Source organism: Nonlabens sp., assembly GCF_039941875.1.
Taxonomy (GTDB): Bacteria; Bacteroidota; Bacteroidia; order Flavobacteriales; family Flavobacteriaceae; genus Nonlabens.
The window spans coordinates 57672-115342 of the sequence record NZ_JBDVDQ010000011.1 but is presented as its reverse complement, the minus strand read 5'-3'; the positions used below and the strand labels follow the sequence as shown (position 1 = coordinate 115342).

41 protein-coding genes (2 of these 41 cut by a window edge) are annotated in these 57671 nt (G+C 34.3%); 20 read left to right on the top strand and 21 right to left on the bottom strand.

The features are described 5' to 3' along the window. Together ABJF08_RS06955 and ABJF08_RS06950 are read left to right on the top strand one after the other, a co-directional pair. A protein-coding gene (locus tag ABJF08_RS06955; RefSeq protein WP_348115366.1) for a YifB family Mg chelatase-like AAA ATPase crosses the window boundary here: on the top strand, nucleotides 1-1496 show its 3' portion. The gene continues 43 nt to the left of window position 1, outside the view; only the last 1496 of its 1539 coding nucleotides appear in the window; the start codon falls outside the window, past its left edge; its stop codon occupies nucleotides 1494-1496. Between the two features lie 129 nt (nucleotides 1497-1625). Further along, the gene (locus ABJF08_RS06950) at nucleotides 1626-1979 is read left to right on the top strand and encodes an Hpt domain-containing protein (protein WP_348115365.1); all 354 of its coding nucleotides are present in this window, start codon (nucleotides 1626-1628) and stop codon (nucleotides 1977-1979) included. Here the strand turns inward: ABJF08_RS06950 and ABJF08_RS06945 are convergent. After that, nucleotides 1976-2404: a DUF4268 domain-containing protein gene (locus ABJF08_RS06945; RefSeq protein ID WP_348115364.1), complete on the bottom strand. Its 429-nt coding sequence runs from the start codon at nucleotides 2402-2404 to the stop codon at nucleotides 1976-1978. The genes ABJF08_RS06950 and ABJF08_RS06945 overlap by 4 nt on opposite strands. Nucleotides 2405-2522: 118 nt before the next feature. On the opposite strand from ABJF08_RS06945, the gene mnmE reads away from it, so the two are divergent. Then, on the top strand, nucleotides 2523-3959 hold the full coding sequence (gene mnmE / locus ABJF08_RS06940; RefSeq protein ID WP_348115363.1) for a tRNA uridine-5-carboxymethylaminomethyl(34) synthesis GTPase MnmE: 1437 nt from the start codon (nucleotides 2523-2525) through the stop codon (nucleotides 3957-3959). Between the two features lie 159 nt (nucleotides 3960-4118). Here mnmE and ABJF08_RS06935 read toward each other — a convergent pair whose 3' ends face one another. From ABJF08_RS06935 to ABJF08_RS06905, 7 genes are all read right to left on the bottom strand, one after another. Beyond that, nucleotides 4119-6995 carry a type I restriction endonuclease subunit R gene (locus tag ABJF08_RS06935; protein WP_348115362.1) on the bottom strand — a complete coding sequence of 959 codons (2877 nt, stop codon included), beginning with the start codon at nucleotides 6993-6995 and terminating at the stop codon, nucleotides 4119-4121. Next, the gene (locus ABJF08_RS06930; protein ID WP_348115361.1) at nucleotides 6992-8533 is read right to left on the bottom strand and encodes a Fic family protein; all 1542 of its coding nucleotides are present in this window, start codon (nucleotides 8531-8533) and stop codon (nucleotides 6992-6994) included. The genes ABJF08_RS06935 and ABJF08_RS06930 overlap by 4 nt, the downstream gene beginning before the upstream one ends. A 237-nt stretch (nucleotides 8534-8770) precedes the next feature. After that, nucleotides 8771-9334, bottom strand: coding sequence for a hypothetical protein (locus ABJF08_RS06925; protein WP_348115360.1), 564 nt, complete (start codon nucleotides 9332-9334; stop codon nucleotides 8771-8773). Nucleotides 9335-9365: 31 nt separating this feature from the next. Continuing rightward, on the bottom strand, nucleotides 9366-10532 hold the full coding sequence (locus tag ABJF08_RS06920; protein WP_348115359.1) for a restriction endonuclease subunit S: 1167 nt from the start codon (nucleotides 10530-10532) through the stop codon (nucleotides 9366-9368). Nucleotides 10533-10632: 100 nt separating this feature from the next. After that, nucleotides 10633-12204, bottom strand: coding sequence for a type I restriction-modification system subunit M (locus tag ABJF08_RS06915; protein WP_348115358.1), 1572 nt, complete (start codon nucleotides 12202-12204; stop codon nucleotides 10633-10635). 76 nt (nucleotides 12205-12280) lie between these two features. Further along, the gene (locus ABJF08_RS06910; RefSeq protein WP_348115356.1) at nucleotides 12281-12706 is read right to left on the bottom strand and encodes a hypothetical protein; all 426 of its coding nucleotides are present in this window, start codon (nucleotides 12704-12706) and stop codon (nucleotides 12281-12283) included. A gap of 144 nt (nucleotides 12707-12850) precedes the next feature. Beyond that, on the bottom strand, nucleotides 12851-13216 hold the full coding sequence (locus tag ABJF08_RS06905; protein WP_348115355.1) for a hypothetical protein: 366 nt from the start codon (nucleotides 13214-13216) through the stop codon (nucleotides 12851-12853). 220 nt (nucleotides 13217-13436) lie between these two features. Between ABJF08_RS06905 and ABJF08_RS06900 the strand changes: the two genes are divergently transcribed. Further along, nucleotides 13437-14273 (top strand): endonuclease/exonuclease/phosphatase family protein, encoded by an 837-nt coding sequence (locus ABJF08_RS06900; RefSeq protein ID WP_348115354.1) that lies wholly within the window; start codon nucleotides 13437-13439, stop codon nucleotides 14271-14273. Between the two features lie 154 nt (nucleotides 14274-14427). Here the strand turns inward: ABJF08_RS06900 and ABJF08_RS06895 are convergent, their stop codons facing one another. Continuing rightward, nucleotides 14428-15015, bottom strand: a complete 588-nt coding sequence (locus ABJF08_RS06895; RefSeq protein WP_348115353.1) for a DUF6642 family protein — start codon at nucleotides 15013-15015, stop codon at nucleotides 14428-14430. A 557-nt stretch (nucleotides 15016-15572) separates the two neighbouring features. Here ABJF08_RS06895 and ABJF08_RS06890 point away from each other — a divergent pair. The 6 genes from ABJF08_RS06890 (at nucleotide 15573) to ABJF08_RS06865 (ending at nucleotide 21527) form a co-directional block, all read left to right on the top strand. Next, nucleotides 15573-15944, top strand: coding sequence for a hypothetical protein (locus tag ABJF08_RS06890; protein ID WP_348115352.1), 372 nt, complete (start codon nucleotides 15573-15575; stop codon nucleotides 15942-15944). Between the two features lie 12 nt (nucleotides 15945-15956). Next, the gene (locus ABJF08_RS06885) at nucleotides 15957-17900 is read left to right on the top strand and encodes a thiamine pyrophosphate-binding protein (RefSeq protein WP_348115351.1); all 1944 of its coding nucleotides are present in this window, start codon (nucleotides 15957-15959) and stop codon (nucleotides 17898-17900) included. 130 nt (nucleotides 17901-18030) lie between these two features. Continuing rightward, nucleotides 18031-19035, top strand: coding sequence for a trypsin-like peptidase domain-containing protein (locus tag ABJF08_RS06880; RefSeq protein WP_348115350.1), 1005 nt, complete (start codon nucleotides 18031-18033; stop codon nucleotides 19033-19035). Nucleotides 19036-19042: 7 nt separating this feature from the next. Then, entirely contained in the window at nucleotides 19043-19702 is a 660-nt protein-coding gene (locus tag ABJF08_RS06875) for an ion channel (protein ID WP_348115348.1), read from the top strand. 7 nt (nucleotides 19703-19709) lie between these two features. Then, nucleotides 19710-20957 carry a sodium:proton antiporter gene (locus ABJF08_RS06870; RefSeq protein ID WP_348115346.1) on the top strand — a complete coding sequence of 416 codons (1248 nt, stop codon included), beginning with the start codon at nucleotides 19710-19712 and terminating at the stop codon, nucleotides 20955-20957. Between the two features lie 207 nt (nucleotides 20958-21164). Beyond that, complete coding sequence (locus tag ABJF08_RS06865) at nucleotides 21165-21527, top strand: DUF6567 family protein (RefSeq protein ID WP_348115345.1); 363 nt, start codon at nucleotides 21165-21167, stop codon at nucleotides 21525-21527. Nucleotides 21528-21590: 63 nt separating this feature from the next. Here ABJF08_RS06865 and ABJF08_RS06860 read toward each other — a convergent pair whose 3' ends face one another. Continuing rightward, nucleotides 21591-22334 carry a hypothetical protein gene (locus tag ABJF08_RS06860; RefSeq protein ID WP_348115344.1) on the bottom strand — a complete coding sequence of 248 codons (744 nt, stop codon included), beginning with the start codon at nucleotides 22332-22334 and terminating at the stop codon, nucleotides 21591-21593. 352 nt (nucleotides 22335-22686) lie between these two features. Here ABJF08_RS06860 and ABJF08_RS06855 point away from each other — a divergent pair, with 352 nt between their 5' ends. Genes ABJF08_RS06855 through ABJF08_RS06845 form a run of 3 tightly spaced genes read left to right on the top strand, consistent with a single transcriptional unit; the run spans nucleotide 22687 to nucleotide 25196 of the window. Then, on the top strand, nucleotides 22687-22863 hold the full coding sequence (locus ABJF08_RS06855; RefSeq protein ID WP_348115343.1) for a hypothetical protein: 177 nt from the start codon (nucleotides 22687-22689) through the stop codon (nucleotides 22861-22863). 35 nt (nucleotides 22864-22898) lie between these two features. Next, nucleotides 22899-24527 (top strand): hypothetical protein, encoded by a 1629-nt coding sequence (locus ABJF08_RS06850; protein WP_348115342.1) that lies wholly within the window; start codon nucleotides 22899-22901, stop codon nucleotides 24525-24527. A 3-nt stretch (nucleotides 24528-24530) separates the two neighbouring features. Then, the gene (locus ABJF08_RS06845; RefSeq protein WP_348115341.1) at nucleotides 24531-25196 is read left to right on the top strand and encodes a DUF5932 domain-containing protein; all 666 of its coding nucleotides are present in this window, start codon (nucleotides 24531-24533) and stop codon (nucleotides 25194-25196) included. Between the two features lie 91 nt (nucleotides 25197-25287). On the opposite strand, the gene ABJF08_RS06840 is transcribed toward ABJF08_RS06845, so the two are convergent. The 11 genes from ABJF08_RS06840 to ABJF08_RS06790 all read right to left on the bottom strand — a co-directional run bounded on the left by ABJF08_RS06840 (nucleotide 25288) and on the right by ABJF08_RS06790 (nucleotide 41536). Beyond that, complete coding sequence (locus ABJF08_RS06840; RefSeq protein ID WP_348115340.1) at nucleotides 25288-25458, bottom strand: hypothetical protein; 171 nt, start codon at nucleotides 25456-25458, stop codon at nucleotides 25288-25290. 444 nt (nucleotides 25459-25902) lie between these two features. After that, nucleotides 25903-26529, bottom strand: a complete 627-nt coding sequence (locus ABJF08_RS06835) for a Pycsar system effector family protein (protein ID WP_348115339.1) — start codon at nucleotides 26527-26529, stop codon at nucleotides 25903-25905. Nucleotides 26530-26553: 24 nt separating this feature from the next. Beyond that, entirely contained in the window at nucleotides 26554-27297 is a 744-nt protein-coding gene (locus ABJF08_RS06830) for a hypothetical protein (RefSeq protein ID WP_348115338.1), read from the bottom strand. 11 nt (nucleotides 27298-27308) lie between these two features. Then, nucleotides 27309-28916 (bottom strand): glutamate synthase-related protein, encoded by a 1608-nt coding sequence (locus tag ABJF08_RS06825; RefSeq protein WP_348115337.1) that lies wholly within the window; start codon nucleotides 28914-28916, stop codon nucleotides 27309-27311. Nucleotides 28917-28947: 31 nt separating this feature from the next. Continuing rightward, the gene (locus tag ABJF08_RS06820; RefSeq protein ID WP_348115336.1) at nucleotides 28948-32469 is read right to left on the bottom strand and encodes a metallophosphatase; all 3522 of its coding nucleotides are present in this window, start codon (nucleotides 32467-32469) and stop codon (nucleotides 28948-28950) included. 63 nt (nucleotides 32470-32532) lie between these two features. Further along, a complete protein-coding gene (locus ABJF08_RS06815; RefSeq protein ID WP_348115335.1) occupies nucleotides 32533-33219 on the bottom strand; it encodes a Crp/Fnr family transcriptional regulator in 687 nt (228 codons plus the stop codon). A gap of 231 nt (nucleotides 33220-33450) precedes the next feature. Beyond that, the gene (locus ABJF08_RS06810; protein WP_348115334.1) at nucleotides 33451-34161 is read right to left on the bottom strand and encodes a hypothetical protein; all 711 of its coding nucleotides are present in this window, start codon (nucleotides 34159-34161) and stop codon (nucleotides 33451-33453) included. Nucleotides 34162-34483: 322 nt separating this feature from the next. Continuing rightward, nucleotides 34484-36718, bottom strand: a complete 2235-nt coding sequence (locus ABJF08_RS06805) for a response regulator (RefSeq protein ID WP_348115333.1) — start codon at nucleotides 36716-36718, stop codon at nucleotides 34484-34486. A gap of 643 nt (nucleotides 36719-37361) precedes the next feature. Beyond that, nucleotides 37362-40610, bottom strand: a complete 3249-nt coding sequence (locus tag ABJF08_RS06800; RefSeq protein ID WP_348115331.1) for a S41 family peptidase — start codon at nucleotides 40608-40610, stop codon at nucleotides 37362-37364. 158 nt (nucleotides 40611-40768) lie between these two features. Next, complete coding sequence (locus ABJF08_RS06795) at nucleotides 40769-41158, bottom strand: YchJ family metal-binding protein (protein WP_348115329.1); 390 nt, start codon at nucleotides 41156-41158, stop codon at nucleotides 40769-40771. 18 nt (nucleotides 41159-41176) lie between these two features. After that, entirely contained in the window at nucleotides 41177-41536 is a 360-nt protein-coding gene (locus ABJF08_RS06790; RefSeq protein ID WP_348115328.1) for a hypothetical protein, read from the bottom strand. A gap of 81 nt (nucleotides 41537-41617) precedes the next feature. Here ABJF08_RS06790 and ABJF08_RS06785 point away from each other — a divergent pair, with 81 nt between their 5' ends. The 7 genes from ABJF08_RS06785 to ABJF08_RS06755 form a co-directional block, all read left to right on the top strand. After that, complete coding sequence (locus tag ABJF08_RS06785; RefSeq protein ID WP_170034564.1) at nucleotides 41618-41779, top strand: hypothetical protein; 162 nt, start codon at nucleotides 41618-41620, stop codon at nucleotides 41777-41779. Between the two features lie 107 nt (nucleotides 41780-41886). Then, nucleotides 41887-42714 (top strand): alpha/beta hydrolase, encoded by an 828-nt coding sequence (locus ABJF08_RS06780; protein ID WP_348115327.1) that lies wholly within the window; start codon nucleotides 41887-41889, stop codon nucleotides 42712-42714. 34 nt (nucleotides 42715-42748) lie between these two features. Then, entirely contained in the window at nucleotides 42749-44338 is a 1590-nt protein-coding gene (locus ABJF08_RS06775; RefSeq protein ID WP_348115326.1) for a protein adenylyltransferase SelO, read from the top strand. 217 nt (nucleotides 44339-44555) lie between these two features. Further along, nucleotides 44556-46271 carry a hypothetical protein gene (locus ABJF08_RS06770; protein ID WP_348115325.1) on the top strand — a complete coding sequence of 572 codons (1716 nt, stop codon included), beginning with the start codon at nucleotides 44556-44558 and terminating at the stop codon, nucleotides 46269-46271. A gap of 11 nt (nucleotides 46272-46282) precedes the next feature. After that, nucleotides 46283-52765, top strand: a complete 6483-nt coding sequence (locus ABJF08_RS06765; protein WP_348115324.1) for a hypothetical protein — start codon at nucleotides 46283-46285, stop codon at nucleotides 52763-52765. An 11-nt stretch (nucleotides 52766-52776) separates the two neighbouring features. Beyond that, nucleotides 52777-54858: a hypothetical protein gene (locus tag ABJF08_RS06760; protein ID WP_348115323.1), complete on the top strand. Its 2082-nt coding sequence runs from the start codon at nucleotides 52777-52779 to the stop codon at nucleotides 54856-54858. A gap of 13 nt (nucleotides 54859-54871) precedes the next feature. Further along, nucleotides 54872-57671 carry the 5' portion of a histidine kinase gene (locus ABJF08_RS06755; protein WP_348115322.1) on the top strand. It continues 32 nt past the right edge of the window, so only the first 2800 of its 2832 coding nucleotides appear in the window; the start codon lies at nucleotides 54872-54874; the stop codon falls past the right edge of the window.

The window sequence follows — 57671 nt, the reverse complement described above, 5'->3', positions numbered from 1 at the left end:
CTACTACTATCACCGTAGAGGTAAATGCCGATAAAGGAATAGGATACCACCTAGTAGGATTACCAGATAAAGCAATAAGTGAGAGCTCTTACCGCATCACTGCTGCTCTTAAAAATGTAGGCTATAAAATGCCTGGTAAGAAATTAATCTTAAACCTATCTCCTGCTGACCTTAGAAAAGAAGGTAGCGCATATGATCTACCGCTAGCATTAGGAATACTTAATGCATCTGGACAGATCACTACAGACCTTTTCAAAGATTACATAATCATGGGAGAACTATCCCTAGATGGACAGCTACAGCCTATAAGAGGTGCATTACCTATTGCTATTAAAGCCAGAGAAGAAGGATATAAAGGTTTTATTTTACCTAAACAAAATGCTAGAGAAGCTGCTATAGTAGATAATCTAAATGTCTATGGAGTAGATAATATTCTAGAAGTCATAGAGTTTTTTAATGGTGAAAAAGAACTTGAACCTACCGTAGTAGATACTAGAGATGAGTTTTTCCAAGCCTTAGAACATCCAGAATTTGACTTTGCCGATGTGAAAGGACAGGAATCTATTAAAAGATGTATGGAAATAGCTGCGGCTGGTGGACATAACATTATATTAATAGGACCACCAGGTGCTGGTAAAACGATGTTAGCCAAAAGACTACCGTCCATCCTACCACCTATGACACTGCATGAAGCACTAGAAACTACTAAAATTCATAGTGTCGCAGGTCGCACACAAGAAAAATCAGGATTAATTGCTCAGCGCCCGTTTAGGAGTCCGCATCATACGATATCAGATGTTGCTCTAGTAGGTGGTGGCGCTTATCCACAACCTGGTGAGATATCACTAAGTCATAACGGTGTTTTATTTCTAGACGAGTTGCCAGAGTTTAAACGCACGGTACTAGAAGTAATGAGACAACCATTAGAAGACAGAGAAGTAACTATTTCTAGAGCAAAATTTACAGTGACCTATCCCTCTAGTTTTATGTTAGTCGCTAGCATGAATCCTAGTCCTGGCGGTTACTTTAATGATCCTAATGCACCAGTGCAAAGCAGCCCTGCAGAGATGCAACGTTACCTTAGTAAAATCTCAGGTCCACTACTGGACCGTATAGACATACACATAGAAGTAACACCAGTACCTTTTGAAAAATTAACAGAAGAACGACTGGCCGAAAGATCTACCATAATTAGAAAACGCGTTACCGCAGCTAGAGATATACAGACTTTACGTTTTAAGGACAGTGAAAAAACACATTACAATGCACAAATGACGGTTAAGGATATTAGAAAGCATTGTATTCTAGATGCAGCTAGTAAAGAAATGCTTAAAAATGCCATGGAGCGTTTAAATTTAAGTGCCAGAGCTTATGACCGTATTCTTAAAGTAGCACGCACTATTGCAGACTTAGAAGCTGCTCAAGAAGTAAATGGTACGCATATAGCAGAGGCTATCCAGTACCGAAGTCTGGATCGAGATGGCTGGTTAGGTTAACCTTTTATATTTAATATCGATAAACGGTAGTTTCAATCACTTTTAACATAAGTAATTGACTATATTTTTAAACTATTTAACAACTTTAGTTAATTATTTTTTTTATCTTCAAATCAAAATCAGCCATCTATGTCTACAATTACTCTACTACCCTTAACAGACTTAAGAGAATCTTTTGATAACGATAAGGATATTCTAGTATCTATACTAGATATGTTTATGGATGAAGTGCCAGAAGATTATGAACTTCTCAAACAACAAGTTAAATCTGAAAACTATACAGCTGCAGGTATGCAAGCACACAAAGTAAAATCTAGTTATAGAACACTAGGTATTAATGATATGGCAAGCATATTACAAGAGATAGAAAATCGTGCAAAAAATAATGAAGATGCACATTTGATTAATAGTTTATTAGAGCAATTCAGTCAAAACTATGATCAGGTAAATGAGCAAATACTCTATACTAAAGAAAATCTTTAAGCCTCAATAAAGTCTTTGTATTCTACAAAAAAGGATTCCATTCTATCCATATATTTAAAATAGAACTCATAGACCTCTGGCCAGTCCGTTTTTTTCTGAATCTTTACGCCTTCGTGCATGACAAAGACACGAGATATAATCTTACCAGACTCTAGCATATAAGCATCGTCAAAGATAAGGTCGTTACTTACCTCTTCTAACATGACAGCCTTTAAACTTATAAATTTATCATAGTAGTACGATCTAATAAGATCGTCATCATGTGTAATATCTATAGAAACCAAAACCCTACGGTCTTCAAATGAAAATTTGAGCACCACATCCTTTAATTTTGTGTCGTACAACATCCATTTGCGATCATATCGTTTACCGAACATGGTCCAGAATTGTTGCCTTACGTTTCTTGCTTCTTCTTTTGAGTACATTTTGCAATAATACGGGATTTTACATCTTTGCGTTTTTGAAATGCTCAACTTTTAGAGAATAAATGAATCTGTGCACATTTTAAGCAAGTAACTCCGCGCTTATTTTTACCTTTACCATATGTATAAAAATGATACCATTGTCGCGCTTGCCACTCCTGCAGGAACAGGCGCTATTGCTGTTATAAGACTATCAGGACCAGACGCACATGAAATTGCTAGTGCTATTTTTGTTCCCGCTTTCGCGAAAGCGGAACCTACACCATCTAAGGAAATCTATAATAATCTAGGTGCAAACACCGTCACCCTAGGTCACATATATGATAAAAATCGTGTGATAGACGAAGTTTTATTAACCAAATTTGTCGCGCCCAGATCTTATACTGGAGAGCATGTGGTAGAAATATCTTGCCATGGTTCTATTTATATACAACAAGAAGTTATAGCCGTGTGTCTTAAAAAAGGAGCACGCATAGCACAAGCAGGTGAGTTTACTTTACAAGCTTTTTTAAACGCAAAAATGGATCTATCACAAGCAGAAGCTGTGTCAGATTTAATAGCCAGTGAAAGTGAAACCGCACACCAGATTGCGATACAGCAAATGCGTGGTGGTTTTTCTGGAGAGTTAAAAGATTTAAGATCTCAATTACTCAATTTTGCCAGTTTAATAGAATTAGAGTTAGACTTTAGTGAAGAAGATGTGGCTTTTGCAAACCGTGATGACCTACGCAGCTTATTGAGTACAAGCCAGCATACGCTGCGCAAACTAATCGACTCATTTGCATTAGGAAATGTATTAAAAACAGGAATACCTGTTGCCATAGTAGGAGAACCTAACGTAGGGAAATCTACCCTTTTAAACGCTTTACTTAACGAGGACAAAGCAATAGTAAGCGATATCGCTGGCACCACACGAGACGCTATAGAAGATGAGATCAACATAGAAGGTGTACGTTTTAGACTTATAGACACCGCAGGAATACGTGAGACTACAGACGCTATAGAAGGTATGGGAATAGAGCGTTCTTATGCCAAAGCTGAGCAATCTAAACTAGTACTTTACCTACTAGATGCGACGCAATTGAACACCTCGCCTAGAATCATGCACTGTTTATTGCGCATACAACTCATGAGAGAAAAATTTCCTGATAAACCTCTAGTAGTTATCCTCAATAAATTAGATCAAATTACTGGTCTAGAACATGCCGAAATCACTAAACAAATAAGTACCAAATCTCCAGATACGATTCTTATATCCCTCAGTGCAAAATCACGTATAGGTGTAGAAGAATTAAAAACGGCACTAGTACAAAGTTTTAATAGCGGAGCACTTTCTCAAGACGAGTCTATAGTGAGTAATGCTAGACACTATGATGCCTTACAGCAAGCATACAGTTCTTTAATAGAAGTACAAGAAGGAATAGAAAACGACATTTCTAGTGAGTTTCTAGCCATAGACATACGCGCCACAGCAGAGTCTCTAGGCATCATTACCGGAGAAATCACAAACGACGAGTTGCTTGGGAATATATTTAGTCAGTTTTGTATTGGGAAGTAGCGGCACAATTAATAGTAATGTTTAAATTAAAAAATGATATCTAATTTATTTTAAAAAGATAGCTGCTCATTTCATCCTATTACCTAACATTCTGTAAAAAAATACGTTAGGATAAATGTAAATATGGTTTATAGTCTGGTATTAGTATTGAAAAGCTATTTACCCTGTCATTCCTTGCACAAATACTTGCACAAATTCTCGCATCTTATCAAGTATACGCTCACCTATTTCCCTTGCTTTTAATATACTAGGTCTATTGTCTAAGCATTTAAAAATATCATCACGTAGTGGTTCTCTACCATAATTAGTATAGCTTTCTATCAATGCTTTAAATTGCTTTTGATCTAGATTCTCTTCTTCGCACATTTTAGAGAGCGCCATGATTTTTTCTTCATGCCAGAAGCGTTCAAATTCATCTTGTATCGCATCTACATCGCTTATATATGGTAAGTTTTCTTCTATGAATTTTTCTATGAGTTCGCGTTTGCTACGCAACTCAATATCACCAGAAAGCATATCGATGATCGCTTTCTTCTGTGCCGCTGCATCACTTGCTTTTGATTCTTTTAATTGTGCCAGTAATTGTAAAATATAGGCGACATTGATTTGGTCACGGTGAATCAATTCCAACTCAAAATCAATATCATCGAGAATGGACGTTTTTTGTTTTGCATGATCATTCTTTACCTTTTCATTTAAGTCCAGATATTTCCCTTTATAATCTTCAAAGGTTTGCTCATCCATGCCTAAATCTTCCCAATCAAAATCGGTATAAGATTCTAGTACGTTCTTTGCTCGCATTAAACGTCTAAAAGCCTTGACGAAAGCCAACTCATCATCTTCACTTATTAAATCATCGACGCTTTGGTAAGTAGGGACTATTTCTAATAACTCTATTAAAGCATCGTCAAATTTCTTTGCGATAGATTCATAAGGTGGTAAGATGATTTCTTCTATAGCATCTTTGTTAGAGAATAAGGTAATCGCCTCATCTGTGGCTTTTTTAAGATTTCTAAAAGCTAGTATATTTCCTTGTGATTTTTGTTCTCCTAGTATTCTATTGGTTCTAGAATAGGCTTGAATAAGACCATGGTATTTTAAGTTCTTATCTACATAAAGTGTATTCACTTTTTTGGCATCAAAACCAGTGAGCATCATGTTTACTACAATGACTATATCCAGCCTGTTTTTATCCTGAAAGTTTGTTTTTTCGCGCTCTTTTAAACGCTTAGAGATGTCTTTAAAATAATTCTCAAACTGCTGACTATCTTTAGTTGAGTAGCTAGTGCCGTACATTTTATTATAATCCGCAATGTACTCGTCTAGTTTTTCCCTAGAATGACTGGTTTTATATTGTGGTTCAGGTTCTGCAGCCTGACGCATTGGTTCAGTAGTTGCAGGTAAATTATCTTGTGCGTCTTCATCATCTTCATTAGTACCATAAGAGAAAATGGTGGCTATGCGCAAATCATGTAATCCTTCTTCTTTTTTACGTTTGAAAATGTCGTAGTACTTGATCAAAGTATCAATATTACTTACCGCAAACAAAGCCGAATAGTCTTTACTAAAGGTCTTATGACTGTGATAAGCGATGATGTAATCTGCAATTTTTTCTAGTCGTTTAGGATCTGCAAATACCTCTGCTTTATCGATGTCTTCTACTTCTATATCAATAAAGGTATTGCTCTTGCGCTTGTACTTACCGATGTACTCAATCCCAAATCGCAACACATTCCGATCCTGTATCGCATCTGTAATTACGTATTTATGCAAGCATTCTCCAAAGAGATCTTTGGTCGTACGTTTCCCTAGATCATTTTTAGAGGCATTTTTTGCAAAAATGGGCGTTCCTGTAAATCCAAAAAGCTGGCTCTTATGAAAGTACTCCGTGATTTTTTTGTGTGTATCTCCAAACTGACTTCTATGACATTCATCAAAAATGAAAACCACCTTTTTATCCTGTAAATGCGTTAAGCTCTTTTCATAGTTTGCTTTAGAAATCGCGTTGTTCAACTTCTGTATGGTAGTTAAAACCAATTTTGAATCGTCTGTGAGCTGTTTTACCAGCGATTGTGTGTTATCGGTAACGTCTACACTATCTTTTTTAAAGCTATTGAACTCGAGCATGGTCTGGTAATCCAGATCTTTACGATCTACTACAAAGACTACTTTATGAACATTAGGCAAGTCCATAATGACCTGGCTGGTCTTAAATGAAGTCAGCGTTTTACCAGATCCTGTGGTATGCCATATATAGCCATTATCGTCACTGGTCGCTACCTGATTGACTATTTTTTCTGTAGCATAGAATTGATACGGTCGCAATACCATGAGAATCTTGTGCGTCTCATTATGAACCACGTACTGAGCTATCATCTTACCTAAATGGTTGGTATTTAAAAACGCTTTCGCGAAAGCGGAAATATCAGTAACATTTTTGTTATTAACATCTGCCCAGTAAAAAGTTTGATTTACCGATTGCAGTTTATTATTTGCGAGATATTTGGTATTACCGCCGTTGCTTATCACAAACAGTTGCACATACTGAAACAAGGCACGAGAAGACCAAAACGAATGACGCTGGTAGCGATTGATCTGGTTAAAGGCTTCTTTAATTTCTACACCGCGACGTTTTAACTCGATTTGCACCAGTGGCAAACCGTTAACTAATAACGTGACATCATAGCGATTTTTATACGTTCCTTCTTGAGTGATTTGATGAGTCACCTGAAACAGATTGCTGTTCCAGTTTTCTTTATTGAAAAAACGCACGTATAGACTATCACCATTTTCTCTAGTTAGTTGAAAACGGTCGCGCAGGGTTTTGGCCTTTTCAAATACGTTTCCTTTTTCTAGGTGATTAAGAATGGTTTCAAATTCACGATCAGAAAACACTGTGTTGTTAAAAGCTTCTAGCTGCTTTTTTAAATTATGGATTAATGCATCACTAGTAGTGATGGTTACTTTTTCATAACCTAAACCTACTAGTTGTGCGATCAACTCGTTTTCTAACTGTGCTTCTGACTGTTTACTCATAACTCATCTTTAAAAATGGATTGATAGGTCTGTTGTATAGCTATAACTTCATCTTCTTTTAACGCGCTAAATTCTTTATGTAAAGCACGTTTTGAAAGCACACCATTATTCTGCTCTAAAAAGCGAATTAATGTTGCCACCATTTTGTCTGGCATCTCATATTTATTATCTATGAAGTGTTTAAATTCATCATATTTTAATAAATAATTCACCTCTTGTGGTATCACACGATTTAAGGTATCTGCCACACAATCATATAAAAATTCAGCTTGTTTGGTAGCATCAAAGTAGCGATAAAAATCTATGGTGTCAGTTAGAACTTCAATGTTATGCTTTTCCGTTTCCTTCCAGGAAATAAAATCAAGTAAAGGATGCGAATAACTTTCAAGAGTAATTCTATAATCATCAATATGGTCTAGAATTGAGGCTGATACGGGAAAAATCACTCCTTGTTTTGTGAATTCTTTTTTGGCTAATATGTGATGTATTAAATACCTATGTAATCTACCGTTACCATCTTCAAAAGGATGTATAAAAACAAATCCAAATGCTATAGATGCTGAAGCTAAAACCGCATCATAAGATTCGTCTTGTATTAAGGTATTAGTATTGACCAGGCCATTTAAAAGCGATTCTAAATCTTCTTGTTTTGCCGATATATGTTCCGGTAATGGCTCACCTGTACTTCTATCATGTTCACCGACAAAACCTCCTTCATTTCTCAAGCCTAGTTTTATAAATCTGGCATTTTCAATAACGATTTGTTGTAAACGCTCCAGTTCTTCTACACTTAAGGGTTTGTTACCAGCTTGCCCAATAGCTTTTCCCCAACGCATAGCGCGATTGGTTCCAGGATTTTCTTGTTCTATAGTAAATGATGCCTTTGAATCTTTTAACAATAAAAATGAAGATGCACGCTGTAGTACATCGGCATGAATACTATTTAAATAGGTGTTTTTTTGTTCGGATAGGTTAGCATTTATATAACTTTCTAATTTGTCTGTTCTAAACACCAACGGACAAAATTCGTTAGTTCCAGGAAGGTTATTTGTAATTCTATGACGGGAAGATTTTGTACCTGTAATTGCGTATTGTAGTTTCTCATCTAGTAGTGGCACATAGTTTTTTATAGATAAATCTTCTATAGGCAATCGCTTATCAAATAACCATTCATATAGAAACCACAGTTTTCTACTATACTGACCAGTAGGTTCTAATTGTAGTAACTCTAATAGGTTCTTTTCTCCTATATGTTCATATAGTTTTTTAAACAACAATAAGTTGATGCCTTCATATTTCAGGGCAAAAACTAAATGCTTGTATAAGATATCTTCAAAAGCAGCTCTAGAGGAGAACACTTTCCATTTTTCAGTTGAATAGCTACGCCTTTTTTCACTTATAAGCGCCAGTTGATCTGGTAATGGTATGGATAACTGTAATGCTTCTATAATAGCGCCATAACCTACCAGCGTTGCTTTTTCTGGAGCTTGCCTGCCGTGAAAAACAGTTACTTTAAGTGAATAACCTTTAATATTCATAGTTTATGGTGAAAAACATTTATTCTCAAATATATGGAAAAACAGGTATCGTATAGGAAAAACAGGTTAAAATATTTATTTTTTTGGAAAAATAGGTTTATAATAAAGGAAAAACAGGTTAGTAAATGGAATTTTAGGTATTTAAATGTGGCTAGCAACAAAAATAGGTATCCATAACGCTCGCAATGACTACACAAACAACTGCTGCAACAATTCTTTTTTTTTTAAAAAATTTCTTTAATTCTCATTTCTTTTAAGATTCCATTCTACTAATAACCGAATCAACTCATCAATTCCAACTTGTATTTTTTGATAAACTTGTAAACTTTCTTGTTCCTTACCGCGTATCATATGATATTTAAAAGTCTTACCATTAGACGAAACAGGATATTTAAAGGCTATATAAAAATCTTTAGGTTTGAGCTGATTAACCTCGAAAAATGGAATAGAGTTATCAGAATTGTAGACCTGATTTTTTATTGCCGATAGTAGCTTAGGTGTATACATCTCCTCATTTGTTTTTAGCCATTGATAAAGCTCCTCTAAATTGTGATTTGTACCAAAGCTGATTCCTCTCTCTTGCAAAAGCCCTTTCATGAACAACTCTAAACCATGATAATAATTAAACAATATCGGTATACCAATTCGATTATCATTCCATTTTATTTGTTCATCAAATGCCCTATCCTGTTCTTCTTCATTAAGGCTTTCATCATAGTCAACTGTTATAGAATTTTTATTACCTTGATAAGTCATCTCACCAATTGAATTGCGCACTAGATTAAAAAAATTATGCGCCATAGGTAGGTAATTATATTTAAATGTCTCCATACTACACAAACAACTGCTGCAACAGCCCTTTTTTAAACTCTTGTGTTTTTTCTATTTGTACTTGTACCGCTTCTATTTTATCATCTAGCGCACTTAAATAAGACGCTATTTTTTGTTGTTCTTTTAGGGATGGGATAGGTACTTTAATCATAGAAAAGTTTTCGTAAAACAAATATTGTCTAACTCCACCTTCTTGGAATCTCAGTATATCTTTTTGAAAATTATAAGTTTCTAAATATGATAAAAGAAATTGATCATCTAGTTCGTGATTAGTTTTAAAACATACATAAAGTGAACTCACAATGACTTTTTTTAAATCATTACTATAACCTATTGAACCAACATTAATTCTTGCTGGGTTATAAGCAAAAGTCTCTGACTCAACAATTTTATACAAACTAATATCGTAGCCTCTATCGTTGCTATTTAATCCATCAAATTGCTCAGATTGAGGCAAGAAACCTTCTTGATTATTTATTGAATAAATAGGGTGTTTGATATTTTCTTTATTTTTTTTACCGACTTTATAAGTTAGTTTACCCAACCTTTTCGCTTCCCAATCTGCAAAATCATTTCCATTCTCATCTTGAAACCGCAACTCTTGAGAAAAAAGCTGCTGCATCACGCCTTTTTTATACTGTGTGAGTTGTTCTTTTTTACTGGTGAGCTTGGTTATTTTATCATCTACTGCCGTGAGGAATGTGGCTATTTTTTGTTGTTCTTGTAGGGATGGGAACTTCAACTTGTATCTCAATAGCTTTCCAACAGAAAGACCTGGTTGAGCAGATGATTCTGACAAGCGATTTAATTTAAAATAATCTAATCGTTGAGCTAGCCATTCTGTATCAGACGTTTTATTAGCCTTTCCTGCAATTGCATGCTCCGAAATATAACTTTTACCATTTGAACGATTCACATTACCGCATAACGCTCCTTGTCTGCCTATCAATAAATAAAAACCATCATGGGTGAAATCAGAAGTGTAACCTCGCAAACCGTTTCCTCCATAAACAGGATATTTTCCATGTTCACTTATATCGTCTGAAGTAATATTATTACCACTCTTAAATTCAGAAAAAACGGATTCTAACCTTTTTTCTTCCCATTCACCATCAAAGGCTGGAAAGCGTAGTTGTGGTATGCGTGGTTGTTGTGTGCTGTTGTTCATTTAATGACGGTTTGTAGCTGGATGAGATTGCTTCGTGTCTCACAATGACGGTGTGAAAGACTGCTCGCAATGACGTAGGTATGATTTTCTTGTGTTGCCATTAAAACGGTGTTTCTATTCCTAGTTCGTTACAAAAGCCGGCTATGACTTCATCAGTCTGTTGCATGTCTTGGTCTAGTTGTTTAATACTTTTCGCGACAGCGGTAATATCTACCGGTTCTTCTTCTTCAAAGGTGTCTACATAGCGTGGTATGTTGAGATTATAATCGTTTTCTTTAACCTCATCGAGTGTAGCGATATAGCTGTATTTATCTTTTGTAACTCTAGTTCTATAAGTCTCAATAATCTCATTAATATGCGCATCTTGTAATACATTTTGAGTTTTTACTTTTTCAAAATGTGCGCTGGCATCTATGAATAAAATGTTGCCAGCGTGCTCACGTTGTTTCTTTAAGACTAGAATACAGGTTGGGATACTGGTACCGTAAAATATGTTTGCTGGTAGACCTATCACGGCATCGAGGTAGTTTTTTTCTTCTATGAGAAATTTCCTGATATGACCTTCGGCCGCACCACGGAATAATACACCATGCGGTAAAACAGTTGCCATTGTTCCATTATCATCCAGTTGATGGATCATGTGTTGTACAAAGGCAAAATCTGCCTTAGACTTAGGCGCTAGTTTACCGTAGTCAGAAAAACGATCGTCACTCATAAAAAGTGGGCTCGAACTCCAGTTTGCTGAGAATGGTGGATTTGCAACTATGGCTTCAAAACGTTTATCGAGATGGTTAGGACTAGGGTTAACCAGCGTGTCTTCATTATAAATGTCAAAACGCTTGTAATGCACATCGTGCATGATCATGTTCATTCTACACAAGTTATAAGTCGTTGGGTTGCTTTCCTGACCATAGAACTCGCCTACTTCTTTTACTTCTTTTGCCACACGCAACAGCAAAGAACCAGAACCACAGGTTGGGTCATAAACGCTTTTGAGCTTGGTTTTATTAGTGGTTACTAATTGTGCCAGTATTTTAGAAACCTGCTGTGGTGTATAAAACTCGCCTGCTTTTTTTCCTGCACCACTGGCAAATTGGCCTATCAGGTATTCATAAGCATCGCCTAGTATATCGCTATCGCTGTTCTCTAGGTCAAAGTCGATGCCTTCTAGATGCGTGAGTACTTTAACGATCAATTCGTTTTTTGCATCTTCGGTCTTACCTAGTTTACTACTGGTCAGGTCTAGATCTTCAAACAGGTTGCCAAAATCGTCCTCGCTCTCGCTACCCATCGTGCTTTGCTCTATGCTCGTGAGTACATTTGCCAGGTCGCCTAGAATAAAGTTGTTTTTATTACCAGAGTTACCACGCTTTGCCAGTTCACTAAACAGCTCACTAGGTTTTAAGAAATAACCTAGTTTATCGAGTGCTTCATAACGTATCGCCTCTAGCAACTCTTGTGCCTGTGGATGTTGCTCTACGGTTCCATAATCCAGACCGTCAGGTTGCAAGATCACATTTGCATACAGTTCCATCTTGCGACTCAGGTATTTATAAAAAATAAAACCTAATATATAATCTCTAAAATCATCTGCATCCATATTACCACGCAGGTCGTTTGCGATGTTCCAGAGCGTTTGTTTGAGTATTTGTTGTTTTTCTTCTTCTGACATTTAGGGTACTATTTGTGTGTTGTAATTCCGCTTTCGCGAAAGCGAGATAAAGATAAGTTTCTATATAAATAACCTCTTACATTTCTTCATAAACCTGTTTCCAGCTTAAGAATTCTCTTTTGGTTTCACCTAGTGAAGTATGTGCTATTTGCAAACCGCCATCAATTACAAATATTATAATTTCTAAATCGGCATCACCACTAAGACTATCTATTTCTTCTACTTCTCCGTCAGTCTTGAGTTTCTTATTTAATGCAGTCATGAACTTAGTGTGGAGCACAATTAAATGATCACGGTGTACTATAGAATCTGGTGACATTTGTGTATTTATTTGCATTTGCATGGAGCCACCATCTGATTTAAAAATGATATAATCTTCAATCACATAATAACCTCCGACTATTTCTATCATAGGCTTTGCTAAATCTTTTTGATAATCTTTTTGAGCAACAGCAGTTAAAGACAAAATCACAAAGCAGATGGATAATAAAAAACTTTTCATTCTAAAATTTAAATAAGGTTGATAATCAAAAAAACCTAAAACGCACTTATCCAATAATGTAGAAAAAAGTATGTTTTAGGGGTTTGTGAAGATAAGAATTTATAACACAAATTCTTTTTCAAAGAAATAAAAACCTACAGCATATCAATTTAAATCTGGTGCGCAAGGAGAGTTATCACCATAGGGTTCTATATATTTCCAGAACGCTTTTCCTGCAATGTTTAAATAATTCATAGAGTAGTTATACTTTGTATTAGCCCCTACTCGATATAAATATTCATTACAGCCATAGGAGTATTTACCTTTAAAACAAACTACGGCAAAATATACGGTGCTGTAATCTATAGTAGCTTCATAAAAAGTAACCTTAGAAACAGCAGTACTCAATGGACTGCTATAGGTAGAACCATAATAATTCTCATCTAGATAATCTATTTGTTCCTGACAGGTTTGAGAAAAAACCATGCTTGTTAAAAACAATAATGTAATGGTAGTGAAAAGGGTTTTCATGGTGGGTTATTATTTAAAACAATTTAAAATTTTATAAAAAACAAACCTAAACCTATCACTTACCATTCCTTTACGGTATACCGTAATGTGGAGTTGATTTGTTATAAATACCTTTGTGGGGTTCTTATTTTAGTGGTTTTACTATTTGAGATCGATTTGTTTTATTTAATTCCGCTTTCGCGAAAGCGAGATCAACAACCTACTTAACACCTTTTATACAATGAATTTAAAGCATCTGTTTGTTATACTATTTTTCTTTTTGAGCATGCCTAGCTTAGTTAGTGCACAAGAAGAGATGGCTCTGGTCTCTTGGAATATTAGAGATTTTGGTAAAACAAAGTCGGCTGAAGAAATAGAACAGATAGGTAACATTTTAAAGGAGTATGATGTGATTGCCCTGCAAGAGGTGGTCGCTGGATATGGTGGCTCGCAAGCGGTGGCTCGACTGGCAGATTATCTTAATAGGACAGGTAGTAAGTGGGATTACTCTATAAGTGCCCCTACTAAAAGTCCTAAATACAAAACGGAGAAGTATGCCTTTTTATGGAAAACGAGTCGATTAAAAATTATAGAAAAGGCAAGACTGATTACTGACCTGGAAGAATGTGTTTATAGAGAACCGTATCAAGTAAAATTTGAGTCCAAGAAGGGATCGAAAGGTTCTTTTACTTTACTTAATTATCACTCCAGAAAACACAGCGAGCAACCTGAAATAGAGATGAGTTGTATAAGCGATTATATGAAAAATCATAAGGACGAGAATATAATTCTGGCTGGTGATTTTAATTTAACGATAGATCACAGTGTATTTGATAAATTAAAGAACGATTCTTATAAAGCATGTTTAAATGGTGATAAAACGACCTTAAAACGACTATGTAAAGACGGTAATTATTTGAATCATGCGATAGATAACATTATCTATAACGCTACAAAAAATGAACTGATAGATTGCGATACGATAGACTTTGTGCAAGAGTGTGATCAACTAGAATCCATGAGAATGCTATCTGATCATTTACCGGTTTATATGAGGTTTAAGTTCGTTATGAATTAACACTTCTTACGTGGTAAATTATAATTTCTATTGGGTCTTATAACTTATTTAAAAATAGAAACTATTGTCTCATCGTGAAATAATGATAAATCCCTATCCTAATTAAAACATTGCTCACTGTGTTTACTACGATAACAGCGCTTAGCTATAAAATCTAGTAATACAATCTAAAATCCAGCAGTTTACTAAGTTGATGATGTTTATAGAACAGACGTTCTACGACTTGTTTTAAATCGTCATTTTCATAGAACAGACTGAAGAACACACGATCAATGGTAAAGGCACTAGTCATATGGGGAGAAGGTACTCCATAACCAGAAATGGCGCGAGCACCTGTAACGTCTAGAAAATACTGAGATTCATCATCAGTTAAATCGAGTACTTTTTTATTGGCTATATGAATCAGCTTTCCATCCATTTTACCTTCAAAAAGCTCTGCTATTTCTTCTATGCTGTAATAATAACCGTTAATTAATATGTTGTTAGCTTCTCCTGGCAAGACCAGATAAATAATCTCGTAGTCCTTGAAATTATGATCGTCATAAAGCAAATGATTGATACTTTCTTCTAGATCTTCTATGGTATCACAAGCCTTATAAATACTATTGATATTTTGATTTAAGGTCATATCCTCTAGAATGGTAAGAACTTCTGTCGTCTCGGCAGACGTAGCATCTGGCACGACCTCTAGACAGTAAATAAAGTTTTCAATATCGGTTATGGGTACTTCTAATTCGTTCATAGACTCTTTGTAGTTCTTTAATGTATTGCCAAATTAAATCGACTATAACACGATAGCCTTGCAAATTATTGCTTTTTATTTTTAGAATACAAAATCACATGGATGCTCCTCTAGTTCATACTTTAATTCATCTTTTACTAATTCATAAATATTAATTGTGATTTATTAAAGTAGAAACATCGGTTTTTACCTTACTTTTTTAACTCACTCGTTTAAAAACCGATTTATGTATCATTTGTTTTAAAATTTAAAAACAATGGTATTAATGTGTCGCATGAAGTAAATAGCCTAAAATAAAGCTAGATCGATTTAAAAGGTTTTATCTAATATTGAATTGGTATTTAGATATCCATTACCTCTAAGGGTGATCTTAATGTGATAAATTTTGATTAAATTTTACCTTCATTAAATGCAACCAACCTTATTATGACTACTATAAATTTTTATAGAATCTACTTATATAACGTAGTTGAAGTATCAATGAGTATTGCAAAGTTTTATATAAGATCAGCCTATTACACATTTAATTTACTGTATAATTTGAAATACTTAATATAATGGAGCATTGGTATCTACCCATAACTATCATACCTGGAATAGGTCTTTTGATTCTATCGACATCTAATTTAATGGTTGCGCTCAGTAATGAGATCGATACACTGATCACTAATTGTAAAGACGATAATTTAATAAGTCGCAAACTAAGACAGTTAAAATTATTGAATAGAGCAATGATTTATTTTTATATAGCAGTGTTCTTATTACTTATTTCAGGAGTAATTGCTGGGATAAATCAAAGCTATAAAATAGCAACCTATTCCGGAGTTTGTGCTATTGCTGTAGCGACGTTTGGGCTAATATCATTGATTATATATTCAACTAGGTCTGTGAATATTCATCAAAATCAATTTAAAAATAGATCTAATTAAATCAACTTAATTATGGATAACAAAAAGTGGTATAAAGTTTTAGATAATAGAAATAAACTACCAGAAGGACGTGTACAAACGGTAACTGCTGGTCATCAAGGTATTTGTTTAACCCATTATGACGGTAAATTCTCTGCGCTAGATAACGCCTGTCCACATCAAGGTGGTCCTCTAGGAGAAGGATCTATAGAAAACGGTATGTTGCGATGTCCATGGCACGGTTGGGATTTTGATCCTTGTAATGGTCAGTCACCAGGTGGTCATGATGATAGCATTACCACTTTTGAAGTAAAAGAAGAAGATGACGCCATTTATGTTGCCATACCAGAAGAAGAATCTCACAAAGACACGATATCTGATGTAATGATAGAAACCATGGTAAATTGGGGTATTGATACCGTATTTGGAATGGTAGGACACAGTAATCTTGCTGTGGCCGATGCTATGCGAAGACAAGAAGAGAAAGGAAAACTACAGTTTTTTGGGATAAGACATGAAGGCGCCGCAGCGTTTGCAGCATCTGGTTATGCAAAATTAACTGGAAAACCTGCTGCATGTTTTGGGATCGCTGGTCCTGGCGCTACAAACATGTTTACAGGAATGTGGGATGCCAAAGTAGACCGAGCACCTATGCTAGCCCTTTCTGGACAAGTAAATACACAAGTAGTCGGTACTGGAGCTTTTCAAGAAGTGGATCTCGTTAAGGCCTTTGACAGCGTTACACAATTTAATCATGCCGTTCATTTAAACTCTAATCATAGTGAGTTAATGTCTCAAGCTGTAAAAACTGCGTTGATCAAAAGAGATGTGGTACACTTAACTTTTCCTGATGAAGTAGCCTTCACTGAAAAGCCAGAAAATGCCGTAGCGCAAACACCAGAAAACAGAATTACCCCTTTTAATATATCGCCTCCCAAGGAAATGGTAGAAAAAGCGGTTAACTTACTTAAGACGGCAAAAAGACCTGTAATCATAGTAGGTCATGGGGCACGTTTTGAGATGGATGCTATTATCGCTTTCGCGAAAGCGTTAAACTGTCCAGTCATAACCACATTTAAAGCAAAAGGATTAATAGCAGACAGTCACCCATTAGGTTGTGGCGTGCTAGGAAGGAGCGGTACTCCTATTGCATCTTGGTTTATGAATGAATGTGATCTAATGCTTGTGTTAGGTGCATCGTTCTCTAACCATACTGGAATAACACCTAAAAAACCTATTATTCAGGTAGATTATGACCCTATGGCATTAAGTAAACATCATAAGGTAGATGTGGCATTATGGGGAGAGATTTCTGAAACGCTTAAAATTATCACTACTCAAACTAAAGATAAAACTGCAGCCATAGATCAGACCGAAGAAATTAAAGAACGATGGAAACTGTGGAGAGAAGAAAAAGACAGTCGTTTGAAAGATTGTGGTAATGGATTGAGTTCTATTTCTGTATTTAACGCCATGAATAAAGTTACTCCAGATAACGCTGTTATAGCGGTAGATGTAGGGAACAACACCTACTCTTTTGGAAGGTATTTTGAACCTACAAATCAAGCGGTATTGATGTCTGGATATTTAGGTTCTATAGGTTTTGCTTTACCAGCAGCTATGGGAGCATGGGCTGCACAAGGAGATAAAAGACCTATATGGTCTGTGTCTGGTGACGCTGGTCTAGGACAATATCTAGCTGAAATCAATACATTAGTAAAGTATAACATGAATATTAAACATGTCGTGCTTAATAATTCTGAACTAGGAAAAATATCTAAAGAACAACGTGCTGCCGAAGTAGATGTATGGCAAACATCGCTCTCTAACCCAAGTTTTGCAAAGTATGCAGAGAACTGTGGTGCTTTAGGAATACGCGTAGAAAAGCTAGAAGATCTAGTTCCAGCAATGGAAAAACTACGTGATCATGATGGTCCCGCATTACTAGAAATCATCACAGATGTGAATTTGATTTAAATATTTGATAAAATGGCAACAACGAGAGTTGTTGCCATTTTAAATAAATTTTAAAAGTTATGACAGCTACTTAATTTTTAAAAGTTGCTGGATTAATTAAGGAAAGAATAAAATAATTATGATTAAAAAGATGAAATTAAGTATCGGCTTTATATTCCTGCTATGTTTTAATAGCGCTCTTCAAGCCCAAGATTTCTCAAGCCTTTTTGGGCAACTAGATGAATCTGTGGTAACTATAGAGGTCGTTGAATATAAAGTACAAAACCAGCAAGTAACTAGTTCTGGTGGTTTAGGATCTGGTGTTATAATCAGTAAAGAAGGTTTAATTCTTACGGCTGCACACGTGGTGGAGTCTGCAAACGAGATCTCGGTTAAACTTCAAAATGGAATAGCCTTCTCTGCAGATGTGATATCCAGTTCTAAGGCTGCAGATGTAGCTTTACTTAAACTAAGAACGATTCCGTCTGGTTTACAACCTGCTGCAATAGGAGATTCTAATACATCAAAAGTAGGAGAACAAATACTTATTATAGGCGCACCTCGTGGACTTGAGCATTCTTTATCTGTAGGTCACATAAGTAGAAAAGTCGATAAAAACATGATAGCAAATGGAGAAATGGCTGGTTTTATACAGACAGATGCCTCTATAAATCAAGGCAACTCTGGCGGGCCTATGTTTAACGTAAAAGGAGAAGTTATAGGTGTGGTAAGCTTTATTCTCACTAATAGCGGTGGTTTTGAAGGTCTAGGATTTGCCGTAGATACAAATACGATCAAAAAAGTACTTTTTGATGTAAATAGCTTTTGGACAGGTTTTGACGGATTATTTTTAAATGAAGGACTAGCTGGAATATTTAATACACCACAGAAATCTGGTGTGTTGATACAACGTGTTCTTCCTAATTCATTTGCCGATAAAATAGGGTTAAAACCAGGTGTAATACAAGCTGAAATTTTAGGTCAAAAATTATGGATCGGTGGCGATATAATTTTGAGTATTCAAGGTTTAAGTTGCAATAGCCCTCACGATCTAGGATCCATAAAAAAGCAAATAGAAAATCTTAATGAAGGTGATAAAGTACTAATAAAAGTTTTGAGAAAAGGTAAGGTTATAACACTAGAAGCTAACTTTTAATAGTTTTATGAAATTACTATCTATAATTAACTGGAAAACTATTACTAGATATAAGTATTTGATTGCTCTAGTTGCTGCATTCAACTTTTTATTGACTCCTATCCATGTGGCCATAAGTAGCCTCACACCTGGTTATGTTATAGTAATTAATTATACGATAGTCATACTAAGCAGCTCATTACTAGCCTCAAAAAAAAGTGCTAAATTAATCACCTATGTGATAGGTATATTAACTTTACTAGCTATCTGGTTAGAACTATCTAACCAGAATTCTGAGCCTATATTAATTTATAGGTTAGGGACTTCTCTCCTACTTTTCTCTTGTTTTGGTGTCATCCTAGTGCGACAGCTTTTAAAAATAAAAAAGGTGAATCTGCAATTTATCTTAGGTCCATTACTCGGTTTTCTTTACCTAGGAATTATAGGAGGTATTTTCTTTGAATCTATACATTTAATAGATTCTAATTCATTTGAATTAATTAAGGGATATTCTGGTTTTAGTTTTTACTATTTTAGTTTCATCAGTATAACAACAGTAGGTTATGGTGACATAACCCCAGTGAGTGCTCCGGCTCAATCACTTACTCTTGTAATGAATATCATAGGCCAATTTTACCTTGCGATAGTGATAGCCGTTTTTGTAGGGAAATATATTAATACTAAATAAAAATAAAATGTTCGAGTCATTCAGTATCGTATTTACTATTGCAGCATTTTTTAGCTACATCAATTATAAGTGGTTAAAATTACCTACTACCATAGGTTTAATGATTTTAAGCTTGCTACTCATTATACCTATCACTTTAAGTAAATCTATCTTTCCTGAGTTTTATAAGTTCTTTTGTGACATTATCGTTAATGCAGATTTTAAAACACTTTTATTAGATGGTATATTGAGTTTCTTATTATTTGCAGGAGCATTGCATGTTAACCTTGCTTCACTGGCCAAAGAAAAGAAATCGATCATCTTATTTGCAACTCTAGGTGTTCTTATATCTACCGTTATCGTAGGTTCTTTAACTTATTTTGCAGCACAAATCTTTGAGTTAGATTTACCTTTCATACATGCACTTCTTTTTGGGGCTTTAATATCACCTACCGACCCTATCGCTGTTATGGCGATTTTAAAGAAAGCCAATATTGCCGAAAGTCTAGGAATTAAAATAGAAGGAGAATCGCTTTTTAATGATGGTATAGGTGTGGTAGTTTTTTCTGGTATACTTATCATCGCATCTGTTACTGGAGAGTATAATAGTACCGAAATAGGAACTGAAATAGGCATTCTGTTTTTAGAAGAAGCTGTAGGCGGTATAGTTTATGGTTTAATAATAGGTTTTCTAGGCTTAAAATGTATGCAGTCATTAAACGATAATCCACAACTAGCGGTAATGATGAGTCTTGCTGTAGTAATGGGTGGAACTGCAGGAGCCTTTTTAATGCATACCTCTGCTCCACTAGCTATGGTAGTCGCAGGATTATTAATAGGTAATAAAATCCATGTAAGTGAAAATAAAAGTGAAGTACAAAAAGCCATCAATTCCTTTTGGGAAATTTTAGATGACGTTTTTAACGGTATTTTATTTGTGTTAATAGGTCTTGCTATTCACTTATTAGATTTTACTAGTAACTATGTTTACCTAGGCGTAATAACCATTATAATTGTATTGTTAGCGAGATTTGTTTCTGTGTTCTTGCCTTATTCTTTACTTAAACATGAAGAAGATAAACCTATTAAAACCATCGCGATTTTAACATGGGGTGGATTGCGAGGTGGAATCTCCATAGCACTAGCATTGAGCTTAGATAATGAATTATCTGGCAATTTAATTCTACATATTACCTACATAATTGTGATCTTTTCAATTATTATACAAGGATTAAGCATAGGTACCGTTGCTAAAAAATTATATAAGAAGGAATAGAAGGAAACTATTTATCGTTATGTCCTATATTATTCTCCTATGAAAACTAATTATTTACATCAATATATTTAGAATCTATAAATAATTTCCTAAGAATAAGGGATACCGTAATTAAAAAATTTAGAGTAAAAGTATGATTGTCGCGCAGTCGGAACATACCGAAAAACGACTTAAACCAGGAGTAGGTTATTTCTAAATTTTATTTTCATGAAAAGAATTTTATTCACTTTTCTTATTGCCACATTATTTTTAACCAGTTGCGCAACACATACCGGCGTACCTAAAAATTACATTCAAAACTCAACCGAAGTTGTTCTTACACAGAATAATTTTAAAGTGATTGAAATAGTTAAAGGAGAAGCAGAGGCTTCTTATTTTCTAGGTTTTGGAGGTTTAGGAAGAAACGGACTTGTTGCCGAAGCAAAAGCAGATATGTTATCTACTGCAAATCTTCAAGGTACCTCTCGTACAATAATCAACGAGGTTGTGGAAGTAAAAACATCTGGGATTTTCCTATTTACTAAATACAAGGTTATAGTTTCTGGGCAAGTAATCGAGTTTACTGAATAATATAAACTGACCAATCCAACTCTAAAAGCACCTAATTTATAGGTGCTTTTTTATTTTCTTTTTTTACTCTACACAAATATGTTTATTAATCATGTAGCCTGAAATAGGTTTAAGGGTTTTACCTGTTTCTGGGTGCAACCCTAAATCTGTAAAGTATTCTAACTGTTTTTCTCTATTCTTTCCATACCAGACTAGAACACTACCATCTGGATGAAAGAAGTCTGTGAGGCAGGTTACTTTAATTTTCTTGAATGACACAATGCGGTCTTCTTTATATAATTTTAATTGTTTTATGTCATATTTCTTAGCATCAAAATCTACTTCTATATAATGATCATCGGTCCAGACCATCCATCGCTGTCTGGTCGTATAATTATATAGCCAGAATAAAAGAATACACATTATACCTATCAAAACGTAAAATCTATAGTTTCTCAAAATAGACTTTTTAGGCAAAGATTCTACTGTCGGTTTTACTATAGGAGTTTCTGTTAAAATAGTTCTGTCTACTTTTGGTTTCTCATTTCTTTTTACAAAATCTTGGTAATTTTCATATCCTAAATAAGAACACAAACCGGAAATAACATCCACTTGTTTGATTCTTATATCTCCATCGTCATTCTCTAATTTTTGCGCTGCACTTCTATAATCTCTCAGGCTGCGTTCCCCTATAATAAAATTCGTTTCCCCTTCTAGATAGTTGGATATTTCTGTTGCTTTTTCAGTAAGAGAAGGCTTAATTATCCCTTTATTTTTGATTTCTTGTTCCGCTTTCGCGAAAGCGTGCATTATTAAAATTTTATTCATACTAGTGATTAACAGATTTTTAAACAAAGGAAAATTATTGGAAAAAGATTTCCTGAATATTTCCAAACAGTTTCCCCTACTCTTCCTACGAGAGCGAAACAATAAACTTTTATTTGTCCCAGAATTAATGACCGCCTTACTCGCAATAGGGCTTGCGATAATCAATTCTATCATGGAGTTGCCAGGTAATTGAGATGACCATTTGGGGAAGTAATTATCTCTTTTACTCGTGCCAGTTCCTACTTCCCTAAGAAGAGTAAGCTCTTCAAAACAAGGCAAGTGTTGCTATAGAATCATGATCTGAGAAAATCTCGGACGGCCACACCTATGCCCAATTTTAAACACTCCAAATATGAAAAAATTATTAGTAATAGTCCTTACGGTATCCCTCAATCTGGCTTTATTTTCTTGTACTCCAGATAAAATTATAGAAGAAACTACAGAGGTACAAGCCTGTTGCGATGACGAAGGAACTATAGAGTTGCCTCCACCACCGCCACCGCCACCAGCAGATGATTATGAAGATTAATCGCTAGTTGTAAAATTTGTTATTACATTAGAGGAATGAAACTAACCGTTACTTCATTCCTCTTTTTACTTTTTACCTATCTCATAACAAACTCTTTATATGCGCAAAGCACTGATTCTACACAATACTATGTGCGATTAATTAAGAATCCTAGACAGAGTAATGATCTTGCTAGAGCTTTTAAGTACTTCTCAAAAGAGAAAGAAACATCTGTTAAAACAAAATCATTAATTCATGAGATATATGCTAATCAAAACCTAGCCGAAATTCATAAAAAACTAGGTCATCTATATGAAAGTGAACAATTTAATATAGAAACTCTAAGGTTATTAGAACTAGTAGAAAATAAGACTGCCTGGACTGATAATTGCTATTTAAAAACAATTAATGAGTTAGGAATTCTCTATAGAGAAAAAAAGGATTATTTAACCGCTTTATCTTTTTACAACGAGGCGTTAAAAACGGCTACACTTCCTAAAAATATCTCTACTCTTTTAAATAATAAAGGACGTACGTATGAATCTCTGCAGCAACTCGATAACGCAAAAGAGTTTTATGAAAAGGCTTATAAGATAGCAATAGAGGTTAATGATTCTAGTAAAATCGCAAGATCATTAAGTAATCTAAGTTATGTAAAGTCCAAATTAAAGATTCCAGGTGCCGAAGAAGGTTTAATAGAAGCCTTAAAACTACGGCTTAAAGGAAAAAGCAGTAATGCATTAGGTTCTAGTTACTCGCACTTAACTAAATTCTATTTGAGTAAAAAAGATACTACGAATATGACCAAGTATTCTGACCTTTTTTTACATATGGCACATAAGAATGGTGTAGCTAGGCAGCTAGAAAGTGCTTTACGCTTAAAAATACAAATAGGCGATTCTAATAATGCAAAAGAATATTTACGATTAAGTGATAGCCTGCTTACTATTAACAAGACACAACTCAACAATTTTAATTATTATATGTATCAATATGATAAGAAAGAAAAAGATCTTCAAGAAAGTATATTAGTAAACGAACGATTAATCTATCTCTTATTATTTATAGCGCTAGGAGCTGTTTCTATCTACTTTATCTTAAAATATAAACATCGAAAAGAGAAGCTCCAAGAAATATACAATACAGAAACTCGTATCTCGAGAAAAATACATGATGAAGTTGCAAATGATGTCTACCATGTAATGACACAACTACAAGGTTCTCCTGACGCCAATAAAACCTTACTAGACAATTTAGAAGATATTTATAAACGCACCAGAGATATTTCTAGAGAAAATAGTTCTATAGATCTCCATATGAATTTTAAAGACTTAATAAGTGATCTTTTATTAAGTTATAAAACTGAAAGAATTAATGTGATTTCCATGGGAATACAGCAAATGAAATGGGAACACTTAAGTGATTTACAAAAATCTACTGTTTACAGGGTGTTACAAGAATTACTGACTAATACAAATAAACATAGTCAGGCCTCTATAATTGTAATAAATTTTAGTCATTCTGGAAAATCGATCGTGATTAATTATAAAGATAATGGTGTAGGAACTGAATTAATTAAAGGAAATGGGTTGCAGAATACGGTAAACCGTATTCATTCCATAAATGGATCTATTACTTTTGAATCTGAAAAAGAAAAAGGGTTTAAAGCAATCATAACTATTTAGAATATGTTTAAGAAAGTATTAATTTCAGATGACTTTGGTAGTATCAATAAAGGTGTCCTGACAGTTTTAAATCAGGCAGGTATTAACGATGTAAAACAAGTACAATACTGTGACGATGCTTATCTAGAAATAAAAAGTGCTATCAAGAATAATGATCCTTATGATTTATTTATAACAGATCTTAATTTTAAAACAGACCATCGCGCTCAAAAATACGGCTCGGGAGAGGCTATTACAGAGCAGTTAAGAAAAGAATACCCTACTCTTAAAATGATTACTTATTCTGTCGAAGATCGTTTACAGAAGGTACGTCACTTAATTAATAATGTGGAGATAAATGCCTACGTATGTAAGGGTAGAAATGGATTGCTAGATTTATCCAAAGCTATCGATAATGTTTATAACAATAAGCTTTTCTTATCAGACCAGGTTAAGCAAGCATTACACTCTAGAAATGATTTAGAAATAGTGGAATATGATATTCAGCTTCTTACGCAACTATCACTAGGTCATTCTAAAGATACTATAAGCAACTATTTTAAAGAGAATGGTATTGCACCTAATAGTCTAAGTTCTATAGAAAAAAGACAAAGTAAATTATTAATCCAATTTAGAGCTAACAATGCTATACATTTAATAGGTATCGTAAAAGATCTAGGATTAATATAAATTGTCATTTTCTTAGATTGCTTAGAATTAATTAAAACCAAGCTTAATCAATAAAACTACTTTTGGTTTTTGAGGTAGAGTTGTATTATTTTTAATCAGGAATATTACTGACAAAGTGTTTAAAATAAACTTGATAATAGAATTTTTTCTGATAGGACTTACTACCAGAAGATCGTTTCTTCTTAATTTTTTCTACACCTATATATGTTGCTATAGCAATAGCAAATAATAAAGAAATAATTAAAATTAAATACGTATCCATATAAAAGTAAACTTGCACCTCTAATAAATTCTATAATTATAGAACTTTGCAGAGTGCAAATTAAAACCCTAGTCTTTAAAACATTAATCCTGTAGGTATAAGATTACCGTTTTTCGTTAAGTCGCTGGAAATATGGGATTATAAACAGAAGAACGAGATCGTTAATGAAAAGATTCTCTTCTAGCCTGCACTGATTCAAAATCCTACGTAATCTAGAACTCTGTTTTAAACATTATTATTTAGGTCGCTTTTAAAGAGATCTCTTAATGTACTTTTAAAAAAATAAGAATTTAAATGGCTAAATGAGGGATACCGTAAAAATTTATCAAATCGCTCCTTTATGTTTGTACCGTTAGATTAATCAGAAGGTTAATTTATATTAAGGGGAAACTAAAGCACATACTTTTAAGTATGTGCTTTTTAATTATAATCGAGATTTTGATTTTATACCAACCCACCAAATAAAACATGACATGCTACAAAGGCAATAACAGAAAGAATAATACCAATTAAGAAAACATGAAAAGAATGTCTTAATAATTTGAATTTATGATTCATGGTTTTACCTAAATGAAAAGTATCTTTCGCAATGGTTTTATATAACTCATCACCTTCATTCATTAACGAGGTGATTTCATTTACATAATCATCTTCTTCCATATTCTGAAAATTCCCATAGAACATCAAATTTCTAGATTTTTCATTTCCATGAACTAATTCTGGACGCGTTGCAAAAATTGCGAAAGTTATAGAAGCCAGATTAGTAAATAACATCATAACCACTGGATAAATAAGGTGTGGATCATTTTTAAGCTGTCCCATTACCGTACCTAGAATCAATGATAAAATCAACGCATTAATAGAAATCAAGATATTAGATTTTTTATCTATCATCGAGTTTAATGTGTACTGATTTTTAGAAAGTAGCCTAAATAAAGTCTCTACACCACGCTCTGATCTAGGTTCTAATTTAGCAAGTTTTTTCTTGAGTGCTTTTAACTTCTCCTTATCCACATTTAATTCGGTCATTAAATATTTCTCTTCTTCTTTTCTTATCTGTTTATCACTCATGAGATGTTGTTATCTACTTATGTATTAAGATGCTAAAAATACCTGAATAGCTTCTTTGAAAAATGTAGTTGCCTGACTAGCAGTCTCACCTGCCGCAGGTAAAATAGCTCCCTTAAATCCTTCTTTACTCCATTTACCTCTAGATAAATCTGCATAATTTGCAGTTTCCATCTGTCCGTTATTGTTATAACCACTAATATAGAAATAATGAACTGGACTCACTGAATCAGGTATAGCTAGACCAAAACCTATGGATATATCACTATCTGGAAACTGTGTATAAATACCAGAATCAAAATGATGCGGCCACACTCTTATACTCGTATTCAAATTGAAGTCTGCATTTATTCGCTCTAGGCTTAATTGAATTTCCGTTCTTAAGTTTTTTAAATCTACTAATTCTTTAGGATCTTCTAACTTAAATGTGAATGAGCTATCTATTTGATAAGGTAAGTCATAATGTAGATTATAAGAATACGTTTTATTTAATGCCTTTTGAGCAGTCTCTGTAATCCATTTTAAAACATCTTCATGTGTAGACCCATCCAGGTTATAAACTATAGAGCCCGATTGTGATTTCCATTCTAGTGAAAAGTCCAGGTAGTTTAAAAACAATTGGTCTCCATGGTCAGATAAAAGATGTGTTTCTAAACTACCTCTTTCTTTATCAAAACCCAGATTAGTATGACTATCATCTGCTTTTTTTTCTAAGAAACTTATTCCTGCAGCTGCTAGATATTGAGCAGCTAGATGCATTTGCTTTTTCATTATTTTATTTTTTAAATTCCAGCGTAATTAATACCTGTTAATAAGTGCATATCTCTATCAAATGTTGATAGGTCCTCTTGATTAAACTTTGTTATATCATCATATCCACACGCTCTCGCTACTACTTTAATAAGGTTATTTGTTGCGTCAAAATAGTTGTGTAATTGCTTTGCAGAGCTGTCTATAATTAAACGACCACGCAATGATTCTTTTTGAGTTGCTATACCTACTGGACAGTTATTACTACCACAAGCACGCATTCCTAAACAACCTATGGCTTGTAGTGCAGAGTTAGATACCGCTATAGCATCTGCTCCTAACATTAGTGCTTTAGAAAAATCTTCGGCAACTCTTAATCCTCCAGTAATAACTAAAGTTACATCTGTAGCGCCCACTTTATCCAGATATTTACGTGCTCTAGCAAGTGCTGGAATAGTAGGTACGTTGATATGATCCCTTAATATCGTAGGAGCAGATCCTGTTCCACCTCCACGACCATCGAGTATAATGTAATCTACGCCTACATCTAGCGCAAACTGAATGTCCTTTTCTATATGGCTGGCTGCGATCTTAAATCCTATTGGGATTCCACCGGTGCGTTCTCTTACCGCTTTCGCGAAAGCTTTAAAATCATCTACCCCATGAAACGCAGGAAAAGTCGCAGGAGATATAGCCGTCTCTCCTTCTTTAAGTCCTCTTACCTCAGCAATTTCCTTACTTACCTTACTACCAGGTAAATGTCCACCTGTTCCTGTTTTTGCACCTTGCCCTCCTTTAAAATGGAACGCCTGTACATTATCTAATTTATCCCAAGAAAAACCGAATTGAGCCGAAGCCAATTCATAGAAATATTTTGAATTACTAGCCTGTTCTTCTGGTAACATACCTCCTTCTCCAGAGCATATTCCTGTACCGGCTAGTTGTGCTCCCTTAGACAAAGCTATTTTTGCCTCACGCGACAAGGCTCCAAAACTCATATCACTTACAAATAGAGGAATATCAAGTACTAGCGGCTTTTTTGCATTAGGGCCTATTACTACTTCAGTTGCAACCTCATCCTCATCTAACAAAGGTCTGGTAGCTAATTGTGCTGGTAAAAATTGAATGTCGTTCCATTGCGGCAGTGTGTTTCTATCCACACCCATGGATGCAGAAAAACCATGATGACCTATGTTTTTCAATCCGTTTTGAGCTAATTCTTTTATATAACCAGTATAAGGTTCTGTTTCTTCTGGGTGCGTGTCTGCATAGGCACCTAGATAACTATCTCTATTAAATGGTTGTGGATTATTAACTAGATAAGCGTCTATTTCAAACTCATCTACCATTAAATCATCACCTTCTATTTTAGTAGAAAATTTATGTAAAACTTCCTTATTATTATACTCTGACACGCCAGAATCAACTCTATAATCCCAACCATGTACACCACAAATAAGGTTATGACCGTCTACATGACCGTCGGACATTAAAGCGCCTCTGTGTAAACATCTACCATATAATACAGAGATATCATCATCAAACATGACTATTACTAGATCCAGTCCATTAACTAGTGCATGAACAGGTTGTTTATTTATTAACTGACTTATTTGCGCTATAACTTTTGCTTTTTTCATAAGTATCTATTGTATCGATTAATGATTAATTTTAAAATGCAAACCCTAAGACAAAAGAGATTTGCCCACCGTCTGAACTACCGTAATATCCTAAGTTTGCTGTAAATGTGTCCAATCCACTTATCCAAAAAGATCCTCCTACACTGTTGTGCCATTTATCTGAAGTATCGTTTTCTTCCCAAACACGTCCATAATCAAACCCACCTGTAATACCATATTTGAATGGTAATACACTTGTTTTAAATTTACCAAGTTCTAACCTTACATCTGTATTATGATAAGCGGCATATTTACCTATAAATCTTTCTTTTCTAAATCCTCTAAGACTAGCGCCTCCACCTATTTGTGCAGCATGATACAGTTCAAAGTTATCTCCTAAAATAGCATCACCTCCTATTTTTGAAGCTAATACTAACGTTGCACTTCTGTTAAGTCTGTGGTCTATTGCAAGGTGTGGTTTTAAATAACCGAATTTATTATCAGATCCTGCGCCACCATCTACGTTTGCTTTGTAACCTGCTGTAAGACCTACATCTAGTCCCATAGTAGGATAAGCCGCGTCGTCCTTATTTTTATAAGAATAATTCACCTCTGCACCTACATAAGTTTGCTCTTCAAAAAGAGAAGCGTTTGCTGGTAAGGTATTTATAAATCTATCTGCCACATTTTCTACTTCAAAAGTTTCTATTAATGGTTTAAAGTAGAAAGAACCGCCGTCTCTACCTTTCCATATTAAAGAAATAGCAGCACTCCACTCTCTTATACTCACACGGTTAAAATCTATCTCTACAGCATCTTTATCATATGTAGACTCGTTTCCAAAACCAAAGAAGTTCTGTGCAAAATTAGGACTGGTATATTTTCCTTCTACCCCAAAATTCCAATTATGAAAAATATTAGAAAACTCTCCTTTATAACCTATATCATATCCAGAATTACCTGTGTAGTAAGAAGCACTTAAACTGTGCTTAGTAGTAAATGGATTGCGTTGTAAACCATAGGTAGTAAAATTATCTACAAAACCTATTTGAAGTCCATCATCTGCATTTACTCCTATAACTGGTATTATTTGATTGATGCTGTACTTTCTTTTTTTATAATCGTAGTTATTGATTTCATAATCATCAACTAACCATTTTTTTGATTTTTTATTTACAATGGTATTGTTTTTACCTGCGTAGTCATAAATTTTAACCTTCTTAGTATTGTCAAAGTTATAAGTGTCATTTTTCTTCCCACCCATGATTTTAATTTTGATCAAATCTTTTCCTTCACCAGTAACATTAAAAGTGTCTTTACCATCTAAACCGTATAACCAGATCTCCTTAGTTTCTTCTTTATTAAAAGTTCTATTAAACACTCCTAAATCTTTTCTTTGAACACTTAACGTGGTCTCTCCATTAGGCAGTCGTACAATCTCAAAAACATCGGCCTTATTAGTTCCGGTAACTACCTGATGTCTATTTACATAACTGTAATACTCTTGTGCTATCTTAACTATATTACCACGTCTACCTTTTAATTTTCTTTTAATATCTTCAATAGTTTGTCCTTTAATCTCTTCTGGCAAGTTTTTAAAGGCTTCTTCTATAATCTCGTCTGTCATCCCATTTTGTAATGCTAGCGCTTCTCTCTCCCAATCTTGCCAGTTAGACTGATTAATAAATGTCATATCTAATGGGTAAGGTTCAAAACTAAACCACTTAGGACTAGGCAATTCTTCATCAAATGATTGCATCATACGTATACTAGGAATCGCAAAACGTAAAAAACTTAACATACTCCCGTCAAAAACAGAAAAAGCTTGATCTCGGTCTCTAGGTATAGGTTTACATAATTCTGTACCATCGTCATTTTTGTACAAAGCCCAACGCCATTGATCCTCATGTCTATCCCAGTCACCTATAAGCATATCAAATAAACGTGCCCTGATGTAAGAAGGCTCGTCTACTACTTCTTTTCCTGTCTTTTGGATTTCTTGTAAAACGTCTGCAGTACTTAATATTTTATCTGGCTTACCAAAACTAGCTAGATCTACATGATGAGATTCTACGCGCTCTTCAATAAGGTATAATTCATCACCATACTCGTCGTTATAAACGCCTAATTTTTCTTGTTTAGGAATGTAATACAATTCAGGATTTGTATGAAAAACATCAACAGCATCTGCCAGTGTACCAATAGTCGTAGGTGTATAAGGATGTGCGGTTGTATAGAAATCATGTAAGAAGCCGTCTGCATAACTGTCTTCTAAATCTTCTTCTACATATTTATCTTTAAATGCTGTAGACTGTAAGAATTTAATAGCACTTTTACGTAAAGCACGCATTACATATTGCTTACCATCTTTAGTTTCTAGTCTTAAAGATTTAGATTGATGTCCACCACCACGTCGAACTGGTGTCAAGCCTCCATATAAAGTATCTATAAATGCCACTTTAGCATCTACTGGTTTACTATAAAACTCTCTATAGTGATCACCCCAAACGGCTTTATAAAACTTGCTTTTGTCTGTTTCTTCTTCAGAATAAACGGTGGATGTATATGTTTTATCAAAACTACTTTCATCTTTAAAGTCTGTAAACAATTCATCTTTAACTGGTCGTATAACCTCTATAGTACGAGGTGATTCAACACCTTGAAAAGATACATTTACAGCACCACCTTTTAATAAATCTATACGTACATACCCATTTTCACTAGATGAATAATCATCTTCACTTACAGGAGATGCCTTTGTTGTTTTACCAGCAGCTCCACTTATAATTTGTGGAACACCGAATTTATTTATGTACTGTAAATTTGCATCGTGACCAGACACAAAAAAGATATTATCAGTCTGTCTAGCTAGAGTTATGATTCGATTTCTAAACTTTCTATTTTGTTTATTTTGAAAATCATTTAATGAAGTACCTCCTACTCTAGCTAAAAAACCGTCTTTAGTATTTGAAAAAATAGGATGATGAGATGCTACCATGATTGTTTTTCCTTGCGCTTTTTTGATGATACTTTCAAACTCTAAGAAAAACTGAGTCTTGTTTTTTATATCACAATCTTCATTTAAATAAATATGATCATTCCAGTCTTCTAAAAACCATTGTGAATCGATAGTAATTAAGACCACATCATCAGTAAGGTCTTTATCTTTGATCGGACAACCATCATTGGGATAAAACTTTGCATCACTATTCTTTTGAATATGCTTTTCTAAGTCTCTAACACCTTTATGTCCATAAGTTGCCCATTCATTATTTCCAGGAGCAAAGTAAACATCTCCATGAAACTTTGATACTTCATTTAATTGAGCATCTACAAAAGGGGTTTCATCCTTTGAATAGCCTTTTTCATGCACCGCATTACCTAGCAGTAACATTTTTGATTTCTTTAATGTACTGGCTTCTTTATTAATTTGTTTAATAACGGTAAGATCGCTTGCCGAGCTAGTATTTGCAGTTACAAAAACAGATGTCTCTACTTTTTGTCCCAGAGCCGAAAAGCTTGCTAATACAGCTAAACCAAATATTGTATTTTTAATTGAATTAAGGGGATTCATACTATTTAAGATTATCACGTTTAAAGTGAAGAGTTATTAATTTAAAATAAAATTATCATCAAGTTAAAAGCCTACAGAAGCTTTTATTGAATTACTGACCGTTGATATTTGTTTTGAGTTATAATCGATCAATTGATCCTTTCTCATAGTACTCATAACATTACTTACCGTCTGTCTGGATGTACTAGTTAAATTTGATATATCTTTATGTGACAATAAGTTTTTTGCAGTAAACGAACCGTCATTATTTTCCTCACCAAATTCCTTTATATAATAAAAAACAAATTCCTTTATTCTGGTGGAACTGTCTTTATATAATAGATCACCTAAACGTGTTTCTAGTTTTTTTATTCGCAGTCCTTGAATCTTTATCAATCCATTCTTGAGAGATGAATGTTTTTCCATTAACTCCTGCATTATATCAGAATCAATAAAACATATAATGGACTCTTCTAAAGCATAAGCTACTTCTTTAATCGTCTTACCTTCTTCAAACAATGATAACTCACCGAAAATATTACCACGTTTTACAATACATTTTACATTACCAGAAGAACCATCTACTATTTTAACAGTGCCTTTTTTGAGAAAAAAAATACAGTTCTTATTTAACTTATCAAATTCTATACGCGCCCCTTTATCTATATTCTCCATTTCAAGAATACCACTCAACTGCATCATCGAAGTCTTACTTAATTTACTAAATAAATTAAACCCTTCTAAAAACCAATACTTTGTAAACCTATTCAAAATCGATATTTTATGTTATAAAATAAAATTAAACTAATTATTAATGAATTAGGTGTAGTATAAACCCTATTCTTACTTCACACGACATTCTAATTAATTTATGGTCCATTTATTTACGAAATACCCAAATAACTTAAGAAATTAAAAAGATTTGTAAAATTTAAAAGTCTCATTTTAAAAAAGTTTGAACAACCTTTCAAAATGAGACTCTTAAAAGCAAAAAAAATCTAATTAAAGTTTGGTTATTTTTAGGTAACTACTGTCAGAAAGTAAACCTCCCACAGCAACACCACTAGTTATTACAAAGTCTATTTCTTCAGAAGCATCGGTTATTGTAACTATAGCAGACTGTGTATTCACTCCAGTAACAACTACTCCTAAACCCAGTCCTAAGGATATAGTATTTGCCGACCCAGCTATAGAAGTAGGACAAACTATACCATCTACACGAACATCCCAGCCTAATAATAAGTTAGGAGTTGTACTAAGCTTAGATTCTATCTCGTAATTACCTGGCGGCAAATGCAATTTATCACCTACAAAATAAGACCCTAGAATATTGTTGAATTTTAAATCTGGGAAATTGAAAACCGTATTAACTATTCCTATCGATCCTCCTGATTTACCACAAAGCATGGTACTGTTCTCAACCATAACTTTAGACCAATTGGATGAAGAACCACTCCAAAAATAAAACCCAGGAGGATTACTATCTGCTGTAGTTGTCAAATACACTAACATACCGTCTTGATCACTAGTAGGATCAACAAGTGGAAAAGCATCTATACGAGGTACTAATATACCGTCCGTATTTTCTGGTGCAGCAGGATTTGCAACTCCTATATCTAGGGTTGCTTTAGGTACTTCTGTATTGATTCCTACTTGTGCATTACAAAATAAAGTTACAATGAATAAAATCGAGAATATTGTTATAGTTTTCATGATAGTTGAATTGGTTTATGACAAAAAAGATATTTTAGATAGGTATTTACATTAATTAGATTAAAACCTAATTAAAACGATTAAATACATAATATCGATACAATTTTAAATAAACAAGACAATAAAACCAAGTTTGATTATGAATTACACACTATAATTAACGATTGTTAAAATAAAAATCCGACCAAAAGTAATCAGTCGTTAAATGGTCAAGTAATAATACTCATATTAAAAAAATAAAACGATTTTTTTAAGGTACTTGAAGAGTAAATTAGATCTAAAAAACCGACTTATCTGAAAATATTAAAAATCCTAAAATTAATTACATCTCTTGCAATAAAGCTTGCAATAAATGTTCTGTGTCATAAGGTTTTACAATAATGGAGTTCACACCATGACAGTACACCTCTTTCTCTGGATCAACAAAATTAGTAGCAGTAAGAGCTATTATAGGTGTCTCTACATCAAACTCTCTTATTCTTCGAGTTGCTTCTATACCATTCATGACTGGCATGTTTATATCCATAAGAATAAAATCAAAGATTTCTTTCTCCACAATATCCACAGCCTCTTTTCCATTACTAGCCGTAAGGTGAACCAAACCATGTTGTTCTAATACTTTTTGAGTTACTAGTTGATTTATCTTATTATCATCTACTATCAACACCCTTTTACCTTCTAGCGATTTAATATCTGTAGATCTAACATCTTTTTTAATGCCTTCTAAACAACCTACTTTAACATCTAGTATAAAGGAGAATGTAGTTCCTACATTATAAACACTATTCATTTCTAGTGAAGTTCCTAATATGCTTAATATTTTATTAACAATGGGTAAACCTAAACCTGTTCCAGTTACCTCCTCATCAAAAGAATCTTTGACTTGTGTAAACTCTTCAAAAACTCCTTTTTGATGATCTGGATGTATGCCTTTACCGGAATCTTTTACTTCAAAGTATAATTTTAAATTATCTTTTAAACACTCCTTTTTAACTACCGTTAATGATATAAAGCCGTCTTCTGTAAACTTACTAGCATTACTCATCAAATTCATAAGTACCTGAGATAGTTTAGTTTGGTCACCATATAACAATGTTGGTATTTCTGGATCTAAAGACTTTGTAATTATATTATTATGTTTTTCATTTAAGAAAGTAAACGTTTGTATAATATTATTTAATAAAATAGATAGATTAAAATGAACCTCTGTTAATCTATGTCCTTCTTTAGAGGAGAATTTATTAATGTGAAGCACATCATTAACTAGAGCAAGTAAATAATCTGCAGAAAATTTTAACGACTTAAATTCAGTTTTAAAATCTGCTAGTCTAGGGTCCTTTAAAAAGGTAGCAGATAAGCCAACAATGCCATAAAGCGGAGTGCGCAATTCATGACTAATAGTAGATAAGAATCTCGTATTACTATTAGCTAGCTTTTCTGACTTTTCTTTAGCTTCTAAATATTGTTTATTTTTTGTAATTAAACCTTTTACCAGTCTGTCTCTTTTATTTTTTGCTTTTAAAAGTAAAATAGCTACTAATAAAAGTAAAGCTGCAACAACTATAAAAAACAATAAAAACATTTTACCTACCGATGCTTTTTGAGTAACTAGTTGATTTTCTAATTGAGATTCTCTTAAATCTTGAACTACGTTATCTAAATGAAGTTCTACTCTCGCTATTTGCTGTTGTTTAACCGTTTCCTTCTCATTTCTTAGATCTTTTAAAGAATCATAAACTTTATGCACTTCATTTAGTTTCTTATAATCTTTAACAGCTTCGTAACCTGCCATTAAATGCTTATAGTTTCCAAATTTATAATTCTCATCAATATATTGTTGATACTTGAGAGATTCTAATGTAAGACCGATGGACTCTTGAGGTTTATTTTCTAATAAAGCTAGACCAGCCTTAATATAAGTTGTAGTGCCTATAAAAGTATTGCGACGATTATCCATTTCTTTCAGATCGATTTGATCTTCTATCTTTTCTAGAAAATGTTTAGTTAGTTCTACGTTGTCTAGACCTAAATATAACTCTGCTAGATTATGATTAATAATAAAATTGAGTTGGACAGAATTACTACCCTTATATTTATAATCTAATCCTTTTTTAAAATAGCCAGCGGCTTTGCTCCTATCTTCTGTAAAATAAGTATTACCTAAATTAACATACATGGTTACTAAACCTAGTGTATCGTGTTTCTTTTCTGCAAGTGCAAGTGCTTGAGAAAAAAACACATCTGCCCTTTCTAGATCGTCTAATCTAACAAAGGCATTACCTAATAAATTGCGCAATTTTAATTCTGTTTCATAAGAATCTATTTCTTTTGCATTTGCAATTAAATCTGGTGTTTCTTGAAGTATTTTTTCATAGACTCCATCATTAAAATAATTACTTAATACTTTAGTGACTGAATCTAATTCTTTCTGATTAAAATTAGAACTTACTTTGTACCCTTGAGCGTACGGATGTAGGTTATCAGAGTATTGAGCAGTAGAATTGCTTACTTTAAATAGAACTAAGAAAAAAGTAATAAAATAAAGGATTATCCTCATTTTTAAATTAATAAATTAAAAATTAAAAACTTACTCACCTAAGCTACTATTAATTAAGTGATAAATTAACAATTAAATGCATTATAAAAAGAATGTTAATTAAAAACACATTTAAAAAAATCAACACTCTTTATATCAACGTTTTAAACTAAAATTTAAAATTAATAAATTGACACTTAAACGACACTATTTCTAGCTATACATTATTAAAAGTCCTTTTTTTACCTAAAAACAGAATTAATATGTTAAAAAAAACATATATAATACAAAAAAAATCTAACCTAGATTGCTTCTTCAGTTTTTAAATAAAGATCGCCTCTTATTATAATCACGCTTTCGCGAAAGCGTAAAAACAAAAAACCCTAAATAACTTTCTTACTTCTATATTACTAGAAATAAGATGATCATTTAGGGGATTGTGAAGATAAGAATATTTGAAATAATTTTTATAATAAATATTATTAAGAAAAAACTTAATTTATTTTTTTTTGAGACAATTTTCTAACTCATAAAACAGTAACTACATTCTAGAACGCTCATTTTATAACATGCATTTATATAAAAATTAATCACCCTTAAATTAGCAGACAATAAAACGGCTGTAAATAAATTTTACAGCCGTCTAAAAATATGTGAGTCTATTTTATTCTTTTACATCTTTCAATAATTCTAAAATAGCTCGATCTAATTGTTGATCGATACCATTATCGATCTTACCAGGCATATTCTTAACCGTAATTAAAGGATCTGTCTGGTTGTTTTCCATCCAGTTTCCATTAATATCCTTTGCACTTATAGGTACCACTCCCCAATAAGAACCGTCCGGTAAACCTTCCCAACCTGCAAAACTACAAGTTCCTGGTGTAGGCATACCTACTGTTTTACCTATTTTAAGATCTGTATAACCACAAGCAAAACAATGTCCATCACTATATTGAGCCTCATTAATCATCGCTAGTGTAGGTTTAACCCATCTAGAAGTAGGCTCTCCTCCCACTACTTTGTCCTCTGTCTCGTAGGTAATAAATGGTGTGCCCGTAAAGAACATGGCAAGGTCTGCAACGAGGTCACCACCACCATTAAAACGAGTATCAATAATCATCGCTTTGCGGTCAAAGTATTTACCCATCATCTTTTCATAGATGTCGCGATAAGGTCCATCACCCATACCTGGAATATGTACATAACCTAGTTGCCCATTACTTTTCTTAGTAACTTCTTCTTCATTTTGTTTTACCCATCTTTTATAAAGAAGACCATTTTGAGCACCTAGACTTATAGGTTTTACCGTAATAGTCTTATTCTTTTTACTCTCAGGATCGTTAATTTCTAATAACGTAAATTTTCCTGATTTACGGTTTAAATACTGTGCTATATCTTTATTAGCCCTTACTGTCTCGCCATCTATTTTTTCAATGATCATTCCTGGTTTAATATCAAAACCAGACTTATCTAGTGGACCACCTTTTATTACTTCAGTTATCAGAATACCATCTGTTTTATGATCATAATCCATGAAAATACCTAATGAGGCAGTAGCATCTTTATTCTTCATAGCGATACTCGCACCACCAGCGCCTGCATGAGAGACATTAAGTTCTCCTAGCATTTCTGACAGTAGTTCTGTAAACTCATGACTATTACCTACATATGGTAAATGCTTACCGTATTCTTTTTTCATTAAATCCCAGTCTATACCATGAAAATCTGGATGATAAAAAATAGCATTAGTACGTATCCATACATGATTAAACATGGCCTGACGCTCTGCAACGGCATCATATTCCATCTCTCCAGATATTTTTACTCCTGTTTTTTTATTTTTACCTAGATCTATTTTAGAAATACGCCCACTACTCAATAGAAACAGGTTTTTCTGTTCTTTATCCCATTGTAAACTACCAGAAGAGGCGTTAAGTTTTATCGCCATCTTAGTTTCCTTAGTTCGCAGGTCTGTCATCCATAGGTTTAATTTACCTTCAAACCTAGTTAGGTAGTACAATTTGCTACCGTCTTTAGATAGTATCGCATCTCTGAGGCTAGAAGAGTGAATAGTAAAACGTTTTGTTCTATCCTTCATCTCATCCCAGTCAAATTCTAGATTCTTTATAGTATCCTTCTTTTTCCCTTTATCTCCTTTTTTCTTCTTCTTATCTTTTTTCTTATCGTCATCTTCTTTCTTTGAGTCGTCAGAAAGTTTCTTTATTTCTTTTTGAAGTGCATATTCTTCTTTGCTTAAGTTGAACTCATCCCACGCTTCTTGTGTAAAAAACATACTATACACATCGCTTTGAGAAGAACCGCTAGTCGCATAAGATTTTAAACCATCACGATTAGAAAACCATATCATTTGCTTACCACCATTCACCCATTGTGGGCTAGAATCATAATAACCACTCTCATTAAGGTTTACTCTTTTAGACCCATCTGCCGCGAGTAAAAGCACCTCACTATTGTTAAGCGATAAACCCCAATCCATAAGCAGCCACTTACTATCTGGACTCCAAGTAAAATTTTTATCTCCATCTCTCATATGGAATAAATCTTTAGGTGTCATTAGAGTAACCTCATCACCACTTTTTACATCTTTTATTTTAAGAGTACGTCGATCTTCTATAAAAGCAAGTTTCTTACCATCTGGTGAGTATTTTGCTAGATAATTATCCTTGCCATTTTCTAGTACAGCGGTTTCCTTTATTAGTGTAGAAGCAAAGAAAAATGGTTCTTCTTTACGCGTTTTTTCTGTTTTATAGATACTCCATTTACCATTGCGCTCACTACTGTAAACTATTGATTTACCATCTGGTCCCCAGGTTACAAAACTTTCTGCCTCTGGCGTGTTAGTAATTCTCTTAGTAAAAGACTCTTCTACAGAGGTTACAAAAACTTCTCCTCTAGCTATAAAAGCAATTTCTTTACCATCTGGTGACACTTCCATTTCACTCACACCACCATTAATAGATATAAATTTATCGCTATTACTTATGGCTTGTGTAGTAATATTTACTTGAAGTTTTTTAGGAGCTTCTCCTTCTTTCATAGTATAAAGTTTACCATCTTGACTGAAACTCAAAATTCCATTACCATAAGAGAGAAAACGCACCGGATGTAAATCAAATGATGTCAACTGCTCTCTTTTAGAATTATCTGCCAGATATACTTTAAAGATGTTAAAATTACCGCTGCTTTCGCTTAAATAATAAAACGCGTCTTCAGTATCATTAAAGACCGGCATTCTATCTTCTCCTTTATAGCCAGTAAGCATTTTATGCGTGTTAGTTACAACATCATAACTCCATATATCTCTAGCAATACTCGACTCTTGGTGTTTTCTCCATATATTCTCACCACCTTTTTTGTCATGGTATAAAATCGTTTTACCGTCTTTGCTCATGTTTAAAAATTCTGCAGGAATAGTAAATACTTGATCTACTCTACCTCCAGTAACTGGCACTTTGTAAACTTCTGGTTGTGATCCTGTAGGATACTGTCTGTGATTTACGGCATCCATACGCACCGCACCGAATAGAACCTCTTTATCGTCATGAGAAAAAGTAAACGGTTGCTCGTCTGTAGAATGATAGGTAAGTCTAGTCGCAGCACCTCCATTTGCACTCATTACATAGATGTCAAAATTACCATAACGGTTAGACGCAAACGCTATTTGAGAACCGTCTTTACTCCATACCGCCTGGTAATCATGCGCCTCATGAAAGGTTAACTGCTGCGCATCTCCTCCTTGAGAGCCTACCTTATATAAATCTCCTTTATAAGTAAAAACGATTTGAGAACCATCTGGTGATATGGTATTGTGACGCAGCCATCCTGCATCTTGTTGTGCGTGAACTGCTATTACAGTAAATAGCAATACCCAAGTAAAAATGGATTTCATAAATTTAAATTATTGGTTTGGAATGATGTCATTAGTTACTCTAATAGACTCGATCTAGATTAAAAAGTTACACTTTACAATTGAATAAAATATTAAAAGTGGGATACGTGTTCCGCTTTCGCGAAAGCGTAATTAAAATCAATTATCATTCTACTATTCTAGCCCTGAGTATCGAGATAAACCCAGTGCTCATTTTCCTTACAAAAACGAGAGTTTTCTTCTATAATCTGCACACTTCCATTTTCTATGAAAAATGCTTTAAAATAAACAGTCCCTATAGCGTCACTTGCCGTTCCTGCAGTATGATTAATGACGTCTAGTTTTACCCATTCTACAGTTCTGGTCCATCGTTCAGTTTCCTTATCATCTCTCTTTGATGGTCTCGTACTGCTGTGATGACTCTTGCTTAAATAATCTATATTACCGAGAACAAAGGCGCTATATCTAGACCTCATCAACTCTTGAGCTGTTGTTGCTTTAAAAATATCCTGATGTACTTTTTTACAACAGTCTTTATAAAATTTTTCTGGGTTACAAGGACATTTCATGTTATTTGCTTTTTACTTTTAATTAAGTAAGTCTTTATTCTCACGTATTCTATAAGCCTGTTCCATTCCTAAAAACTCAGGATCTCCATGCTTCTCTGACCAGAAGCCGTCTAATAAATCTGTAGACAGACATTTATAAACCACTACTCCTTTAAAAATAGTAGCATCTTCTCCTTTATAATTAAAATTTATCACGAGTATTTGATCTTTAAAAAAGCCTGTTCCTTGTTGCAATTGGTTACCGCTTATGCGCCATTGCGCGATAATTCTGTTATTAGAATCGATAGACAATGTAAGTTCTCCTTCATAACTGCTCTTTAAAGCGTCTTGATTATGACCTTTTATAGTGTAATTTCCTGCTAGATCTCCTACAGTCATGCTTTTCTGTTTTTAATGCAAATGTAAGTTCTATCGCTTTGACATCTATAACAACTACCTTTGCAACTATATTAAATGACCATGGCTAAGAAAGGAAGAGAAAAGAACACAAAAAATAAAGGAAAGCACAGTGTTCTAGTAGAACGTGTAAAGAACAAAAAACGCAAAGAAAAAGAAGACCGTAAGGCCAGACTTAAGGCTATTACAAAAGCGGCTCAAAAAGCCAGTCAAGAAGAAAAATAGTATTTAATTAAGATAAATGAACTGTTTCATCTCTTTTAATAACTTCTTTTTATCAATTAGTGAGCTAAAACTGTTCTAATTTTGAGTAGTTTTAATCCTCTATTTAAATGTCATTAAAAAATTTCTTTTTGTTTTTATCTACCAGCCTATTGCTAAGCAGTTGCTCTGTAAAAAAGTTTAAGAACTTAGATTATAAAGCACCGCAAATAAAAGAAACACCTGCACCTACTTTAAATGTTTTTTCTAAGAGAAAACCTGCAGACTCTTTACAACCTGTATTAATTTTTGTCTATGGTGGTAACTGGAACAGTGGTAAAAAAGAAATTTATAACCGTATAGGTCGCAACTTTGCAGCCAATGATGTTACTGTAGTAATACCTGATTATACTAAAAGTCCTGTCGCTAGTTATGATGACATGACGGTACAAATAGCGCAGGCTATTAAATGGACACAAGAAAACATTAAAGACTATTCTGGAGACCCTAACCAGATTTATATAACTGGTCACAGCGCAGGTGGACATTTAGGTGCGCTTGCGGTAATGAATAAAAAATACCAAATAGAACCTAACCTTATAAAAGGCATTATACTTAATGATGCTGCTGGTCTAGATATGTACACCTATTTTTTAGAAAATAAACCTACAGAAAAAGACGATTATATAAGTACTTGGACTCTCAATCCTGAAACATGGAAAGAAGCCTCTCCTTACTATTATATAAATGAGACTACACCAGAAATTAAAATATATAACGGTACAAAGACTTATCCTTCTATTTTAGAAGGTAATGAGTTGTTTCTTGAGAAACTAGAAGATTACCAGCCCGAGGCACATATTAATTATTTGGATAAAAAACATTCTGCTATGGTGATACAAATGTTTTTTCCATGGAATGACATGATAGACGAGATAGTAGATTTCATGAAGAAATAAATTAAATCCATCCAGCAGGTAGTACTTTTACATTATGATTGATCTAGAAATTTCAAATAGCTTTTACAACTCACTGCCTAAAGATCCTATAGAAGACAATTATACTCGTCAGGTAAACAATGCAGCTTATTCTCTAGCGACTCCTTTAAAATTTCCTGAAAGTAGTTTTATTCATATATCAAAACTAGCAACAAAATTAGGCTTTACAGAAGAACAAATACAGTCGCGAGAATTTCTTAAATTATTTACTGGGCAACATCCATACCCTAATACAAAGCCGTATGCTATGGCTTATGCTGGGCATCAATTTGGTAATTGGGCTGGACAGTTAGGTGATGGTCGTGCTATTAATCTCTTTGAAATAATACATAATGAAGACCGTTGGGCTTTTCAATTAAAAGGTGCTGGACCGACACCTTATTCTCGTCGTGGCGATGGACTTGCCGTTCTTAGATCTAGTATTAGAGAACACCTTTGCAGTGAGGCTATGCATCATTTAGGTATACCTACTACTCGATCGTTATCACTTTCTTTAAGTGGTGAAGAAGTATTGCGCGATATGCTTTACGATGGTAATGCAGCTTATGAAAAAGGCGCGATAGTATGTCGTGTGGCACCCAGTTTCATACGGTTCGGTAATTTTGAGCTCGCCGCAGCTCAAAGCGATAACGATTTACTTAAAAAACTAACCGATTATACCATCGCTACTTTTTTTACTGATATTAAATCTACCGGTAGAGATGCATATTTACAATTCTTTAAAGAGGTTACAGACCGTACTCTAGAGATGATCATGCACTGGCAGCGTGTAGGATTTGTACATGGAGTTATGAATACAGATAACATGTCCATCCTAGGACTCACCATAGATTATGGACCTTATGGATGGTTAGAACCTTATGATCATGGCTGGACACCTAACACTACAGATAATCAGTTTAAAAGATATAGATATGGTGCACAGCCAGAAATGGGCTTATGGAATCTGTTACAACTAGCAAATTCTCTGTTTCCTTTAATTGAAGACGCTACGCCTTTACAAGAAATTCTAGACAGCTATAAGACTAATTATCAAGTGCAATACTTGGAATTAATGATGGATAAAATAGGCGTTTATCATGCTAATAATCATGATCGCGACTTGATACAGTCTTTAGAAGAGAATCTACACTTACATGAGACTGACATGACTATTTTTTATAGAGAGCTAAGTAAGATTAATACAGAAACCTCTATAGAAAATGCCTTTGCAATAATTTCTGCAGCTTTTTATAATAATGAAGATCTATCTGACTTACATAAAGACACTTGGCTGGCATGGTTAACAGATTATGTGGCTAGACTGCAGTTAGATATGGAGAAAAGTGTTGATGAGAGTTCCGCTTTCGCGAAAGCGAGAACACAAAAAATGAATGCCATCAACCCAAAGTACGTATTGAGAAACTACATCTCTCAATTAGTTATAGAAGATGCTGAAAAGGGAGATTACCAGTTACTTAACGATGTGTACACCATGTTACAAAATCCATATAAAGAGCAGCCAGAATACAGTAAATGGTATGCTTTAAGACCAGAATGGGCACGTTCTAAGGTAGGTTGTAGTAAATTGAGTTGTAGTAGTTAAGATAAATAAACTTAGATTTCTGTTATTGACATCTCCTCATTCTCCTTCATCTAACGAGATGGTATTTTCATGCCATGAACCACACCCTTGACATAATCCCTGTTTAGATTTCCTTAACATATCCTCAAATTAGCTCTATAATTTAAGGGTTAACTAGTTATTTATTACTAGTTCAGTACTACTGACGATGTATCATGTAACCCATAAAATTTAATTTATGGAAAAGAAATCTATAAGGTTTTTATGCATGTTGATCTTCTTCTTTAGTTGGGCTTATTCAAGTTATGCTCAAGAAGAAAAGAAAGAAAAATCGCCAGTGCAAGTAAGTGGTAGCATTGGTTTTTTCTATGACTACTATTATTTTTATGAGAATAACTACTCCTCTTTTAGGCCTAGATATCCTGAAAATTTACTGCGTCTTAATGCTCAAGTCAACTTACAATTAGGGGAACATTTCAGTATACCATTAAGTGTAAATGTGACTAATCAAAAAGTGCTTTACAACCTACCCAGTCTACCAGAAGAAAGTGCGCTAGATTATTTACAAAATCCTGCAAATAACATCAGTATAAATCCAAAGTATAAATGGGCACAGGCTTTTATAGGTACGCAGACACCTCTGTATTCTACATTATCTACAGGTGACATTCCTATTTTTGGCGCAGGTATAGAAATTAATCCAGGTAAATTTATACTGTCGGCTACTTTTGGTAAATCGCAGCGTGCCATAGAGCCTAACATTACACTTAATATACCTGGTGCTTATGAGCAAAATATAGTTGCCGCACGTATAGGCGTAGGAAAACTAGAAGGATCTAAGTTTACTATAAATGTGGTGAAAATAGAAGATGATGTTACATCGGTAAATACAACACCCATAGGTGTGGACCCTATCGAGGGTTTTACCATATCACCTTATGCTGAATTTAAAATATTTGAGAAGTTAAAAATCAGCACAGAAACTGCAGGTTCTATCTACACCAGCGATTTATTAAATACAGGTATTATAGATTCTGAATTTATAAATGATCTTAGTGATTACATCTCCATAAACGCTAGTTCTACGGCAGACTTTGCGCACAATTCTAGAATAGACTGGCAGGTAGACACCTTTCAACTAGGTGGTGAGGTTAAATATGTAGGACCAGGATTTTTACCTGTAGGATATCGTTTTATAGAACGTGACATTCTAGATTACAAAATCAATACTGGGTTAAATTTATTTAAGAAAAAGGTAAATCTTACTGGTAGTTTTGGGATACGTACTAATAATCTTAATGATACAAAACTATCTTCTTCAGAACGTGTGATTACTAACGCAAATCTTTTTGCACAAGTTACAGAGGGCTTTTCCATCAACTTAAATTACAGCAATTTTGGCTTTAATAACGATGCCAGTATTCTCAATCAGCGCATAGAGTTGATAAATAATTCCATTACTGTATCACCGGTTTACACTTGGAAAAATGAGAAGTACAACCACCTCATCGCTGGAAATATCGCTTTGAGTAGTTTTGAGCAATTTGATGTGGTTAGTAACGCTTTCGCGAAAGCGGAAAACTCCACCTACTCCTTAAATTATAATCTAGCTTTTTTAAAAATGCCACTTCAGATAGGTGCCCAAGCCATTTACCTAGAAAACCAAATACCTACCGGAGACTTCAACATGCTTAACTATGGAATTACTGGTAGCTATAAACTGTTAGATAAAAAGTTAACACCATCTCTAGGGTTAAATATAGCACATATAGATATGACTGGTTTTACCACCAATTATAGAACCAGTTTAAATGCTAAAATAGCCTATAAATGGACCAAGAAATTGACCTTAAAATTACAATCCAGATATTCCTATTTCAACTATGGTACTTCTAGACCTAATGCCACGCTAGACCAAAATAGAGTACAGTTTTCTGTACAACAACGATTTTAAAAAACTGAATTATGAAAAGAGTTTTTATTTTATGCATGCTACTACTACAAGTTATGGTAGGACATGCGCAGCTACAAGCCACTTTAAATGTAGATTCTAACCCTACTCCAGAGATAAGCGAATGGATGAATAGAAATGATCTCGCTATTCTAACGGTTACTAACACCAGCCAGATGGATATTATACGTTATCGCATTAAAGTGACCTTATCTGTAGACGGAAATCAAGTAGTTGAAACCAATAATAATGTGCCAATGATGGAGGCAGATTTTGGCACAGAAACATTTCTTGCTGATGAGATTATACCTTACAACGCGCTAGTTTTTAATGACAGTAGTTTTAATGATCAAGTAACGAGAACAGGAATGTTACCGCCTGGTAGTTATACATTTTGTATTCAATTATTAGATGAACAGGGCAGTCCACTTACTAGACCAGAAGAAATATGTCGTCCTATGATTATCACAGATTATCAAATGCCAGAATTACTGGACCCTGTAGATAATAGATATATAGATCCTATTTTAATTAATAGTATCATGTTTAAATGGACTCCGCTAGCACCTATGCCAGACGCACGATCAGGTCTGGTTTATCTTATTGCTGTGAGCGAGGTACAACCTGGACAGACACCTAGCCAGGCTTTTAGTGTGAACTATCCTATAATAGAAGAAGAAGTTAGTTTTGGAACACAATTCACATGGCCTACAGATATAGAAGCACCAGATGAAGACCAGCAATATGTATGGGGAATTAAACCCATGACTGATAATGGTAGCACCTTCCGTACGCGAAATAATGGTTTTGTAGACTATGGTGTCTTTACGATACGTGGTACAGAGAATGGTGGTGTAAAAAGTAATAATAAAGATCAACCTAGCAATGACCAAGTAAATGGAGATAATAAAAATCCTAAAGTACCTATTCCATGGGAATGTGAGCCAAATCCATTCACAGATGGCAATGACTTATTTTTCTCTTATGACAATAGAGACAATGGTGCCGATATAGAGTTAAAAGGATTAATACAAGTTCAAAATCAATTTTTATCACAGTATCCTGGCGCTATTTCTTTAAACCAGCATCAATTAATTACTTACATCGATTGGGGTTGTGACACCCATAATATGGAAATGATAGCTCCTAATACATCAAGTGTAGGGCATGATTATAACACCAACGATCATCAATTAACTCCTGAACGCCATGAAATTCCTACACCTGAAGAGGTAACAGTTCATTTTAAATTAATTAATAAACAAACCGGAGAAAGTTGTGAAGTTCAAGTATCTAAAAAATTAACTGGCTGTGATTTCCCCTCACAAGATGATTTTGAAGACACTGTAGAATTTGTTATGGATCCAGAAGAAGAGAATTATCCTCTTAAGGTATATCTAGATGGAATTAGCGATTTTACAGAAGAATTAGATAGCTATGTTTATGATTCCAGAAATACTAATAAAAGACCGAATATAGAATTATTTATAAGCTATGATAGTGAACATGAAGAAGAACCAATTATAGATGGTAGCCCTAGATACAATGGAGCGGTATCACCTTATCCCTATGGTGATGATGGATCTATGCCATTTTTATCTCATAATTACTCTTTGGATTGCGTGAATGGACCTGATATTCCAACGGAGATATGTCTGACCTATGTAACAGAACGTAAGATAGATGGTGAAATCATTATTTGCCAGAAAACCTATTGTATACCATTACCAGATGAGACTATTGAGGCTTTAATTGATCTATATACTAAAAACGAAGATGCCGCTGACACAAATGATAAGGCTGGTGAGGAAGAATGTGCCTGTTTAGATAAAAGCGGTGTGACCGTCCCAGATCTTACCATGGACTATACCGCAAATGGAGCTGGCACAGAACACACACTCACTATTCCTGGTTCACCAGCAGCTTTACAATCCATTATAAATTGTATGACTACTAGTGAGCAATTTGAAGGCATGGAAAATATGGATGGTCATCCAGAATATAATTATCAAGAACATTTTTTTACAGGAACAGTAACACATGAGTGGCATATACCTGATGCTATAAATGACCCTAGTAACACCCATATGTTTACCGTGCTTGAAGATACGGAACAACCACTAGCAGAATTTGTGACCGTAACTTTTCATATTGTAAATAAAGAAGCTAACATAGATTGTTACTTTATTCAAGAAGTTCCTGTACCACATGAAGCATATGACGCAATCAATGGTGTTGAAGTATGTGAATGTGATGATGACACAACGCTTACAGAGCCTGCATTCACCTTATTAAGACCAGATGCTGTCGAGGAACCTCGAGAAATTTTATTTGGTGGAATAACGGCTTATAGAGATTACTTATTGAATTGTAATAGTAATTACAGCCTTTCTACTCACTCTATGGAAGTTAACATTAATTGGGGCGAAGATGATGAGTCTATAGTAAATGCTGGGCCTTTTACTCATGTTTATGATACAGAAGATCATCAAATTCCAGCTGAAATATGTGTTACCTATACGATAACACCCCTATTCCCATCGAGCGATGGACAAGCATGCGAGGTAATTAAATGTTTACCTGTACCTGTAGAATGGTTAGAATTAAATACCGCAGTCCAGGGAGATGGAGAAATTGTTGATGGTGACAGTATTTTTGCAGGTGAACATGTTGATGGACAAGGTGAGTTTGAAATAGTCGTAGACAGCATTACAGGTGATGGCCCATATTCTGGAACTGGAATCACACATATCCCATGGTTACTCGCAAACGTGGCTGTAGAATTCACAGACATTACAGTAGACGCAGATGCAAATCTTGTTTCTGGAGAAATCACGGTAATAGTAGCCGATACAGCGCCTGCTTATCCTTATGGATGTGTAGGAATGGGACATGATAATGCCTCTGATATTCAAGATTGGTTAACCACAGATGGAGCTATAGTTGAGTATACACCTGCACAACCTTTTCTAGCACCGTTAGAAGCTCCATTTGGAATTGAGTTTCCTGGTGGTGAAATTATCGCAGTAAGTTCTATGGTGTTTAAACCTACAAAATCAGAGTTTAATTTACTAGTCATCAAACAATTTGAGCCAGATGTCAATCCAGATCAAGTATTAGGGTTTAAAGCTTGCGATACAGACTTTCATCTAGCAGCTCCTGTATGGCCACCAGAGAGACTAGAACTACTTGAAGATATTACTTTAGGAAACGTCAATAATAAAATCACCTTCACCTTTAAAGCTCCAGTGCCAGGGACTAGTCCTGGATGTTTCATAGAATGGGGCAGCACAGGAATTACTAACTATGCTGTAGAATTGGATGTAGATTTCACAAGAGAATGGTTAATTCCTGTAGACGAAATAGATGGTACAGAAAAGTCTACCGCAAACTTAGTAGGAGCTGGAACCGCGTGGGAAGGCATAGTACTTACTGGTAATCTTGAAGAATCTATATTATCTGCTACAATTCCTGACCCAAATAATGGCACACCTACCGATTCTGGAGCACATGATTTTATTATCCTAGCCGATGAGATTGCCATGGATATGTCTGATACCATGAACACGCCAGGAATGTCCTTTCCTCCTATTTATGCTGGAGAAACCACCAATTTATTTAGAGGTTTTTATATGGATGAATTGACGGTAAAATTCTCTCCTAATAAAATGAATACTCCTAGCGGTGGACCTATAGAAGTAAGTATAAATGATATGATCATTGATGATACTGGAATTACCTTAACTGCAGAAGTAGAAAATCTTATCGCTTTTGGTGGTGCTGAGGTTGGAGATATGGTTGCTAGTGTAGACCGTATTTATCTAGAAATACTATCTAGCAACTTTGTAGAAGCTGGTGTTGAAGGTCGTATTGCTATACCTGTAAATGAAGGAAATGGAATTGATAACTCACTTGCTTACACGGCTTTATTTAATAATCCACTGGATCCAGCTTTAAACAACAATTTTCAAATAATTTTAGAACCAGATCAACCTATACAGAATGATCTTTTCGGTGGTGGACAGTTTACTCTTGATGAGACTTCTAACTTATCAGGTTACTTTGATAAAGATAAAAAGACCTTTACCATGGATCTCAACGGTGATTTTGCTTGGGAAGATGCTACAGTTGGACCTGTAGACCAAATCAATATGGCCTTAGGTTTTGAAGGTCTAGGATTTGATTATGACAGTAGTTTATCCAGCAATAAATTATCCTTTGATGCTGGAAATTGGGCTTTTGCGAGTCCACAAAAGAAAGCTGCAAATTTCCCAGTAACAATAGAAGAAATTAAGTTTAATCAAATGCCTACTACTGGCAATCAACTAATGCACGGTAAATTAAATTTTGATTTAATTTTCAACCTCTCAAAGAAAATAGGAGGACGATCTACCTTAGGAATAGAAGGAGCCATTACAGACACTAAGTCTAGTGGTGGGAAAACTTTTGATCCAGAATTATTAGGTGTAGTCATAGATGAAATTCAAGTCTCTGCAGATTTAGCTGCCGTAAAGATCGATGGAATGATAGCTTTTAGGACTAATGATCCTGTGTATGGAAATGGATTTTTAGGAACACTAGACGCCGAGTTTAAAGCTGGTGGTATTAAAGTAAGTGCACTAGCCGAATTTGGAAACACCACATACAATCACACTAGTCCCTACCGATACTGGCGTGTTGAGGCAGCAGCAACTTTCCCTGCTCCAGGAATAACATTTTTACCAGGAATTGCCTTTAGAGGTTTTGGCGGTGGTGCTTTTCAAAATATGATTGCGACGCCTGATGGAAGTGATTTTATATTCACACCAGAATATGATCAACTAGGCTTTAGAGCAAAAGCAGTAATTGCAACCACTCCTAAAGAAGAAACTTTTAATGCAGACGTAGGACTATTGGCTGCCTTTTCTGGTAGTGGTGGTATGACCAACATTGCATTTACCGGTGATTTCTTTGTAGGAGCAAAAATTGTAGATCGCAGTAAAGCCAAAATAGATGGCGCAGTAGGTGTTAGTTATAATTTTCCTGATAAGAGGTTTATTTTATCTGCAGCTGTAAATGTAAATGCACCACCTATCACTACTCCATCTCCTATGAATTTGATTCTTGACATAGATGGTAAAAAGAATGAATGGTTCTTCAAATTTGGTGAGCCTGATCATCTTAATACGGTGAACGTAAGTGGAGTTTCCTTGTATGAATATCTCATGTTTGGAAATAAAATTCCATTCCCAGGTGGATTTACCACTAGGTTCAAAAATAACTATTACAGCGCCGTAGGGAACTACCCTTATGCTGGGACTACCGGATCTGGTGGCGTAGGCAGTAACACAGAGCAAGGAAAAGGATTTGCCATGGGTATAGGTTTTATGTTTGATAAAAGCGGAGAATATAAGATCACAAAATTCGATAGTGGAGAAAAGAAACATGTCCTAGGATGGGATCTCGCTGCTGGAGCAGAGTTACATCTCTCTTATATGCAGTATGTAGGTAGTTGTGGTGGATACACGCCTTTAGGTATCAATGGTTACCGAGCAAAAGGAGGACTAGGAATGTACGGTACGGCTGGCGCTAGAGTAACTAGATATAAAAAGAACGGTAGTACAAAATGGAATTTGAATTTAGCATCTATAAAGGCCGGCGCCTGGATTACAGGAGAATTTCCTAAACCTGTATATGCAGCTGGTGCTGTAGAAGGTGAAGTAAGTCTTTTTAATGATCTTTTAGCTTTTGATTTTTATCAAGCTTTTGAATATGGAACATATTGTAACAACGGTGGTGCTAGTACTGGTGCAACAGTAACACAAGGAGATGCCGCTGCAGAACAGCAAAATGCATTAATAACTTATGTAAAAGCAAGCCCTAGCGCTAACTTCCCTTTACAACAACCTGTAATTGCAAAATTTGGTTTAACTCCAGACGTAGCCTTTGACGTCAGCGAACAACAATCAAACGGTACCGTAGAAATGCGTACTTTCAAAATGGTAAAAACTCAATCATTTAAAATTGAAAATGAAACGACAGGAGCTTGGGAATTTGTAAACTTAGCGCAAAAACAAAATAACCTCGGTGAATATTTATATATTAAACAAGCAAGTACAATGGCGGCTACTGTAGCTGCAGTAGTCATGCCGCCTGCACCTAGTTTTGGAAATTTAGGAGTTGCAACTGTAGCGACAGCTTATGTATCATCTCCATCTTTGGGAGCAGTTGGTTTACCTACCGCGACAGTAGTTTCTGGATCTAATACTCTTACCTCATACCCCATAACACCTAACAGTGATTATGATGACTTACCACCAGATCCTGATCCGGTAATTAATGATTTACTGGACAATCGTAAATATAAATTTACGGTAACCGCAACATTAAAAGAGTACGTAGGAAACAATTGGGTTACTGCGGTTAAAAACGATGGAACTCCAGTTACTCAAACAATCACTAAAACATTCAGTACAGGACCAGTGGTCGCTGTAGCAGCTAGTACAACAAGATTTTAAATATCAAGGACATGAAAAAACATCTCACCATCTTATTTATCAGCTTTTTATTTTTGTTTTCCGCTTTCGCGAAAGCGCAACAAATACCAACTACCGTAATAAAAACCAAAGGACGGTTTATTAATAATAGCGTGGAATTAAGATTTTTTCCTGACAGAAAAAGTACCATGAAACTTGCATTTCAATCTGGATTCATTGTTGAGCGAGCAAAAGGAAGCGCCGAAAATTATGTAGAAATTGGTCGTACAAAACCATACAGTGAAGCGCAGTGGCTAGAAGTAATGAACGCTGCATCAAGTGAAGATAAAATGAACGAAATAGAACTTGCTATGGATTTTTATCTCGATGTACTTGAAGATAATGGTGGTACAATGAGTTTCAATGACGGCATAGGCGAACTTAAAAATCAAAAAGCAGCTGAAGATTTTCATCTAATGATCTCTTTACTTACCGCTGTAAAAAATGCCGAAGCAGCAAAAGGGCTAGGGTTTTCTTATGTGGACAAGACTGTAGAGAATGGAGTTGATTACAATTATAGAATTAAGCTAGTTACACCATCAAACATCTATGAAACAGTGTCTAGTCCATTTAGTATTAGAGCAGTTAAAAATGCAAATACACTTAAAAATAAAGTTTACATAAAAACAGGTGATACCGAATTAGGATTTGTATGGAAAGATCATCCTGACTTGAGTGGTGTGGATGTAGAACGTACTATTAATGGTAAAAACGTGAAACTTAACAAGGCCCCTATTTACGCCATAAGAGGTAGTGACTATGACGGTCCTAAACGTACTGGGTTTGATGAAGACAGTTTAGTGAATTATCAAAAATATACGTATCGTTTCTATGCTCAAACTCTTTTTGGAGAACGAGTACAGTTTGCAGAGGTTACAGGAATGCCTAGAGATAAAAAGCCACCACAACAGCCTTTTTTAAAACAACCTCAACATGCTCTACCTGATGAGGTACATATCGAGTGGGAAATGAATGCGCCCATAGCCGGAGATTTTAAAGGTTTTGCCGTATCAAGATCTGAAGAAAATAACGGTACGTTTACTTTATTACACGATAAATTATTACCGCAAACTGCAAGGAAATTTATAGACAAATCATTCTTGATGGATAAAACTAACTATTACTTAGTACAAGCAGTGGATACAGCAAATAATGTAAGTTCTTCTTTTCCTGTAGCGGTGACTTTAATTGATAGCATACCGCCTAGTAAACCAATATTTATTAAAGGTAAAATAGACTCTACTGGTGTCGTTACTGTCGATATTAAAAAAAATCCAGAAGCTGATTTAATGGGATATCGACTTTATAGATCTAATGCTGCAGAGCATGAATTTTCTGCAATTAAAGAAGGCTTCTTATCTATTGATAGTATTGATAGTATTGAGGTAGAAGTGAAAACTATCTTTAAAGATACCGTTACATTAAAGTCATTAACGCCTTATATATATTATAGAGTCGAAGCTCTTGATTTTAATCACAATACATCTGAATTTTCAGAGATTTTAAAAGTCAAAAGACCTGATAAAATTGCTCCTACCACTCCAGTATTTAAAAAAATAAAATCTACTCAAGATGTTATCGAATTACATTTTGCCTTGAGTAAAAGTATAGACATAAAAGAACAAATTCTTTATCGTAAAACAGATCTTAAAGCACCATGGGAAAGGTATCAAGTTTTAAAAAATGACCAACATAACTTCATAGATCAAAAAGTAAAAAAGGGGACAATCTATTATTATAGTATGAGAGCAATCGACGAGAGTGAAAATGCATCTGAATATGCAGTTCCTGTACAAGGTAAAACTTATAATTCTAGTGTAAGACCTCCTGTAGAAAATTTAAAAGCTACAAGTAGAAATGGTGAAGTAACACTGGACTGGGACTATAAGAACCTGAATAAAGAAACCTATTTTGTTATATATAAAAAAAATAGAGAAGGCCAGTTTATACGATATGATAGAAGTCTCGAGTTACGCTTTCGCGAAAGCGAGAACGGTAAAAGCACCTATGCTGTAAAAGTATTTACTAAAGATGGTGGGCAATCTAAATTAAGTGAAGAAGTAAGCATTAAGTAGTACATTAGTCCTAATGATCAGAATATGGATTTTTCTCGTCTTTCTATGTGCCATAAATTTGAGCACTGGACAGTCTTGCATCAACTATTCTGAAAAAGATGGTTTACCTAGTAATCATGTCTATAAAATCACTCAAGATGTACATGGTTTTATATGGATTGCTACAGATGAAGGTCTTGTGAAATATAATGGTACTGAATTTAAAACGTTTACTACTAAGGACGGTTTACCTACTAACGATATCTGGAATCTATTTCCTGGAACTGATGGTAAATTATGGTACATAGCAAAAAGTACGAGCTTAGGTTATATTCTAGATGACGTGGTATATGATTACAGTAATGAACAAGAAGAAATTATTCTAGATCCTATTTTTGCAGGTTTTACTGGTGATAAAGTTATACTATCTGACTCGCATCTATCACATACTTTAAATGACCAGAATGTTTGGGAATTAAAGTATTACAATCCAAAAGAGCGTTTTAAAAACTTTGCCTACCTACTTAATGAAAAGTATCAAGGCCTAGCTATTGAAACATTTGTCCACCAGGGTGAAAAGTCCGTAATTACCAAAGATCAGGATTACATAAGTATAAATAATTCGGTCTTAAAACCAGACAGTTATTCTCGCAGTCAGATTACCGATAGCCTCTTTGTTACTAACCGTATTGATTCTTATGCCTTTTTAAATTTAAACAATTTAAAAAGTAAAAAATACACCTATCAAGAGCAATTAGGAATACCTACTTTAAAGTATGGACGCATTCATCTAGTTAATGGAAAATTGCAGTTATCTGGTGAAAATGTAGTGGCTATGTTAGACCGCCACTTAAAACCAGAAAAGGTCATTCCTATACCTGTTGCATGGGGATCTCATTTTTCTTTTATTGATAAAGAAAACACCATATGGGTAGCTACTTTTACCAACGGTATTTATAAATATTCTTTAAATGAGCAACGCGTTACTACACAATTAGAGTCTTATAAAATAAATAACATAACTCAAGTGCATAATGATATTATTGCACTGGTTCATGGTAAAGGGTTTTATAAATATAATGATTCATTAAAGCTTTTTAAACCCTACATAGATAGTGATAAGTTTCTCTATAAGTCTAAATATATAAAAGGTTTTAAAACTGCTTATTTCATTACTAAAAATAACATATTCAGTTTAAAAAATGGAGTATTAAAAGACACTGTATTTCCAGATGTTAATGAAACTGCAAGATCTGTTTCTTTATACGACGATTACATATACGGTCATTACACAACTGGTTTAAAAAAATTAGAACCTTCTTCTCTAGAAGTTCTCAAAGTTTATTATCTAAAAGGAATACGCAATGAGGTTACTTTTAAAAATAACATTATAGTAGGTGCATCAAATGGATTGTATCATTTAAAAAATGACGATTTAATTAAAATTGAGGCACTTTCTAATTTTAAAAAACCGGTTACTGACTTAATAACCATAGAAAACGAGAAACTATTAATTACAACTAGTGGCTATGGAGTCTACTGCACCGATTTAAATTCTATTTATTTATTAGAAGGTAGTGAATTCCTCAAATCTAACAACCCATATTATCAAGATAACCAATTATATCTCCCTACTAATGAAGGTATTTACAATTATGAATATATAGATGGAAAATTCAATTTACAGCGTATTTGGAATAATACAAATGGTTTACCTACTAATAAAATAAACGGTATTCATAGAATAGATAATCAGTTATTAGTTGCTACTAATAAAGGCATTATCAATTTACCTATGGACTTTAAATCGCACCAACGCCTGTTAGATCTATATGTAGAGACTGCTATTTATAATAAAGAAAATCTAAAAATATCTAACCATGTAGATTATAGTAGTAATAGTGATTTACAACTGGTCATAAAAAGTATCGACTATAGAAATAATCAAAAACCAGCTTATCAATACAGATTAATGCCTACTCAAACAGATTGGGTAATGTCTAGTTCTTCAAACTTAAGTTTTACAGATCTTACACCAGGAGATTACAAACTAGAATTGAGCATCGATCAGGTGACAAATTCCTTTAATTTTGTTGTGGAACCTAGATGGTATCAGACGTGGTGGTTTTATGTAATCGCATTTTTGCTTTTTATATTGTTAGTGGTTATCACCACAAAAACACTGACTAAAAAATCAGAAAAGAAAAAAAACAAGGAGTTATTTCAAGCCAAAAAACTATCAGAATTGCGACTTAAAGCACTACGCTCTCAAATGAATCCGCATTTTGTTTTTAATTCCTTAACTGCCATACAGTATTATATAAATGAAAATGATTTTGAAACATCAGACACTTATCTCGTAAAATTCTCTAGATTAATTAGAGAGTTCTTTGAAATGTCCAAAGAACATCTAGTGAGTGTCGATAGAGAAATTAAATTATTGAGCAACTATTTATCTCTAGAACAATTGAGATTTAAAGGGAAGTTAAACTACATCTTTGAAATAGACCCAGAACTAGATCTTACTGATAGATTACCTAGCATGCTTTTACAACCTATTGTAGAAAACGCAGTAAATCACGGTATTTTTAATAAAGAAACGGCAGGTACTGTACTTATTAAGTTTACTCGCATCGACTCTAACGAGATAGAAATATGCATCGTAGATAATGGTAAAGGATACAAAGCTACTCAAGAAGACGGCAGGTATAAATCTACATCTGTATTAGATGATCGATTAAAATATTTACGTGAGACAGGAGACTGGGAAATAACCGTTAAAAGAGAAGATGCGTTTCCACACAAAAAAGATAAAGGTCACCAGGTTCTATTCC

Coding starts and splice junctions, on each gene's coding strand:
- ABJF08_RS06795 (WP_348115329.1), bottom strand. CDS start 41,158: ATGAAATGTCCTTGTAACCCAGAAAAATTTTATAAAGACTGTTGTAAA.
- ABJF08_RS06930 (WP_348115361.1), bottom strand. CDS start 8,533: ATGAATATTAAAGGTTATTCACTTAAAGTAACTGTTTTTCACGGCAGG.
- ABJF08_RS06935 (WP_348115362.1), bottom strand. CDS start 6,995: ATGAGTAAACAGTCAGAAGCACAGTTAGAAAACGAGTTGATCGCACAA.
- ABJF08_RS06875 (WP_348115348.1), top strand. CDS start 19,043: ATGAAATTACTATCTATAATTAACTGGAAAACTATTACTAGATATAAG.
- ABJF08_RS06855 (WP_348115343.1), top strand. CDS start 22,687: ATGAAAAAATTATTAGTAATAGTCCTTACGGTATCCCTCAATCTGGCT.
- ABJF08_RS06785 (WP_170034564.1), top strand. CDS start 41,618: ATGGCTAAGAAAGGAAGAGAAAAGAACACAAAAAATAAAGGAAAGCAC.
- ABJF08_RS06770 (WP_348115325.1), top strand. CDS start 44,556: ATGGAAAAGAAATCTATAAGGTTTTTATGCATGTTGATCTTCTTCTTT.
- ABJF08_RS06775 (WP_348115326.1), top strand. CDS start 42,749: ATGATTGATCTAGAAATTTCAAATAGCTTTTACAACTCACTGCCTAAA.
- ABJF08_RS06840 (WP_348115340.1), bottom strand. CDS start 25,458: ATGGATACGTATTTAATTTTAATTATTTCTTTATTATTTGCTATTGCT.
- ABJF08_RS06805 (WP_348115333.1), bottom strand. CDS start 36,718: ATGAGGATAATCCTTTATTTTATTACTTTTTTCTTAGTTCTATTTAAA.
- ABJF08_RS06790 (WP_348115328.1), bottom strand. CDS start 41,536: ATGACTGTAGGAGATCTAGCAGGAAATTACACTATAAAAGGTCATAAT.
- ABJF08_RS06905 (WP_348115355.1), bottom strand. CDS start 13,216: ATGAAAACCCTTTTCACTACCATTACATTATTGTTTTTAACAAGCATG.
- ABJF08_RS06925 (WP_348115360.1), bottom strand. CDS start 9,334: ATGGCGCATAATTTTTTTAATCTAGTGCGCAATTCAATTGGTGAGATG.
- ABJF08_RS06760 (WP_348115323.1), top strand. CDS start 52,777: ATGAAAAAACATCTCACCATCTTATTTATCAGCTTTTTATTTTTGTTT.
- ABJF08_RS06780 (WP_348115327.1), top strand. CDS start 41,887: ATGTCATTAAAAAATTTCTTTTTGTTTTTATCTACCAGCCTATTGCTA.
- ABJF08_RS06820 (WP_348115336.1), bottom strand. CDS start 32,469: ATGAATCCCCTTAATTCAATTAAAAATACAATATTTGGTTTAGCTGTA.
- ABJF08_RS06910 (WP_348115356.1), bottom strand. CDS start 12,706: ATGAAAAGTTTTTTATTATCCATCTGCTTTGTGATTTTGTCTTTAACT.
- ABJF08_RS06860 (WP_348115344.1), bottom strand. CDS start 22,334: ATGAATAAAATTTTAATAATGCACGCTTTCGCGAAAGCGGAACAAGAA.
- ABJF08_RS06810 (WP_348115334.1), bottom strand. CDS start 34,161: ATGAAAACTATAACAATATTCTCGATTTTATTCATTGTAACTTTATTT.
- ABJF08_RS06900 (WP_348115354.1), top strand. CDS start 13,437: ATGAATTTAAAGCATCTGTTTGTTATACTATTTTTCTTTTTGAGCATG.
- ABJF08_RS06890 (WP_348115352.1), top strand. CDS start 15,573: ATGGAGCATTGGTATCTACCCATAACTATCATACCTGGAATAGGTCTT.
- ABJF08_RS06865 (WP_348115345.1), top strand. CDS start 21,165: ATGAAAAGAATTTTATTCACTTTTCTTATTGCCACATTATTTTTAACC.
- ABJF08_RS06880 (WP_348115350.1), top strand. CDS start 18,031: ATGAAATTAAGTATCGGCTTTATATTCCTGCTATGTTTTAATAGCGCT.
- ABJF08_RS06800 (WP_348115331.1), bottom strand. CDS start 40,610: ATGAAATCCATTTTTACTTGGGTATTGCTATTTACTGTAATAGCAGTT.
- ABJF08_RS06870 (WP_348115346.1), top strand. CDS start 19,710: ATGTTCGAGTCATTCAGTATCGTATTTACTATTGCAGCATTTTTTAGC.
- ABJF08_RS06945 (WP_348115364.1), bottom strand. CDS start 2,404: ATGTACTCAAAAGAAGAAGCAAGAAACGTAAGGCAACAATTCTGGACC.
- ABJF08_RS06895 (WP_348115353.1), bottom strand. CDS start 15,015: ATGAACGAATTAGAAGTACCCATAACCGATATTGAAAACTTTATTTAC.
- ABJF08_RS06920 (WP_348115359.1), bottom strand. CDS start 10,532: ATGAACAACAGCACACAACAACCACGCATACCACAACTACGCTTTCCA.
- ABJF08_RS06850 (WP_348115342.1), top strand. CDS start 22,899: ATGAAACTAACCGTTACTTCATTCCTCTTTTTACTTTTTACCTATCTC.
- ABJF08_RS06950 (WP_348115365.1), top strand. CDS start 1,626: ATGTCTACAATTACTCTACTACCCTTAACAGACTTAAGAGAATCTTTT.
- ABJF08_RS06825 (WP_348115337.1), bottom strand. CDS start 28,916: ATGAAAAAAGCAAAAGTTATAGCGCAAATAAGTCAGTTAATAAATAAA.
- ABJF08_RS06885 (WP_348115351.1), top strand. CDS start 15,957: ATGGATAACAAAAAGTGGTATAAAGTTTTAGATAATAGAAATAAACTA.
- ABJF08_RS06845 (WP_348115341.1), top strand. CDS start 24,531: ATGTTTAAGAAAGTATTAATTTCAGATGACTTTGGTAGTATCAATAAA.
- mnmE (WP_348115363.1), top strand. CDS start 2,523: ATGTATAAAAATGATACCATTGTCGCGCTTGCCACTCCTGCAGGAACA.
- ABJF08_RS06835 (WP_348115339.1), bottom strand. CDS start 26,529: ATGAGTGATAAACAGATAAGAAAAGAAGAAGAGAAATATTTAATGACC.
- ABJF08_RS06765 (WP_348115324.1), top strand. CDS start 46,283: ATGAAAAGAGTTTTTATTTTATGCATGCTACTACTACAAGTTATGGTA.
- ABJF08_RS06915 (WP_348115358.1), bottom strand. CDS start 12,204: ATGTCAGAAGAAGAAAAACAACAAATACTCAAACAAACGCTCTGGAAC.
- ABJF08_RS06830 (WP_348115338.1), bottom strand. CDS start 27,297: ATGAAAAAGCAAATGCATCTAGCTGCTCAATATCTAGCAGCTGCAGGA.